Here is a 57,671-nt window from a genome sequence, read left to right on the forward strand (position 1 = left end):
AGATATTGAAAGCCTCCGGTCTCGATTTCGATCAGGCAATCCTCTACCGACGCAAAAAGTTCCTCCATCTGTCTTATCGCGAAGGGTTTAACCGCCGGCAGGTACTTTATAGATAAAAATGCATAAACAATTTTATTACCTTCATGAAATTCAGCCTATTCATTCTCATCATCTTATTTTTCGCAAATTGTTCGAGCCGCAAACACACCGCTTCCTTTTACCAGCAGACCGACAGCCTGCTGCAAACCAGCCGCCTGACAGTTCAAACGGCCCGAATCCCCGAAAGCCGTGCCGACCTTTCCATTCCGGTTGCAACCCTCAAAGAGTTGCCTGCCGGCGCCGCCTTTATCCAAAAAAGCGGACAGGCAACCGCTAAAATCCGTCTCCTGCATGATACGTTATTTGTCGCTGCTACCTGCGATAGTCTGCAGGAACTTGTCTATCAGTACGAAACAACAATTGAGCAGTTGAGCAAACAAACAACCCAAAAAGAAAAAAATAACCAACGGAATTGTAAATCCGGATATATAATTATTGGGTTTATTATTATTTGTGCTCTGTTATATATATTCAGAAAACGGTGGGGGTAAATTACAGGAGAATCATAAAGAATGACGTATCTTTGTCCCCTAATAACGAATGGCTAAAATGGCAAAGAACAGGAAAGAGGAATATAAAGAGCAAAATCTGCGGTATCTGGAAGAAATAGCTTCACAGGAAGGTGTAAGGAAACTGGCTGGCGGGATATTATATAAAGTAACGGAGCAGGGGAGCGGTACTGTTTCTCCCCGGTTGGATAACGTTGTTTCCGTTCATTATCGGGGGACTCTGATGAATGGGCGCGAATTTGATAATTCATACGAACGCAACTGCCCGGAGGCTTTCCGTCTGAACCAGGTTATCGAAGGATGGCAGATTGCACTTCAACAAATGCATGTGGGGGATAAATGGGTTATTTATATCCCTTATACAGTAGGATATGGAAACCGGGCTTCCGGTCCGATTCCTGCATTTTCAACGTTAATCTTTGAGGTGGAGTTGCTGGGGATTGCCTGAAGATTAGAGCAGTGCCATTTAGTGTATTTTGACACTGCTCTTATAAAGAATAAACTCCTTATTCTCCTTTTTCAATTTGCTCCTGTACGATTGCATCTACAACGGCGACGGTTGTCAGGTTGAGGATGTCGCGGGTAGAGCTTTCTACGTCGGTGAAGTGGATCGGTTTGTTCAATCCCATCTGGATCGGGCCGATGGTTTCTACGACACCCATTTCGAGCAACAGTTTGTAAGCACTGTTGGCCGAACTCAGGTTCGGGAATACCAATGTGTTTACATCTTTGCCTTTCAGCTTGTTGAACGGATACATATCGTCACGCAACTTCTTGTCTAATGCAAAGTTTACCTGCATTTCACCGTCTACGACGATTTCCGGGTGATTCTTGTGAAGGTATTCGATAGCGCCGTGCACTTTCAGCGGGCTTCCCTGCTTATCGGAACCGAAGTTTGAATAAGATACCATCGAGATAACCGGATCGTGCGCGAAGAACTTCACCGCATCATGCGTCAGGCGGGCAATGTCGATCAGGACTTCTGTGGATGGATGACGGTTAATCAGCGTATCTGCCATAAAGAAAGTACCCTTTTTGCAAGTTACAATGTTCATGGCACCGAAATGGTCGTATGTCGGACGGATACCGATGATCTCTTCCGCCAACTTTGTCACTTCCGAATAACGGCTGTAAACACCTGTGATAAATGCATCCGCATCGCCGGTTGCCACCATCATCATACCGAAAGCGTTCCGGCCGACCATCTTTTCGCGTGCTTCCGAGAAAGTAACGCCTTCGCGTGCTCTCTTTTCAGAAAGGATACGGGCGTAGCGGTCGCGGCGTTCTTCTTCGCGGTCGTGACGCAGGTTGACGATTTCGATACCTTCCAGGCTCAGGTTTTCTTCGGCAGCAATTTTTTCCAAACGTTCTTCGTTGCCTAACAGGATCGGATAACAGATTCCTTCAGCTTTGGCTTCTACGGCCGCTTTCAGCATGTTCACGTGGTTGGCTTCGGCAAATACCACACGTTTCGGATTTGCTTTTGCCATGTCGGTGAAGGAGCGGAGCAGTTTATTATCGTAGCCCATCATTTCACGCAAATGGTTGGCATAGCCTTCCCAGTCTGTGATTGTTTTGCGTGAGACACCCGACTCGATAGCTGCCTTGGCAACAGCAACCGATACTCGTGTCAACAACCGTGGGTCGAGCGCTTTCGGCAGGATATAATCGCGTCCGAAAGTCGTACGTTTCAGTTTATACGCTGCATTTACCACATCGGGAACCGGTTCTTTTGCCAGTTCGGCGATGGCATGTACGGCGGCCAGTTTCATCTCTTCGTTGATTGCTTTGGCATGTGTATCCAATGCTCCGCGGAAGATATACGGGAATCCTAAAACATTATTGATCTGATTCGGATAGTCCGAACGTCCTGTTGCGAAAATAATATCTTCGCGTGATGCCATTGCATCGGCGTATGAAATTTCCGGATTCGGATTAGCCAAAGCGAATACGATCGGGTTTTCGTTCATGGAACGCACCATCTCTTGTGTCAGCACATTGGCAACAGACAATCCCAGGAATACGTCTGTACCGACAACGGCTTCTTCCAGCGTCTTTATATCTCTTGTGGTAGCAAATTCTTTCTTCGATTCGTTCAAGTCGGTACGATGCGTAGAGATAACCCCTTTACTATCACACATGATGATGTTTTCCTTGCGGGCTCCCAGCATCACATACAGTTTCGTACAAGAGATGGAAGCGGCACCTGCACCGTTGACAACGATTTTTACATCTTCAATCTTCTTTCCGGCTATTTCAAGCGCATTGAGCAGACCGGCACCGGAGATGATTGCCGTACCATGCTGGTCGTCGTGCATCACCGGGATATCCAGTTCCGCTTTCAGTCGCTGTTCAATCTGGAAACATTCGGGCGCTTTGATATCTTCCAGGTTGATACCGCCGAAAGTAGGGGCGATTGCTTTTACGGTTTCGATGAACTTATCGGGATCTTTCTGGTCCACTTCGATATCGAATACATCGATTCCTGCGAAGATTTTAAACAGGAGGCCTTTGCCTTCCATAACCGGTTTGCCGGCAAGCGCTCCGATATTACCCAGTCCCAAAACAGCAGTACCGTTGGAGATAACGGCTACCAGATTACCTTTTGATGTATATTTATAGGCATCAAGCGGTTCTTTCTCTATTTCCAGGCAAGGCTCTGCCACACCGGGAGAATAGGCCAATGATAAATCTGTTTGTGTACTATAGGGTTTTGTTGGAATTACTTCGATCTTTCCGGGTTTGCCTTCGGAATGATACCGAAGTGCTTCCTCTTTTGTTATCTTTGCCATAGACTTATGATATTAGTAGATTTTGTGTACGTTTTAAAATCGCCCACAAAAGTAACAAATTATTAGATATATAGTATGATATGCTTACAATTAGTTGGAAATATTTTGAATAAAACCTTTGATGTCAAAATTAATTGTTAACTAAATTCTTTTCATAAAACTCCAGTGCGCATAGATTGGCGGCGACGGTTTCCAGGGTTGTTTGTCCGGCTTGCCAGGCATAGACTGAATCGATAAAACGGTCTGTTAAATGGATGGCTTCAGACATATTTAATTCATTCATCCAGTGTTTGAGGTCTTCCAGCTTTTGGAGGGTGACCGGTTGTATGTTGCGCAAGCCGGAGAAGGCAATGTCGGAAAGCTGGAGTTCCAGTTCGGCAAGGAGATTCTTTATGATCATTGTGTTCGCTTTTAAAAAGTTAGAAGTAGAAGTTATCAATCTCTGAAGCGGTGATAATACTGATTGGAATCAGTGTGTCCGGTCGTTTCTGGCAGACCATGTAACGCTGTTTCTTTTCTGTATAGGGTTGTCCCAGTTGTTCCAGTTTGCGGATGGCATTACGGTTCAGTTCGCTGTATGCCAGAGAACCTTCCGTCTCTGTCTGACCGTCAGTCATGGTGAAATAGAGTTTCTGTTCGGAGGAGCTGAACCGTATCTCTGAAAGATGAGTGAAAGGGACTAAAGCCAGTTGTTCGGGTTGTTTTTTCCGGAAATAATCGTAGTATTGGTCCGGACGTATGGATAAATCGGATAACTCCGGAACCGTAAGTAATGTATTCAGATGACCGATTGTTACTTTATCTGCTATCTCACATTGTGTTTGTGAGGACGATGAGAGGCGGTTTTGCCTGTTCAGCTTGAAGTTGCGCAATGTAAGGGTGGATATCGATAATCGGGCCAGTGATGCGCTGTTCCCCCAAAAGCTTTGCATCTCGAGTTGTTTCCTCAGGTTTTCCGGTGTAACGAGTGACTGGGTATGTTCATAATAATCAGCCATGCTCGATGTCAGCGTGCAGATACTCTCTTTCTCCTGATAGAAGAAATAAGCCGTAATTCCGAAATAACCCGAACGGGTTTGCCAGGGATAAGCGCCCAGTCCGGTGAAATGGCCGATAGGGGTGGTATAATAATCCGAGCGTGTCCCTTCAATCAGTTTGCCGAGCATCTCGTTGTTTTGTGTATTCCGTAAGAGTAAGGTAAGCGTGTTATACAACCGGGAGAGCGTGGCAAAAGTTGTCAGAGGCTGAAAACCCACATGTTTGGCAAGCATATTTTCGATATCGGAGGAGAGCGAACGGAATAAGCGGGCCAGATTTCCGATTCCGCAGGTTTCCAGGCGGATGGAATACTGGATGGCTGTTTCCGCCTCGTTTTCCCCGCAACTGATCAGGCCTTTTTCCAATATGCCGAGGATGAAGCGGGAAGCTCCCTGTAAGACTTTTACCGTATCCTCCGTCAGTAGGGAGAGTTCCGGCTGGTTGCCGGCGGAGTCGGACGATAGTATTCCCTGCCGGCTCAGGTATGACAGGATGGCTATCAGTTTATGTTTGCACAATCCGTTTTCTCCGCATTTGCAGACGGAACGGTTCAGGCTGTCTTCTTTGGGAAAATAGACCGTGATGTTTTCGGTGTTGATAGTGGCTTCCAGCATATCGCCTTCCGTGAAGTCGGCCGTCCAGCCATCCTGGATAAGACGGAGGGTGTCTTCGAACAATTTCTTGCCGGCCTGTTTGCGAAGTTGCGTAAGGTCTGCATTTATCAATTTCTCCCAGGGGGCGGAAGATGGCAGCTCCGGAGACGTTTCCGGCACGGCGTCTTTATCGTCTTCTGCGGTTGCAGCATAACCGGCTGCGGCAAGTATTCCCATCAGGATATGCTTGCAGACAGTTTTGGAAGGACAGCTGCATGTGCTTTGGGATACATTGGGGGCGAGGCAGACGGTGATGTCGTCCAGTTGGACCTGTAGATGGCTGCCTGTAACCGTCAGGGCGATTTGTCCGGTCGTTTCCAGGTCTTTCAGGGCACGTTTATATAGACCTTTGTTTGCCAGCGTAACCAGGAAGGCTTCGTTGGCAAAAGGGACGAACTGTCCGGCGGAAGCGTGGCATCCGTCTCCGTTTATGATATAATCTTTCCTATCCATTCTGCTAACTCTTCAGGGGTTATTGCGGCTACATCGGCACCCATGCCGGCAATGGTCCGTGCGGCACGGACATCATAACAGGGGGCACCGGAGTAGTCGAGTGCCGGCAATACGAACAACTTACTTCCTGCTTCGATGATGTCGCGGCAGGAGCGGAACATATAACTATAGTTGTTCCCGTCGTAAAGGTCGCTTACCAGTACTACTATTGTTTTTTGTGGCGCGGAGATTAGTTTCTTTCCATATTCCAGCGCTTTATGTATATCCGTTCCGCCACCCAGCTGTACTTTCATCAGGATACCGACCGGATCGTCGAGATGTTCGCTCAAATCGACGACCGATGTGTCGAATATCGCCAGCTTGACCGAAAGAAACGGCATTTTGGCAAAGATGGAGGCCATGACAGCCGTATAGATTACCGAATCGAGCATGCTGCCGCTCTCATCTACCAGGATGACGATATGCCAGGGATTGTAACGACGTATGTTCTGGTTGAAATACAGGCGGTCGGGGATAATTGTCCCGTGTTCGCGGCTGTAGTTTTTCAGATTCTTTTCGATGGTCTGCTTGAAATCGAAGTTCCGGAATATTTTGTAGCTGGAATTGGTATGCGGAAGTTTCTTTCCGTAGAAGGCTTTGCGTACATTTATTTCCAGCTTCTTTTGAATCTCTTTTATGACCTGTTCCACGATTGAATAAGCCAGCTTTCTGACATGTTCCGGCATCATGTTGCGGAACGTCAGGATATTTTTCAGCAGTCCGATATTCGGTTCGAGTTGGCTCAGGACAGATTCGTCGGTCAGCAGTTGGGTAAGGTTATATTTATCCAAAGCCTGTTTCTGCATGATTTCGACGGTCTTTCTGGGGAACAGCTTCTTTACTTTTTTCAGCCATCCGGGGACGGTCAGCATGGAGCCGCCACGGCCTCCCCGGTTGGGGAAGTCGTTCCGTATTCCCTGTTCATCGGTATATTCGCGGTTGTATAGGAAATAAAGCGTACCGTCCAGTTCTGCGTTCTCCGGGTCGAGGGGCAGGCTGTTTTCGGCAAAGTCTCCCAATATAAGCCGCCAGCGGTTGACTATTTCGTGCTTGTCCATTCGATGATTCTCCATGTTTTTAGTGCTTCTGCCGCCAGTTTATCCAGGCGCATAGCTTCGGTGATTTCCTGTTGTGAAACAGTGATACTTCCTGTTAAGCGGGTTTCCGCTATCTGATGATATTCTGCAACCTGTTGTCCCAGGCGGTTGACTTCTGCCGGGAGAAAGCCGGTGAAGGCATAACGCAGGTTGGGCAGAATAGTCAGGAAAGTCTCCTGGTCGGCATTGGCGATAACCCGGTCTATCGCTTCCAGAATATGCGGGTCGGTAAATAACACATCGCGGGCAATCAGAAACAGGCCGCAGATAAAGGAGGCCGCCTGCTCAGGATGCGTGATGCTGCTTTCGAGGTAGGCGGCTATCTGCCGGCAGAAAACAGCCTGTCCGGTTTGTCCTTCTTTATAATGTATAGCAAGGCAGAGGCCGAAGAGGCGGCTGTTGCTGAAACTATCGTTCAATATTTTCTCTACGGCAGACAGGAAAGCGGCGGTATCGAACCAGTCTTTCGTATCCATGGTGAAACTGTAGAGGTTGCGCATCTGTTCACATATTTCCTGTTCTTCTTCCGTTGTGCTTTTCAGTGACGGAATCAGTACGACTGCTCCATTGAACGCGGTTCGTGCCAATCCGGCAATGACCGGCTGGATAGTTCCGTCCATCAATTGCTGCATATTGGCGAGGTATAACAGGCTGTTGATAAGTTTGCAGAGGCTGATAAAATTCCCTTCGCTTTCCACTACCAGCCGGACAGTGTCTTCATACCGGGTATAAAAGCCTTCTATCCCCATCACCTGAACGGAAATGAGCAGTTTGCCCAGCTCTTCTGCCGTCATGCTGTCTTTAAAATTCTTTTCGATAAGCGAGTTGCAAACCTGAGATAGTGTCGCCCCGTAGACGGACAGGTCAATCAAACGGGTTTCAACGCCTGTGCCGTAACGGCATATCCATTGTTCCCGTACCAGGTTTTTGTTCTTCTGGTTCACATAATCGGGACCAGACTGAAGGGTGGCGAAACCTGTCTCTAAAAACTCCATCTGGTGAAGGAAACGGCTTTTCCTGTAATGGGCCGGATTCTTAATGATGTCGAGCGTTACTTCCTGCCGTTCGATAGTCGATGTCTTTAACCGGTGAAGCGAACATAAGGAACGAAACTCACGGACCACAGGCGGAATGCAATCGTTGGCCGCAATCTTTCCGGCACCCATCCCGGAGAGAAGACGATACAGGAAATCCACTTCGAAAGTCGAAGTCGCATTCAGGTCGCCTTTCACAAAACAACTTCGTACACCATCCAGCAATTCATATACGCCGGCACTCTGTTTGCCTCTCAATATAGCCAGCGAACGTGCCATATTCAAGGCATTAATCTCATCGGGCAGGGAGATTATCTGTGTTTTACGGGCATAACGGGCCGTCTTTATAATATATTCGAGAACGGTCGAAGCAAACGGGTCTTTCTTTTGTTTTTCCATCTTTTCCCAGACTTCCTGGTAGAAAGCGGGGAAGGGCATACCGGCGGCGTAACCGCTTTTACTGTCGGCTTCCTTAAATGTGTAAGGCATCAGATAAGAAGCGACGTGCTCCGGGTTGCCTGATTTCAGCGATTGTTTCCGGTCTGATTGCAACTCATCCATTAAGCCGGCGATATGGAAAGCGCCTGCCACTACCAGTATTTTCTGATGGTTGGGGATTGCTTCCCGTATTTCTGCTGCCATATAAGTTTCCCGTTGCCGGTCTTCTTTCAGGGACATTTCGTTGCCGGGTGTTGCCAGCCGCATGAAATAACCGAGATGAAAAACATTGCGCACGAAGTCGTGTGTTTTCATTTTTCCGGCATCCAGTTCGAAGCGGCTTTCCCAAAATTCCGAAAAGCTGCGGCATCCGGCTTTGCGGGCAATCATGGCTGTATAGGTATTTACTTCGTATTCCTTATTCTCATTATAATAGAACTGTGTCTGCGGCTCTTCCTCTATTTTATTTATCAGTCGAAGTGCATAGGGCAGGTCTATAAAACGGGTCGGTATGTTGCGACGTGCCCCTTCACGGATAGCGACCAGCTCCGGCGAATAAGAGAGGAATGGATAGTAAGCGCGATACTTCTCTTTTTCTTCACTTACTTTTCCCTCCTTGTCATCGTAACTGTAATAGATGCAAAAAGGCGGAACCGATTGTCCGTCGGCTATGTAAGGCAATAGTTGTGCCGAATCCGAAGGCCCTTCTATCAGGATCAGTTCCGGACGGAAACTGTTGATTGTACGTTGCAGATGCAGCGCACAGACAGGGGAGTGGTGACGTACCGGAAAGTACACCACCTGTCCGTCCATATTGAAACTGGTTGCGAAGAGGTGCTCTATTTCAGCCAGGTCCGGTTGTCGTAATATTCCTTCCATTTTCCTCCTTGTCTTTCGGCTTTCAGCCGGACTACGCCGTTAAAGTAATCTTTCAGTTTGGGCAAATCGTCTTTGTTTTCTTTCATGACGGCACCCAACAGGTTTTGTACCAGGGAACGCATGCTTACGCTTCCGTCTCCGTAATAATATCCGTCCAGGGCGGATTGGTAATAAACGGATACGGCCTCGGCTGTACTCATTACGCCCGACATCTTCTGTATCTTGGCTTTCTCGAAGGAGGTTCCGTTGCGTAGTTCGTTGAAGGTGGAGGCCAGAATGTCGACAACCTCTTCCTGCACCGGCATTTCCAAGCCGTTGGCAGCCAGCATTCCCTGGCATTGGTCGGTGATGATGCGGCTTTCCAATGCTACGCTGCGTATCGGTTCGACTGTCTCGAAGTTGAAACGGCGTTTCAGGGCACTACTCATTTCGTTAATCCCTTTGTCGCGGGTATTGGCGGTTGCTATCACATTGAATCCGGATGAGGCGAAGAGCAACCCTTCTTCTCCCAGTTCGGGTATATTCAGTACCCGGTCGCTCATAATACTGATCAGGCTGTCCTGTATTTCCAGCGGGCAGCGGGTAATCTCTTCGAAGCGTGTGATGATTCCCCGTTTCATGCCGATATAGACGGGAGAGGGGACAAGGGCTTCCTTGACCGGTCCTTTGGCAAGCAAAAGGGCATAGTTCCAGGAATATTTGATATTGTCTTCGCTGGTTCCTGCCGTACCTTGTACTGTATTGGTACTGATGCCGCAGATAGCGGCAGAAAGCAGTTCGCTTAACATGGTCTTTGCCGTGCCCGGTTCGCCAACCAGCATTAATCCCCGGTTACCGGCCAGGGTGATAATGGCACGTTCAACCAGGGCGTCGTCGCCGAAGAACTTCGGGGTGATGGTGACCAGCCGTCCGTCCAGTTCTATCGGTTCGCTTTGACCGAGGATAAAGGCACGGACTGCACGGGGAGAGAGTTGCCAGTTTGTCGGCTTGGCTCCTGTATCTTGTTTGCGGAGTGCGGCAAGCTCGTCGGCATAGCGCATCTCCATCAATGGTTTCTGAATTTTGTTATCCATATAATATATGTAAGTGCTGTATTTGTTTTATTCGATTATTCATTCAGCGGAAAGGCACGATTCAGTATATCCAGCAGAGTGCTGATAAAGCGTTCGGGGATAGACGATAACGGTAGCCTTTCCTCTTTGGGCAACTGTATGGTGTTTATATCTTCCCCTTCTTCCACGGATGAGAAGTATAACTCTTTCAGGAAACAATCACTTTCTTCGTAAACAAACGAAAGCTGTGCCACCACATTGAGAGACCGGTCTATGATATGAAGCGTGTTGTTTTCTATCCGGGTGGTTATATCTGCCGTTTCAAACTCGTAAATGTTGCTGAGATAGACTTTTTTCCCTGAATAACGAAGAAGGGTATCTCCCTGTTTTTCCGTTTCGGTCAGACGATGGACCGGTGCGCTCAGTTGGGGAATGAAAGGAATAAGCTCGTAATCGTCCAGTTGCTCTTTCCAGCCAGCCAGCGTTTCATCGGGCAAGTCAATCGGATGCACGAGGGAAATGACTACGTTGTCCGGGAGAAGGAATTCTTTTTCGTTGGCAGTTGTGAACGTGCCGTCTTCCAGGTAACGGAAAGAATCCTGGAGTTTCCCTTCCTTATAAACGCCCCAGATAAGTCCGGTTGCTATATACCGCATGACCGGATTCTCTATAAAGGTTGCCAGCCAGGCCTCTTTGGGCCAGGTCCGTCCGTTCTTGAGCGACTGTTCCAGCCGTTTTTTCTGAATATTGGTCTGTGTCTTAACCCGTTTCTTCAGGCTGGCCTGTTCGGCTCTGGCATTTTCAGCTTTCTCCCGATCATCGCTCTTCAAAGGGGCGGGAAGTGACTTGCTTACTTTCTGCTTATCAAGATCAAGTACGGATATGCTGAAGTCGGGCATCAAAGTTACCCGGAAAGTACGTGTGCCATAATCCACCCTCTTTTCTCCCTGGCGGTTAAAACCGAAGTCGGGGATGATTTGGTCGGCGAGTTCTTCTATCGACAGGCCTTTCCGGATGGCGGCTTGCCGGAATGCTTCCCAGGCAGCACGTTTGTACATGCCGTTGGGAGCAGTCTCCATCCAGTCGTTGAGTATGATAAGCGCGTTAGGACTAGCCTTTAATCCCAGCAACTTCATCGTGAGGCCGACAAGTTGTTTGCGGGAGGCTTTCGACCATGACTTTATCAGGGGGGCTAATTGGGCTATCTGCCATTCTGCCCCGTAGAAACAATAAGGAAGCAGAAGCATCCTCCTGTTGGCCTCCGCACTGTCTGCCAGCCAATACCGGAACAGTTCTTCTAGGGCCGCCTGCCATTCTTTTTCATCGACGAAAGGGATAATCGCATCACAGGCATGCAGCCGGGTGATTTGGGTGAGTGCCATATGTTCGCTTAATACATAGCGAAGCACATGGCGCGGCACAAACTCGTCTACATCGGTTTCGTTTGCCCAATGGATTCTCGTATAAGGCTTCTGTGGTAACCAGGCTATTTGTTGCGTGCAATAGAGCTCGATATGTTTGCTGCAATAGTCGATAACAGCCTGTTTGTTTCTGAATTTGATTTTACTGGCTGAGGCATGTGCGTTGTCCCAGTATTTGAATAACTGCCGGGTCCAGTTCTGCGAATCCTCGTCCAGTTCCAGATATAGCTGTTCCAGTAAATTACGGGTTTTCTTCTCCTTGTCGAGGATGATCTTTTCGATGTTTCTGCGGATTAGTTTGGAGTTTTCCTTCAGTAATCCCAGTAACTGCTCATAGTCTTTCAAGCTGCAATCGGAAAACAGCTTATTCAACCAGATCAGTCTCTTTTTCAATGCGACATCACTATATAAATAATCGTATGCTGCCTGTTTGTTCTTACGGATTATGTCGTCGAGCGGCATCTCCTGAAATGTTTTCAGAACCTGCCAGTCGGATGCTGTATATGCTTCGCAATAGCTGTCGAATAATGCTGCTAAATCCGGTTGTTGCTTTCTCTTCATATCCTTTTTATTCTTCTTTCAATACATCAAAAATACCCAATACACTGCTCTGGAAGCGGGTCGGAACACTTTCGGGCGAGAGGATTGCGTTGTTTTTCGGTTCGTCGTCGGTCGTCTGGTCTTCTCCCAGGCGGTAGAGGATGACATCTCCGAGTGTCACGTCGTCATTATATTCCTGCCCCATGTACATATATTCGAAGTTCAGCAGGGCGGCCATATTCAGGAACTTGTCTACCAGATGATAACAAGTGTAGCTGCCGGCATCCCATACCTCTCCGCGAACCATGTTGTGTTTCTTTGCCATGCCGCTTATCTTTCCTGACTTGACGGTCAGGCCGTTGTAACGGGTTATCTTATTTCCGTCCGTCTCCTTTTCTCCTAAAACAATTAGGGGAGCGGTTAGTTGCGGGATGGGCTGCACAATTTCATAATCATCCAGTTGCTCCTTCCAGCCTGCAAGGGATTCTTCCTCCAGCTCGATGGGATGGACGAGGGTGATGGTGGCCTTTTCGGGCAGCGTATATTCCTCTTCATCTACCGTATTGAATGTGCCGTCTTCCATATAACGGAACGTTCCGGTCAGTTTGTCTCCGTCATACACACCCCATATCAGGGCGGTTGCAAAACGATGCATAATCGGGTTCTCTACAAAGAGGGTGTTCCAGGAGCCGGCTGTCCAGCGGCGTCCGTTCATCAGTACCTTTTCCAAACGGTTGGTTTGTGACTGTACGGTGGCCTTGATTTGTTTTTTCAGTTCGGAGAATTCCTTTTTGGCGGCCGTCGCTTTCACTGCGTCGTCATTGGCTCCGGGAGCAGGCATCGACTTGATGGCTTTCTGTTTTTCGTTGTCGAAGATAGAAAGTGAGAAGTCGGGCATCAAGGTTATTGTGAAGTTTCGCGGACCGTAATCGAGAATCTTTTCTCCTTCCTTATTGAAGCCCAGGGTGGGGACAATCTTGTCGGAGAGTTCATCCTCCGGTATTTCCAATGCTTTGGCTGCAAAAGAGAAGGCTGCCTTGGCGGCATTTTTGACCTGATTATTGGGGAACTTGACAGAGATGCCGTCTATCATGACCAGTGCAACGCTTCCTCCGTTCATGGCGATGGCGTTGACCACAAAGGCGGCGATAGCACCACGTGAAGCTTCGGCCCAGTCTTTCAACTGCGTTTTGAGGCGGAGTATCTGTGTGTCGGAACCGTAGATGCAATACGGGACCATAATCATTTTCTTTTTGGCTTCGGCTCCGTTCTCTTTCCAGAACAGATAAATGTTCTCCATCATTTGCTGGAAGTCCGGAGTATGCAACTGCTCCGTTATTTTATCGCAAGCCTTTATTTTGTAGGCTTCTTCCAGACAGAGATATTCGGAGAGGATATAACGGGTGACGATGGCGGGCGCTTTTTCGGTCATGTCGGCAAAGCGTACGTCGGTGAACATGTCTTCGGGTATCCAGGCAATGAATTTCTGATTGTCCTTGTCGAAGTTGTCGGTGCAGTATTCGACGACGCTTTCTTTGGTAAAGGTAAAGTCTGCACCGAATTTCCGTTCGTTGTCCCAGCGTTTGATGATTCGTTTACCGGCTGCCAGGGCATCTCCTTTCAGTTTGGATAATCCCGATTCCAGCAACGGACGGGTTGCTTCTTCATGGAGGTTAATCAACTCTTCGGCAGTCTTGCGGAGTATCTTCGATTTGTTGGATAATAACCCGAGCAACGGTTGGACGTCCGTTATTTTACAGGTTCCGTAAATCATGTCGAGCCAGTTCTGTGTCTCTTCGATCGAGAGGTCGCCGCTGTTTAGCAAGTCCAGTGCCAGAGACTGGTGGCTGATAATATCTTCTTTATCCAGAACGTCCTGCATCCGGTTCGGGTTATAGGCATAGGCTTTGAAGGCTTCGGCATAGGTGAACCGGCTGGTGGTGTCGAGTAATAGCCGAAGGCTTTCCTTTGGAGAACTGTTCAGCCATTTCTTACGTGTTTCAAGGAATATGTATGTAAGATATACCGGATTATTTATTGCGGCACTGGTACGGACCTGAATCAGCAGCACGTTGATGAACCGCCGGGCCAGTTCCGACTCACAGTATAGAAGAGCCAGGGCACCGATCAATAAAGCCGGAGCGTTTTTCCCGTATCCCCAGCCGAAGTTGCCGCAATTCTTCAGACGATTCTCCCAGGCAACCTGCGGTGTCGAATCGTCCGTCAGGGCTGAAATAAAATTATCGGTGTTACCTAAGTTTTCTCCCAGCAGGTTAAGCATGCAACGGGCTTGTAATTCTGTACTTTCTGCCAGTTCTTCCGTGCCTTCTCCATGTTCGAGCAGGATTGACAAAAGGTAAAGGCTGTAGGCGGCCTGTTGGATGGGAGTTGTCTTTGCCAGCATCCGGTAGACTTCCATGAACAGTTCTTTATCTTCTTTATATAAGGTATGGAACATGGATGCCTTGTCGGCATCATTATCTTCTGTCAGAATCAAATAATAATAAATGCCTAAAGGAGCCCCGATCGATTGCAGGAATGCCAGCATCTTATGCGGATTGAGATGGAAGAACAAGGCCCGTGCCGATATAGTCTCTTTGAGCAGTTGGAGTAAACGCTCTTTTAGTTCGGGAGCGAACTTATAGCAGAAATACAGGATGAATGTGAAACTCGGACCGGAATATCCGTAAGCCAAAGCAGTCAGTACCGGCAGATAGCGGGCATATTTATCCGCATCCTGTTCCAGCAACAGGATGGCCAGGTATAAAGCCAGGTATAATTCATGGGTGTTGTTTCGCTGTTCTTCCAGTTCCTTTAATTTATCGGAAAGAAGCAGGTCGGCAAATGCTTCCGATTCGGACGGGCAATATTTCAGTAATATCTGTGCTGTTTCATATAACTCCGGACCTTGTGTTTTGTGACGGGTTACCGACTCTTTAATCAGGTTTCTGAAATCATGGCCGTAACCGATGAGCAGGCAAATCTCCAGATCATCTTTCATCCCCCATTTATGGATAGGTCCGTCGCGACGTATTTTCGAGAGGATAACCAGCATGCGGCGTGCCAGCTCCGCATTGTCCCCGTTTAATTCGTGTATAATCCAGGCGTCATAATCAACATATATCTTTGGGCCCGACATCACCGTTTCGGGAATCTGGTCGGTTTTCTCGTCCAGATATTCATATACTTTCGGGGTGAAAGTGCATTTGTAGTATCCTTGCTCATAGATTCTAGTCCATTGTTCGAGCATTTGTTCTTTTGTCATGGTGTCGTTTTAAAGTTTGCTTTGATTGAATATATAAGCAAATGTATAAAAAATATTTTGTAATTTTGCACCTTCCAAACAATAAGGGCGTGAGACAAACGATGAGAAAATATCTGAAATGGCTGCTGCCGGTGATTTTTATCGCCTACTATAGCTGTATCACGTTATTTATCCATGTCCATATCGAACATGGCACGACGATTGTCCATTCTCACCCTTTCGGAAAGATGAACGGCGGTCCCTGCCATCATCATGCTTCCCTTTCCGAAATACAGCTATTCCATATACTGACGACTCTTAGTGTGGAAGATGGGGCTGTTCATGCGTTACATCTGAATTTTAATGCACAGCAAGTCGCTGAAATAGTAGAATATCCGGTCTATCCGGATTATAAACTCCCAGACAAAGGGCTGCTTAGCCTTCGTGCCCCTCCTGTTTTCTGATAAAGAATAGTAAGACTTTTATTGATAAGGATAGGTGTTTCTACTATAAACATACCGTCCTTCTAATCTTTTGACCCTGGTCGAATACATTTTTGACCTAGGTGAAACATGTAGTTGACCCAGGTGAAATATGTATTCGACCCAGGTCAAAAGTATAAAACATCGGAGGCTTTGAATTAGAAAGTGCCGTGTTTTACATTATAACATTACCTATTTATCAGAACAAATCGCAATGAATAAGATAATTACGCTTATACTATGCCTATGCTGTGTCTTTACAACAGCATGGGCGGATGATGCTCCGGCCCTGAATCCGTCGGATGCCAATATCGTAGGACATATACTGGACAAGAAAACGGGTGAGCATCTTTCTTTTATTAATGTATTTCTGAAAGGAACGACAATCGGTACATCGACCGATGCCACCGGTCATTATTACCTGAAGAACCTGCCGGAAGGCAAATATACCCTGGTGATGAAAACGCTGGGCTTTAAGACAGTAGAGAAACCTATCACCTTGAAGAAAGGAAAAACGCTGGAAATCAATTTTGAGGCGGAGGAAGACCTGGTGTCGTTGGATGGGGTTGTCGTATCGGCAAACCGTAATGAGACAACCCGCCGCCTGGCTCCTTCGTTGGTGAATGTGCTCGATTCAAAAACATTTGAGACGACACATGCTACTTCTTTAGCGGACGGTTTGAACTTCCAGCCTGGTGTGCGTGTGGAAAACAATTGCCAGAATTGTGGGTTCCAGCAGGTGCGTATCAACGGACTTGAGGGTCCTTATACGCAGATATTGGTTGACAGCCGTCCGATATTCAGTGCTCTGACGGGTGTGTACGGTTTGGAACAGATTCCGGCCAATATGATCGAACGTGTGGAGATTATGCGTGGGGGAGGTTCCGCCTTGTTCGGTTCTTCCGCTATTGCCGGTACGATTAATATCATTACCAAAGAACCGTTGCGAAATTCGGCACAGATTTCTCACTCACTGACGATGATTGGCGGCGACCGTCCCGATAATAACACAACGATAAATGCTTCGCTGGTGACGGACGACCATAAAGCCGGTATCTATATGTTCGGACAGAACCGTTATCGCGGAGCTTACGACCATGACGGTGACGGATATACCGAACTGGGCAAACTGAATGCCCGCACGCTCGGTTTCCGTTCTTACCTGAAAACAAGCATGTATTCGAAGCTGACTTTCGAGTATCATAATATCAATGAATACCGTCGTGGCGGTAACTTGTTGGATTTGCCTCCCCACGAAGCCGATATTGCCGAGCAGACCGAACATAACATCAATGGCGGTGGCTTGAAATTCGATTTGTTTTCAAAGGATTATAAGCATCGTCTGAATGTGTATACTTCTGCCCAGCATACAAAAAGAAACAGTTATTATGGCGCAGACAAGAACCCGAATGCTTATGGCAGCACAACGGATATGACCTTTGTCGGAGGAGCGCAGTATTCCTATGAATGGGATAAATGTCTTTTCATGCCTGCCGAGTTTACGGGAGGTGCCGAATATAACTATGACGATTTGCAGGATAAGATGTTAGGCTATCACCGCACGATCGAGCAGACTGTACATATCGGTAGCGTTTTCCTGCAAAACGAATGGAAGAATGAGAAATGGAGTTTCCTGATCGGTGCACGGATGGACAAGCATAATTTGATAGACCATGCGATATTCAGTCCGCGTGCCAATGTGCGTTTTAATCCGACCAGCGATATAAATCTGCGTCTGTCTTATTCGAGTGGTTTCCGTGCTCCTCAGGCTTTTGACGAGGATTTGCATATTACGGCAGTCGGCGGCGATGTGGCGATCATCCAGATATCTCCGGACCTGAAAGAAGAGAACTCGCAAAGTATCAGTGCCTCTGCCGACTTTTACCGTCGTTTCGGTCCGGTACAGACTAATTTCCTGGTAGAAGGTTTTTACACAGACCTGCGTAATGTCTTCATCCTTGAAGAGATAGGGCGCGACAATGATAATAACTTGTTGATGGAACGTCGTAATGGGAAAGGTGCTCGTGTGATGGGAATAAACCTGGAGGCAAAAGCCGTCTATTCATGGATGCAGATTCAGGCAGGCGCAACTATCCAGCGCAGCCGTTACAAAGAACCGGAGAGCTGGAGTGAGAATGAGAATCTGGCACCTCAGAAAAAGATGTTCCGTTCGCCGGATGTATATGGTTATTTCACTTCTTCATTTACCCCGGTGAAGCGGTTGACGGCTTCGTTGACCGGTACTTATACCGGTAGCATGCTGGTTCAGCACCTGGCCGGTTATATCCCGGAAGACAGGGAGGAGAAAACGAAGGACTTCTTCGACCTGAATGTAAAGGTGGCGTATGATTTTCCTCTTTATAAATCTGTTACTTTGCAGGTAAATGCAGGTGTTCAGAATATCTTTAATTCTTATCAGGATGATTTTGATAAATATGAGAAACGGGATGCCGGCTATATTTATGGTCCGGGTATTCCCCGCAGTTATTTCATAGGTTGTAAGATCAGTTACTAAGATGCTGATTTAAAATATTCGGAAAGGCCCGGTAAAAGTTTCTTGTTTTTACCGGGCTTTATGTTTACTTTAGCGCCCATTATAAATAAATCTGATATAACATGAATTTAAGTGATCCCAAAGATTGTTTGTATTGCACGAACAATCAGACTTTAGATGATTTGATGATCGAAATAGCTCCTTTATCAGTCTCCCGGCTTTTTCTTTTCAAGGAACAGACTTATTATGGCCGTTGCCTGGTTGCCTATAAAGAGCATGTGCACGATTTGAATATGCTGAGCGATGACGAACGGAATGCATTTATGGCAGATGTCGTAAAAGTAACCCGTGCCATGCAGAAAGTATTCAATCCGCAAAAGATAAATTACGGTGCTTATTCCGATAAGCTGTCGCATCTGCATTTTCATCTGGCCCCTAAATATGAAGATGGTCCCGATTTCGGAGGAACATTCACAATGAATCCGCAGAAAGTTTATCTGTCGGAACAGGAGTACAAGGAGATGGTGGAGAAGATAAGAGAGGCCTTGTAAGGCTATATAAGATAAAAAAGGAAGCGAAACTGCTTCCTTTTATCTTAGTTGTTCATTAAAATCTTCCGGATTCTGACTGTTAGACCAAATGTTGGCAATACAGATTGTCTTTTTTTCTACATAGTAAATGATTTTATGGTTCTTATGTTCTACGAAGGAACGATAATTTCTTTTACATGTTTCGGTATTCAGTTCAATCGGTTGTCCCATATTAGGATTTAATGCCAGTAAGTTTACAGTATCTAAAATACTGTTTATGAATTTGTCGGCAGCTCTAATGCCCATTTCTTTTTTATACCAGGCATAAGTTACTCTAGCATTCTTCCTTGCTGGACGTTTCCATTTAATAGTTAAAGGTTTCTCCATGAAGCAACAGCTTTTCGCATCTCTTCCTGTGTATAATAAACAGGATCGGCCTCCGACAACCTAAGGCTTTCTATCTTCTCCTCATAAGATAATGGACGCATAGCATTTTCAATCTCTTCATCAGTGATGATGTCAATGTCATCCACTTGAGTAGTACGGGATATTTTGTATCGGTTAGATGCGATACGTTTAATATACTTCTTTACTTTCTCGATACTTTCCGTGTCAAGGTTAATGATTTCGTTGAACAGTTCCAGGCGTTCACCCTGTAATTCCATTGCTTTCATATCTTTACTCCTTTCGGTTTTGATGAATTACAAATGTATTTATTTTTTTGGAACCGGCATAAGATAAGTAAAGAAAAATTATTCAGGAGGCTGTGGTTGCACGGCAACTATACTTGGTGAAGCGCAACCTTGCAGAGCGGATGATTGTATCCGCTCCGGTATAATTGTGGCGATTCCGTGCAACCGACACCATGTCGCTCCCGGATAATGCTACCCTTTTAAACTTTTATTTATTGTATCGATATAATCAAGTATTTCTTCCCGCCCGTCTTTTTTCTCGGATGAAGAAAGTAGGATAGGGGGAAGCTCTTCCCACGTTTCAAGTAATTTTTCCTGATAGGCTTTCAGATTTTCTTGTAGACGGCCTTTACTAATCTTATCTATTTTAGTGAAGATGATGGAGAAAGGAACTCCGTTCTCACCCAACCACTCCATAAACTCCAGGTCGATTTTCTGTGCTTCATGGCGGCAGTCGATTAAGACGAATAGATTAGTTAGCTGCTCACGTTCCAGGATATAATCTTCGATAATCCGCTGGATATTCTGTCTTCCTTCTTTTCCCCGTTGGGCAAAGCCATATCCGGGAAGGTCGACCAAAAACCAGTTGTTGTTGATAATAAAATGATTGATAAGCAATGTCTTCCCTGGTTTCTGTGAAGTCATTGCCAGACCTTTCTTGCCTGTCAGCATATTGATAAGGGAGGATTTGCCAACATTGCTTCGCCCGATAAAGGCATACTCCGGAAAGTTTCCTGCGGGGCATTTCTTTACGTCTGTGTTACTGATAACAAATTCTGCACTTTTGATTTCCATATTCTTAAACTTTTATTGTTTTGTGTTTGACTGAGGCCGCCCATAACCCGAAGAATGTGATGGCTCCGTTGAGCATCAGCATTTCGTAACCGAAGGCATAGCCTGTATGTTGTTTCACCAGGTAATCCGTTGCGAAACAGATTAGCGGCGAGAGAATACATATATAAGGAACATATTTGTCACGCGGTTGTTTTTTGGTGAACAAGCCAAAGACAAATAATCCCAGCAAAGGACCGTAGGTATAAGAAGCAATCATATAGATGGCATCAATCACGCTGCGGCTGTTTACGGCCTTAAAGATAAGGATTATTATGGCAAACAGAGCAGAGATAAGCAAATGAACCATCAATCGGGTGCGTTTAGCCTTGTTCGCTTCCTCCTTTTCCACTCCCAGAATATCGACGCAAAAAGAGGTGGTCAAAGCCGTTAATGCTGAATCGGCACTACTAAAAGCGGCTGCAATGATACCGATTGTAAAGAAAATTAGAATAGAATGCCCCAAGATTCCGGAAGTGCAGAACATCGGCAGAATATCATCGTTTAAGGCCGGCAGTTCGATATTCTTTTGAGAAGCCAGGCTCAACAATAATACACCTAATGCCAGGAACAGAAAATTGACCGGCGTGAAAGCAAAACCATAGGTGTACATATTCTTCTGTGCATCTTTCAGGCTTTTGCAGGATAGGTTCTTCTGCATCATATCCTGGTCGAGTCCGGTCATGACGATAGTGATAAAGATGCCGCTGAAAAACTGTTTCACGAAATGTTGTGTGCTGTGCCAGTCGTTGAATTCAAAGATACGAAAATGGGGATTCTCGGTCAGGGTTTGCACCATGCCTTCCATATCCAGTTCCATGGCATCTTTTACCTTCCAGATGATGACGACCAGCATGGCAACCAGGCAAAGTGCCTGAAGCGTATCCGTCCAGATAATAGTCTTGATTCCACTCCGGTAGGTGTATAGCCAAACCAGAAAAATACTGATGATAACAGTTACCCAAAAAGGAATATTCCAGGTACTGAAGACGTAATGCTGTAAAATCAGGACAACCAGATAAAGCCGTGCCGCTGCCCCGACAATCTTTGAAAGCAGGAAAAAAGAAGCACCGGTTTTATAACTCCGCTTTCCAATCCGGTCACCCAGATAGGAGTAGATAGAAGTCAGTTTCAATTTATAGTAAAGCGGTAACAGCACTTTGGCAATCAGTATATATCCGAAAAAGAATCCGAAAACCGTTTGCATATAAGTCATATCTATGCTGCGAACCATCCCCGGAACCGAAACGAAGGTGACGCCGGAAAGCGATGTCCCAATCATCCCGATAGAAACGATATACCACGGAGATTTACGGTTTCCCAGAAAGAAAGCATCGTTACTTGTACTTTTCCTGCCTGTTATCCAGGCAATCAACAACAGTATGCCAAAGTAAATTGCAATTATAGAGAGGATGATATAGCTATTCATTCACCAGTATTTAATTAAGTAGAGCAGGGTATTGGTCCCTGTCGAACGTTCGGATACAAAGATAACAACAATTTGCTAAAATGTAATATCATGTAAACTTCTTCTTCTTTCAGGCAGGACGTTAGAGGACGGATAAGGGTGTTTGTGGACCGTATGTCAGGTTCGTTCTAATGAATTTATCGGTGTTTTTCCCTTTTTTGTGGGGAAAATATCCTTATTAATCTATTTTGTTTGTCTTCTTGATTTATTCTTTATTCCTTTGTAATCAGTTAGAGCTCGTGAGAGTAAAGACAACCGGATTCCACTAGGAACCGGAAAGATAGGTAAACACAAAAAAAGGCCGCTATCGTGAGATTAGCGACCTTTTTAGATTAATACCTTTTCTCTATGAATGCTCCTCGGAAATAATGTTCCAGTATTTTTGTATAAGCATATCCTTTTTCACCCATGACGGCTGCACCTATCTGGCAAAGTCCTACGCCATGCCCCCAGCCGGCACCCGTCAGTACGAAACGTTGGGGAATACGAACGCGTATATCTTCTTTGTCTACCACAAAGGCGGAACTGTACAGATGGGTTTCCGATAAAGTGCGCCGTATCTCCAATTCCTTGCCGATAGTATAAATACGGCGGGTTCCCACAATCTGTAACTCTTCGATACGTCCGGAAGTACCTCTTTTCAATGGTACCAGGTCTTGTATTTCGCCAAAGTCGATGCCGCTTTTACGATGAATCAGTTCGGACAACTCATCCTGGGTGTAAGACACTTTCCAGCGATAGAAATTTATCGTTTCCTGATCATAGTTGTTCAAGACCTGGCTGAGTATCTTTTTCTTTGTTGTGTTGCAAAATGCGTTAGGAGAATTACGTATCCACATTTCCGCTTCAATCGGGTCGGTCAGGTCGGGATAAGAAGTTTCTTTACTGTCCCGTACAACTGTCAGATAGGAGTGGGGCACCGGCTCCCAACAGTGTTCGAACTGCTCGGTCACGCCTCCGCAACATTTAGAGAAACGTGCGTCGCAGATGGATTCGCCATCGGTCAGTATCTCGCCGCGTGTTTCGTGGACCGCTTCCTGTACGATTGCGGTAGAGGCACGGGTTATGCCTTGGTAACGCTGGCAATGGTCGTCGGCACACACATCGAACATGGTATGATCTTCGCGGTCGTACCAACGGATTAATTGGTTATTGTCGCGATGGCAACTCTCATATTTTTCCGAAGCGTTACCCAGGCGGAAATTCTTTTCTATCTGCGCCAGTAGCCAGCTGCGGGAGATTACGGCGTGTGCCTTCAACAACTCTTTTGATGCTGTGGCACTCATTTCAGACGAAATCACGCTTGTCAGATATTCTTCAACGTCAATACTGTTGATTACAACAATCCCGTCATTCGTTGCCACCAGGTTCAGTGCTCCTTTGAAGCGTTGGTCTTCCTGGCGTTGCCAGTGGAAGTCCACTCCGATTGTCACAGCTTTCAGGTCGAACGATGATTGGGGCGAAGCCGGTTCAAAGAAAAGTTCCTTGTAGAGCTTGCCGTTATACACGATATTTCCGTTTACAAACAACGCGCGTTGTTCTCCCGTCAGGAAGGAACTGCTCTCCGTATGGATATATTCTCCATTGAATACGAAAGAGAGAGCCTTCCCCGTCATAATCCCAACATTAACTAGCGGTGCATCCATTCTTTATCTTATTCTTTTTTCGCGCTCAATGAACTTATCGCCAGATAAGCCATCAATGCAATATACATTACAACAGCCAGCGGTTCGGCAAAGTTTCCTTCCAACCATTTTTCGTTCAGCAGGTTGATGCCACCGAAACGTAAAGCTGCGCTGATAACTCCCATCAAGGCACCACCTGCGATGAAACCGGATGCAAGTAATGTTCCTTTTTCCAAACGGGCCGTATTCAATGCCTGGTCTTTGCTGCGGCTTCCTACATACCAGCTGATGGCTCCACCGATCAGCAGCGGAGTGTTCAGTTCCATCGGGATAAACATACCCAGTGCAAATGCCAGTGCCGGAATTTTACAGAAGTTCAGAACGATAGCCAGTACGGCACCGATGCCATACAGCACCCAGGGTGCTCCCGAACCGCTCATCAGCGGTTCGATAACGGCTGCCATTGCATTAGCCTGCGGTGCGGCCAGCTGCCCGGTCGTAAATCCGTACGTCTGGTTCAGGATAAGGATTACACCGCCAACTGTTGCAGCAGAGACTAAGGTGCCGAGAAACTTCCATGTCTGCTGTTTAGCAGGCGTACTTCCCAGCCAGTAACCTATCTTCAAGTCGGTAATGAAACCGCCTGCCATGGAAAGTGCCGTACAGACAACACCTCCGATAATCAGGGCCGAAACCATACCGGCCGTTCCTTTCAGTCCGGCAGCCACCAGAATGATGGACGATAAGATTAATGTCATCAGCGTCATACCCGACACCGGATTTGTTCCTACAATAGCAATGGCATTTGCGGCAACAGTCGTGAACAGGAAGGCAATAATCCCGACAATCAACAACCCTATTAAAGCATAATACCAGTTATCCAATACTCCGAAATGGAAGAACAGATAAGTAACAATCAGCGTAGCGAAGATACCAATCGAGATAATCTTCATCGATAAATCTTTCTGTGTGCGTATTGTGGCTGTGTCAGCTTCCGTATTTTTCCCTTTCAGTTCTTTGGCTGCCAGTCCGACGGCTCCGCGGATAATTCCCCATGAATTGATAATACCGATAACTCCGGCCGTCGCGATACCACCGATACCGATATGGCGGGCATAGGTCGTAAAGATTTGTTCGGCACTCATGCTGCCTACTGTGGCTGTAATGGCATCGTTGCCCAACGTTAGTACGTCTGCACCGAAGATGGCGGACATCAGCGGGATGATGACCAACCAGACAAGGAATGAACCGGCACAGATAATCATGGAATATTTCAACCCGATGATATAACCGAGTCCCAGTACGGCGGCTCCTGTATTGACTTTCAGTACGACTTTTGCTTTGTCGGCCAGCATTTCACCAACTCCGACAATGCGTGTGCTGACGGTTTCGCTCCACCAACCGAAAGTGGCAATAATAAAATCGTATAAACCTCCGATCAGACCTGCCAGAATAAGCGGTTTCGCCTGGCTTCCGCCTTTCTCGCCCGAAACAAGCACCTGGGTGGTTGCTGTTGCTTCCGGGAACGGATATTTGCCATGCATATCCGAAACGAAATATTTCCGGAATGGGATTAACAGAAGAATGCCGAGTATGCCGCCCAGCAACGAACTCATGAATACTTCAAAAAAGTTGATGGTAATTTCCGGATATTTGTCCTGAAGGATATACAGGGCAGGAAGAGTAAAAATAGCTCCGGCTACGATTACACCGCTACAGGCTCCGATAGATTGGATAATCACATTTTCTCCCAATGCGTTTTTCCGTTTGAAACCGCTCGACAGTCCGACAGCTATGATGGCAATCGGGATAGCTGCTTCAAACACCTGTCCGACCTTCAATCCCAGATAGGCGGCAGCCGCACTGAATATGACAGCCATGACAAGTCCCCAGAATACAGACCAGGGAGTTACTTCCCTGTATTGTTTTTGAGGTGACATAATCGGGTTAAATACTTCTCCTTCTTTGAGTTCTCTGTAGGCATTTTCGGGTAGCCCGCTTACCTTTTCTTCATCTTCCTTTTTCACTGTGAGTATTATTTTTAGTTAGATTTAATCCCAAATGTGTTTTTCTGTATCTATAGCGTTACAAAACTACGTTATTTTTTTAATTGAACAAATGATTAAGGCTGGAAGAATGACAGACAGGGATATTTAGTGAAACAAAATCCCCACCTTTTTGACATAGGTGGGGAAAATGCCCCATATATGTGGGGAATAATACCCATATAAGTGGGGAAAAAGCCCCATTCAAGTGGGGAAAAAACTTTACTGTAGCGGAGTTGTCGCTTTTTTGTGCAGGCTTCTTAGTTCGAAAGAAAGCATTACACGGAAGATGCCGATGATAAGAAGTGCATAAGCAATCATATAAACAAGGGTGAATACGCCCAGTCCCGGTTGCCAGATGATAGCGATGCTACAGATGATTGCCAGGATACCGAAAGCCATATACCAACCCCAGTTTCCAGTTCCGAACCGTTTCAGGTCCATAGCATAACCTGTGGAAGAAAAGCCTCTGAACATCAACCAGAACGCCAGAATAAACGGCAGTACGGTCATACTCAGTTCCGGACTGGCCATGAGGTAAATACCCAGTATCAGGTCGATAATACCGCCGGCCAGATACCAGCCCCAGCTCGAAATGTGCTTCCGGTTCGACACGGCAAAAAGGATTTCAAGCGTACCGCTTACGAACATGGCGACGCTGAATAAAAGGCTTAAAGCCACATAACTTGCCATCGGTGTGAACATCAGGCATATTGCGATCAGGATATATAATAATCCCAGTAAAAGTGAAACCCACCAGTTCTTTACAGCGGAACTGATTCTTTCGTCAAATGTATTCATATCAAGTTACCTTTAAAAATTATTTCTACTGTAACAAACCGTAAGAAAGAAAGGTTTCACGATTAAGTAAATTAAGGGTGCCGATTGTATTTCCTCCATGCCTTCAAAATGAAATATTTTATATACATTTGCCCCGTATTAAGTAAAATTAAAAGTCTGTTTTATGAAAGGAATTGTACTGGCCGGAGGTTCCGGAACCCGTTTGTATCCAATAACCAAAGGAGTATCCAAGCAATTGTTGCCGATTTATGATAAACCGATGATCTATTATCCCGTGTCTGTATTGATGCTTGCCGGGATAAGGGAAATCCTGATCATTTCTACCCCGCAGGACTTACCCGGGTTCCGGCGGTTGCTGGGAGACGGTTCGGATTATGGCGTGCATTTTGAATATGCCGAACAACCTTCGCCCGATGGTTTGGCACAGGCTTTTATCATAGGGGATAAATTCATTGGTAATGACTCGGTTTGCCTTGTGTTGGGCGACAATATCTTTTACGGACAGAGCTTTACGGCTATGTTAAAAGAGGCCGTTAACAATGTGGAGAACGAACAAAAAGCAACCGTCTTCGGTTACTACGTAAACGATCCGGAACGCTATGGCGTTGCTGAATTTGACACGGACGGAAACGTGCTGAGCATTGAAGAAAAGCCGAAGAATCCCAAGTCGAATTACGCGGTTGTCGGACTCTATTTTTATCCGAATAAAGTGGTCGAAGTGGCAAAACAAATCAAGCCGTCGGCACGCGGAGAACTGGAGATCACAACTGTAAACCAGGAGTTCCTGAAAGACGGAGAGTTGAAAGTTCAGTTATTAGGACGCGGTTTTGCCTGGCTCGATACCGGTACGCACGATTCGCTTTCGGAGGCTTCTACATTTGTGGAGGTGATTGAAAAACGACAGGGACTGAAAGTGGCTTGTCTGGAGGAAATCGCTTACCGGAAAGGTTGGATTGATGACGAGAAACTGAAAGAAGCAGCTACTCCGATGATAAAGAACCAGTACGGTCAATATTTATTGAAGTTGATAAAGGAATGAATAAAGACAGTAAAATATTTGTAGCCGGTCATCGTGGTCTGGTCGGTTCTGCTATCCTGAAGAATTTGCAGCAGAAAGGATACACAAACTTTGTTTTGCGTACCCATGCAGAGCTGGACCTGACCGATCAGTATGCAGTCAATGAATTCTTTGCGACGGAAAAACCGGAATATGTCTTTTTAGCAGCTGCCCATGTGGGTGGTATTATGGCAAACAGCCGGTATCGCGCAGATTTCATTTACATAAATCTGATGATCCAGAATAATGTGATCCATGCTTCCTATATTAATAATGTAAAGAAATTACTGTTTTTAGGCAGTACCTGTATTTATCCGGGCGAAGCGCCGCAGCCGATGCCGGAAGATTGCCTGCTCACTTCTCCGTTGGAATATACCAATGAACCCTATGCCATCGCAAAGATTGCCGGGATAAAGATGTGTGAAAGCTATAACCTGCAATACGGAACGAACTATATCGCAGTGATGCCCACTAATTTGTATGGTCCGAACGATAATTTCAATCTGGAGACTTCGCATGTGCTTCCGGCGATGATCCGTAAGATTCATTTGGGCAAATGTCTTCATACCGATAATTGGGAGGCTTTGCGCAAAGATTTGAATGCACGTCCTGTAGAAGGAGTGGCCGGAAATGCAACGGATAATAACATCCTGGCTATTTTAGCGAAATACGGTATCTATCCGGGAAAAGTGCAGCTGTGGGGAACCGGAAAACCGCTCCGCGAATTTCTTTGGAGCGAAGAAATGGCAGATGCTTCCGTTTATATTATGGAACATATCGATTTTCAGGATGTGCGTCCGGAGGGAAATGAAGTGCGCAACACACATATAAATATAGGTACGGGAAAAGAGTTATCTATAAAAGAAGTCGCTACACTGATTCAGGAAAAGATCGGTTTCGATGGCGAACTGGTTTTTGATGCTTCCAAACCCGATGGGACATTGCGCAAACTGACGGATGTCAGTAAACTGCATGCTTTGGGATGGCATCATAAAATAGAGATTGCCGAAGGTGTGGAACTTTTATACAACTGGTATTTAGACAAACAATAATAAATTCATATAAATGAGTAAAGTAGCTTTAATAACAGGTATTACAGGACAGGATGGCGCTTATCTGGCAGAATATCTTGTAAAAAAAGGATATACGGTGCATGGTATCAAACGTCGTTCATCCATGTTCAACACAGACCGTATCGATCATCTTTATCAGGACCCTCATGTGGAGAACCGGAACCTGATCCTTCATTATGGCGACCTGACCGACAGCCTGAACCTTACCCGTATCATCGGTGAGGTGCAGCCTGACGAAATATATAACCTGGCAGCTATGAGCCATGTGAAAGTAAGTTTCGATACTCCTGAATATACGGCGAATGCCGATGGTCTGGGTGTGTTGCGTATCCTTGAAGCGGTGCGTCTGCTGAACCTGATCCCTAAAACCCGTATCTATCAGGCTTCTACATCCGAATTATATGGATTGGTTCAGGAAGTGCCTCAAAAGGAAACGACTCCTTTCTATCCCCGAAGTCCGTATGCTGTTGCTAAACTATATGGTTACTGGATTACGGTAAACTATCGTGAAGCCTATAAAATGCATGCTTCCAACGGCATTCTGTTTAATCATGAGTCGCCGCTTCGCGGAGAAACGTTTGTTACCCGTAAAGTAACCCGTGCCGTTTCGCGCATTGCTTTGGGTATGCAGGAAAAAGTTTATATGGGAAATTTATCTTCCAAACGTGACTGGGGCCATGCCAAGGATTATGTCCGTGCCATGTATGCGATTCTCCAGCAGGATGAACCCTCTGATTATGTTATTGCTACCGGAATAACGACGACTATTCGCGATTTTATCAGTAAAGCATTTAAAGAAATAGGGGTAGAAGTCATTTTTAAAGGCGAAAATGTTAATGAGGTCGCAGTATTAAACTATATTGACGAAAAAATGTTTATAGAGAAAGTAGGTGAGGCTTATCTCGAAAATTTTAAAGAACGGATAGGTGAAGAAGTAGTTGGTATTGACCCTCAGTACTTCCGTCCGACCGAGGTTGACTTACTTATCGGGGATGCTACGAAGGCCCGTACCCGTTTGGGGTGGGAACCGAAATACACCCTTGATACTCTTATTCAGGATATGATGCAGAATGATATCAAGCTGATGAAAAAAGAATCCTATCTGAAAGAAGGTGGATATAAAATTCTGAATTATTTTGAATAAATTAAGAACAAAACATAGATTTATTTTGTTTTAGTTAAAAAAAGATTTAATTTTGCTCTAAATTTGAGCGTTATTTAAGGTAATTGATTGTTTAATTAAAAAGTTGATGAATATGAAGACTAAAGTATTACTTTTAGCTTTATTGTCAGGTTTTGTTTTCTCTGTGTCAGCACAGGAATTTAAACCACAAGTTGGTTTTAGTACTGAAAAAGGTTATAAGACAAATTTCAAGAAAAACAAAGCTGGCGATAATTGGTTTATTTCTGTTGCCGGTGGTGCAAGTATGTTATTGGGTGACCAGAATAATAAAGCAGATTTTGGCAACCGTCTGAATTTTGCGCCTCAGTTCTCGTTTGGTAAGTGGTTCAACCCGTATCTGGCTTTCCGTACTCAGTTGAACGGTGGTATTTTACACGGATTTGTAGGTGACAACGCAGAGATCATGCAGCACAACAAATATGCAGCTGCTCATGTAGACTTGTTATGGGATGTTACCAATTTCTGGGGTGTTTATAATGAAAAAAGAGTATTCCGTTTGATTCCTTGGGTCGGTTTCGGTTATGCACAGCGTTTCGAAAATCAGGGATATGCTAGAACAGAATCTCCTACATTAAATGCTGGTATCCTTACTGCTTTCCGTTTGAGCAAACGTGTTGATTTGAACGTGGAAGTTCAGGGTTCTTTGCTGAACGAACAGTTCAACCGTGTTAACATGTTCCACTTGACAGACGGTATCGCTCAGCTGAGCGCTGGTTTGACATTCAAACTGGGTAAAACTGATTTCGAAGTATTGGAACCGATGGATTACGCTTTGTTGAACGACCTGAACAATCAGATCAACTCATTGCGTGCTGCTAACGATGAATTGAGCAAACGTCCGGAATCTTGTCCTGAATGCGAAGAAGTTGTAACTAATGTTGTAAACAACTATGTTGACAATGTAGTATACTTCCGTCTGAATAGTTCTAAGATCGATAAGAACCAGCAGATCAGTATTTACAACACTGCTGAATTCATGAAGGCAAACAATGCTCCGATCAAGGTTATCGGTTATGCTGATAAGAACACAGGTACTTCTAAATACAACATGGGTCTTTCTGAAAAACGTGCTAAAGCCGTTGCTAAAGAATTGATCGATAAATACGGTATCAACTCTAACCAGATTACTATCGAATGGAGAGGTTCTGACGAACAGCCGTACAGCGAAAACAACTGGAACCGTGTTGTTATCATGTCTGCTAATAATTAATTTATTTTTAATTATATCTGAAAAAGGCTGCACATTCTATTGTGCGGCCTTTTTTTTGCACAGAATATTCATTACTTTTGTGGAATTTTAGAACACAGTTATGGAATTCGACAAAAAACATGGTTACCTTATCCAGTGGCTGATAGGAATGGGAGATTTAGTTGTATTAAATCTATTGTTCTTCGCTGTCTATTATGGGTTGGGGGAATTTTATACAAAAGCTATATCCTATAGTTTGAGAGAGGTTGTTCTCTTATTGAATTTCTGTTATTTCTTTGCCCTTTATTTTGTTCCCATGCAATTGCATGTGGCTGTTGTTTTTATTGACAAAATTGTACAGCGTGCCTTTGCGTTGGTCTCTATATTTGTTTTTCTGTTCGCTACTTGTCTTATCTTTCTGAATATAGGGGATGCCCTGGCTACATTTCTGCTGGTTTATTTTGCTGTAACAGTTATAATTTTTGCTCTTTGGAGAGTGTTTGTTCGTGTTACACTAAAGATGTACCGTAGAAAAGGACATAATTTTAAAAGAATTATTATTGTAGGAGCAGGTAAGAACGGTATGGAATTGTACCGGGTTATGAAGGATGATCTTTCCTATGGATTCAGTATCATGGGTTTTTTTGATGATAATCTGTCTTTGCAAAGTGTGTTGCCGAATTACCTGGGTATGACGCATGAAGTGGAGAAGTATGTATTAGCCAATGATATAGACGAAATCTATTGTACTTTGCCTGGAACGCAGGACGAGAAGATATTGCGGATAATGAATTTTGCTGAAAAGCATATGATTCGTTTCTATATTGTTCCGGAGTTTTACAGGAATATAAAGAAGAGTCTTGTTATGGAAATAATGGAGTCGATTCCATTATTGGCTGTTCGCCGTGAACCTTTGCAAGCAGCTTATAACCGGGCATTAAAGAGGACTTTTGATATTCTTTTTTCTTTGGGTATTTTACTGACCATTTATCCGATACTTTATGTCGTTATAGGAATATTGATAAAAGCAACATCTCCGGGACCTATATTTTTCAAGCAAAAGCGTACCGGTTTGTACGGGCAGGAATTTGAGTGTTATAAATTCCGGACAATGCGGGTCAATGCAGATGCCGATAAATTGCAGGCAGCGAAAGATGATCCGCGTAAAACCCGTATCGGAGATTTTCTTCGGCGCACGAATCTGGATGAGTTCCCTCAATTTATCAATGTATTAAGAGGGGAGATGTCGGTAGTGGGCCCTCGTCCTCATATGTTGAAACACACTGAGCAATATTCGGCTCTTATCGATAAATATATGGTACGCCATCTGGTAAAACCCGGAGTGACGGGATGGGCACAGGTAACCGGTTATCGGGGAGAAACCAAGACGCTCGAACAGATGGAAGGACGTGTGAAACGGGATGTGTGGTACATTGAGAACTGGTCGTTCTTCCTGGATCTGAAAATCATCGTGGTGACGATCCTGAACATGTCTAAAGGTGAAAAGAATGCCTATTAAACTTATAAATTGCACACTTTTTGTGTATTTGTGTAATACAAATGCATATTTGTGCTATCTTTGCAGCCGATGGGAAGGATACTAGCAATTGATTATGGCCGAAAACGGACCGGGTTAGCAGCTACAGACAATTTGCAGATGATTGCAAACGGTCTGACAACGGTGCCGAGTGGGGAATTGGTCTCCTGGTTATCTGCCTATGTGGCAAAAGAACCGGTGGATTTATTCGTGGTCGGTCTGCCGAAGCAGATGAATAACGAGCCTTCGGAAAATATGAAGTATGTAGAGGCTTTCGTGACACATCTGAAACGGACTATTCCGGATATTCCGGTTGAATATTATGATGAGCGTTTCACGTCTGTCCTGGCGCACAAGGCAATGCTCGACGGAGGTTTGAAGAAGAAAAAAAGACAGGATAAAGGCCTGGTGGATGAGATCAGTGCAGTTATTATCCTTCAATCATATTTAGAAAATAAAAAATATCAGTTATAGTTTATGATTTTACCAGTATACTTATACGGTCAGCCTGTGTTAAGAAAAGAGGCTGAAGATGTACCCAGGGATTATCCGGAATTAAAGCAGTTAGTAGCTAATATGTTCGATACGATGTACAATGCCGATGGAGTAGGCTTGGCCGCTCCCCAGGTTGGGTTGTCGATTCGTTTGCTTGTGATCGATGCTGATGTGATGGGAGATGATTTCCCTGAATGTAAAGGATTCAAGCGTGCGATGGTTAATCCGGATATCGTTGAAAGCAGTGAAGAAGAGATTTCTATGGAAGAAGGTTGTTTGAGCCTTCCTGGCGTACATGAGAAAGTGTCCCGTGCCAGCAAGATCCGGGTGAAATATTTTGATGAAAACTGGGAGGAACATGACGAGGTGGTAGATGGTTTTGCTGCCCGTGTGGTACAGCACGAATGCGAGCATCTGGAAGGTCACGTGTTCATCGACAATGTTTCGGCTATCCGTCGCCAGTTGAATAAAGGAAAACTAAATAGTATTATTAAAGGGACTGCTCGTTGTTCATACAGAGCAAAAGCTGTCGGTAAATAATAAAAATCTATTAAATAATATGACAGATTTAAGTAAAAACATTCAGGCCCTCAGGGAGAAGAAAGCCGTCGTTGAGATGGGTGGAGGCGAAGCTGCTATCGAAAAGCAGATCGCAATGGGTAAACTTACTGCCCGTGATCGTATTCTTTCCTTGCTGGACAAGAACTCTTTTCATGAGTACGATTTGTTTGTAAAGCACGATGGCCGTGACTTCGGAATGGATAAGAAAGATTTTCCGGGTGATGGTGTAGTTACAGGTACAGGTACTATTTTCGGTGCTCCGGTATGTATCTACGCACAGGACTTTACTGTAGCCGGTGGTTCATTGGGTTTGCAACATGCTCGTAAGATCACTAAGATCATGGATCATGCATTGAAGATGAAATGTCCGATTATCGGTATCAACGACTCGGGTGGTGCACGTATTCAGGAAGGTGTTGGTGCTTTGGCCGGATATGGTGAAATATTCTATAGAAATACAATCGCATCAGGCGTTATCCCTCAGATCTCATTGATTCTGGGTCCGTGTGCCGGTGGTGCTGTTTATTCACCTGCTTTGACAGACTTCGTGTTCGTGGTTGAAAATATCTCCAAGATGTTTATCACCGGTCCGAATGTGATCAAGACTGTTTTAGGTGAAGACATCTCTATGGAAGACCTGGGCGGTGCCCGTGTTCATGCGGAAACAACAGGTAATGCTCATTTCTATGCCTTGAGCGAACAGGACTGTTTCGAACAGGTTAAACGTCTGGTCAGCTTTATCCCCTGGAATAACCAGCAGCGTGCCAAGACTACTGAGCCAAAAGAACCGACAGCGATGCTGAACATTGAAGAAGTTGTTCCTGCTGATCCGAAACAGCCGTACGATGTTCGTGACGTTATCAAATGCATCGTCGATGATTCCGACTTCCTGGAAATTCAGGAACTGTGGGCTGCCAATATCGTGATCGGTTTCGGTCGTATGGCAGGCGAAACAGTCGGTTTCGTTGCTAACCAGCCGATGGTGCTGGCCGGCGTACTCGATTGCGACAGTGCCGACAAAGCAGCCCGTTTCATTCGTTTCTGCGACTCATTCAATATTCCTATTATTACCTTGGAAGATATGCCGGGTTACCTGCCGGGCGTAGACCAGGAGCATGCCGGTGTGATCCGTCACGGGGCAAAAGTATTGTATGCTTATTCGGAAGCAACTGTGCCTAAGATCACAGTAATCTTGCGTAAGGCTTACGGTGGTGGTTACATTGCGATGAACTCGCGTCACCTGGGTGCCGACTTTATGTTTGCATGGCCGAGCGCAGAGATTGCCGTTATGGGACCGGAAGGTGCAGCCAACATTATTTTCCGTAAGGAAATCATGGAAGCTGAAGACCAGAATGCAATGCGTCAGGAAAAAGTGAAAGAGTATATCGAGAAGTTCGCTAATCCTTATGTGGCAGCTTCGAAAGGATTTATCGATTCTGTTATCGAGCCGAAAGAAACACGTGCGTTGTTGCTTCACGCTCTGAAACTTTCTATTTTGAAAGAGGAATACAGACCGGCTAAAAAGCACGGAATCCCTCCGTTCTAATTAAATCCGTACATATACTTTTTGAAAATATGGAAAATAAAGAAAACGAATATGTAGATTTTGTAGTTACTGCCCGTAAATACAAAACACTGCTGACAGAGAAATATAAGAACCGTAAGATGTGGCATAAGCCCTTCGTCGGTGATGTGATTTCGACTCTTCCGGGAACTGTCGTGAAGATCTATGTGGAAAAAGGGCAGGAAGTTGAAGCCGGCCAGTTGCTCCTCATTCATCAGGCGATGAAGATGTACAATCGGATCGTCGCTCCGGTATCCGGAGTGATTACTGAGTTGGATGTAACCGAAGGAGATAAGATCGCAAAAGATCATTTGATGGTAAAAATACAGCCGAAGTAAAATTTGGTTATTTCATAATACGTGCGAAAAGGTTGTGCCAGTAGTGTTTATACACTGGTGCAACCTTTTTATTTGATACATTTTACATTCAATTTAAGTTTTTTGGCTTGATTACGGTTTGTTGAGAATTATTTTTGCTACGAACCGTTTTAACATTCACATGAATTGCTTATTTTTGTTCGCTGAATAAAGAGGGGTGTCAAAAGTCTGTTGAAACCTTTTGGCATGCCTCTTTTTAACACTTAAGGCAATCTGATGAAAAAAATATTCCTCTTTTTGATGTTTGTAGCATATTCGTTAGCGATGTCAGCGCAGATCAATACGGATCGTGTTCTGGCTATCGGACGTAATGCCTTGTATTTTGAAGATTACGTATTGTCGATACAATATTTCAATCAAGTCATTAAAGCAAAACCTTGGATCGCGGAACCCTATTTCTACCGCGCTGTTGCCAAGATCAATCTGGACGATTATAAGGGAGCGGAAGAAGACTGTACGCTATGTCTCCAGCGGAATCCATTTCTGGTTCAGGCTTATTATGCCCGCGGTATTGCCCGCCAGAGCCAGGAAAAATATGCCGAAGCGATTGCCGACTACGACAAAGGTCTTGAATTTAAACCCGAAGACCGCCAGATGCTTGTTAATAAAGCCGTAGCCAATATCCAACGGAAAGACTATGATGATGCCGAAAAGACTTTCGATGTGCTGATGAAAGCGCATCCTAAATATTCGATGAATTACCTGACCCGTGGTGCTATGTACACCGAGAAAGGCGATACGGTAAAAGCGCTTGCCGATTATAATAAGGCTATTGAAATGGACCCCTATTATGCTCCGTCCTATGGTAACCGTGCGATCCTGCTTTATCAGACAAATGATCTGAAAGGTGCTTTGGCGGATCTGAACGAGGCCATCCGCTTGAATACCCGTGAAAGTGGCTATTATATCAATCGTGGTTTGGTACGTTACCAGATGAATGACCTCCGTGGTGCGATGGATGATTACGATCAGGTAATCGGTATGGATAAAAATAATCTGATTGCCCGCTTTAACCGGGGACTCCTCCGTTATCAGGTAGGCGATAACAACCGTGCTATCGAAGACTTCGATGTGGTGATCCAGCAGGAACCGGATAACTATATGGCTTATTATAACCGTGCTCTCCTGCGTTTTGAAACAGGTGACTACCGTGGTTCTGTTCAGGACTTCGATGTTGTTTTAGGTCAATATCCAAATTTTACTCCGGGTTATTACAGCCGTTCCGAAGCTAAGCGTAAAATGAATGACCAGGTAGGTGCCGATCGCGACTACTGGACCGCTATCGAAATGGAAAACAATTCGAAGAAAGACCGCCAGTCTGCGCAGGGTGGAAATGCCATGGCCTCTACTAATACGACAGGACAGGATAGTAATGCTTCTTCTTCGGATGACAAAGGTGAAAATACACGTGAGAAATCAGATAAGAACATCAGTAAATTCAATCGCCTGGTGGTGTATGACAAAGAGGAGGAACGCAGGAATAAATACCAGAGTGATGTCCGCGGACGTGTGCAGGATCGTAATGTCCGTGTAGATATCGAACCTCAGTTTGTCCTGACTTATTACGAAAAGATTGATCCGATCAAGAAAATTGTCTATTACGACAAGACGATCGAAGAATATAATGCCCGTATGGTGTTATCACGCAAACTGCGTATAACCAATGAAGAGGCTGCCCTTACGGAAGATCAGATTTCGGTTCACTTTGCCTCGATCAATGATTATTCCGCGAAGATAGAAGTCCAGCCGGGAAATGCGGATGCGTGGTTTGGCCGTGCAGTAGATTATATGCTTGTACAAGACTTTACGGAAGCTATCAAAGATTTCAATAAGGTTATCGAACTTGATCCGACCTATACGATGGCTTATTTCAACCGTGCAGTGGTACGTTACAAACAATTGGTTTATGATATGTCCCAGACTACTACAACCGATGACTTGTCAGCCTCTATGGGTAGTATGAACTTTAAGATGGGGCAGAGTCCGACACAGCCGAAAGCTCCTTCTGATCCTAGATCGGCCGAAGTGAAGGATAAAAGGAAGGCTTACGAACATGAATTGATTACACGTGATTACGATATGGTTATCCGTTTGAATCCCGGATTTGTGTATGCTTACTTCAACCGTGGAAACTTACGTTGTGTGCAGCGTGACTTCCGGGCGGCCATACAGGATTATGATGAGGCGATCAAACGTGACCCTGATTTTGCAGAGGCTTATTTTAACCGCGGACTGGCTCATCTCTCCCTGGGTGATGCCAATCAAGGTATTGCAGACCTGAGTAAGGCAGGCGAATTAGGTATTATCAATGCCTATAGTATCATCAAACGTATGACAAGCAATTGATCTGAATAAGCTTTTTTAGATTCAAAACAGGCATGTTTCCCAACAAAACATGTCTGTTTTGGGTTTAAAGCATATATCTTTTGACCTAAAAAGATCATTTTACGAAAAAGAATGCTAAATTTGCATGCTAATTAAAGAATTATAGAGAACAGATTATGATAAAGATTACATTTCCGGATGATTCCGTAAGAGAATACGCCGAAGGAACAACTGCTATGCAGATCGCAGAAAGCATCAGTTCCCGTTTGGCTCAGGAAGTTTTGGCCGCAAGTGTGAACGGAGAAACATGGGACCTGTCTCGTCCGATTATGCAGGATTCAACTGTGAAGCTGCTGAAGTGGGATGATGAAGAAGGTAAACATGCTTTCTGGCACTCAAGTGCTCACCTGATGGCTGAAGCACTGCAGGAACTTTATCCTGGCATCAAGTTCGGTATCGGTCCGGCTATCGAGAATGGATTCTACTATGACGTAGATCCGGGTGAAGCTACAATCAAAGAAGGTGATTTCGCAGCAATCGAAGCAAAGATGCTGGAACTGGTAGCTAAAAAAGAAGAAATCAAACGTCAGGACATTACCAAGGCTGATGCCATGAAAATGTTCGGTGACAGAGGTGAAGAATATAAAACTGAGTTGATCAGTGAACTGGAAGACGGTACGATCACAACCTATACACAAGGCTCTTTCACAGATTTGTGTCGTGGTCCGCATTTACCTAACACATCTTACTTGAAAGCTGTAAAGATTCTGAGCGTGGCCGGTGCTTACTGGCGTGGTGATGAAAAACGCAAACAGCTGGTTCGTCTGTATGGTATCACTTTCCCGAAAAAGAAAATGTTGGATGAATATCTGGCATTACTGGAAGAAGCCAAAAAACGTGATCACCGTAAGATCGGTAAAGAACTAGAGTTATTCACATTCTCTACCGCAGTAGGAGCAGGTCTGCCATTGTGGTTGCCCCGTGGTACTCAGTTGCGTTTGAAACTGGAAGATTTCCTGAAACGTATCCAGAAGAAATACGGTTACCAGCAGGTAATGACTCCGCATATCGGAGGCAAACAACTGTATGTAACATCTGGCCACTATGCAAAATACGGTAAGGATTCATTCCAGCCGATCCATACTCCGCAGGAAGGCGAAGAATTCCTGTTGAAACCGATGAACTGTCCTCACCATTGTGAGATATTCAAGGCATTCCCGCGTTCATACAAAGACCTGCCTTTGCGTTTCGCAGAGTTCGGTACGGTTTACCGTTATGAACAGAGCGGTGAGTTACACGGTTTGACGAGAGTACGTGGCTTTACGCAGGATGACGCCCACCTGTTCTGCCGTCCGGATCAGTTGAAGGATGAATTCCTGAAAGTAATGGATATTATCTTTATCATTTTTAAAGCGCTTGATTTCGAAAACTTCGAAGCCCAGATCTCTTTACGTGATAAAGTGAACAGAGATAAATACATCGGTTCGGAAGAGAACTGGGAAAAAGCTGAAACCGCTATCATCGAAGCCTGTCAGGAAAAAGGCCTGAAAGCTAAGATCGAATATGGTGAAGCTGCTTTCTATGGTCCGAAACTCGACTTTATGGTGAAAGATGCTATCGGTCGCCGCTGGCAGTTGGGAACTATCCAGGTAGATTATAACCTGCCGGAACGTTTCGAGCTGGAATATACAGGTGAAGATAACAAAAAACACCGTCCGGTAATGATTCACCGTGCACCGTTCGGCTCAATGGAACGTTTCGTTGCCGTGCTGATCGAACATACAGGAGGTAAATTCCCGTTGTGGCTGACTCCGGATCAGGTATGTATCATGCCTATCAGTGAGAAGTTCAATGAATATGCATGGGACATCGCCCGTCAGCTGGAAGAACAGGATATCCGTGTTCTGGTAGATGACAGAAATGAAAAAATCGGTCGTAAGATTCGTGACAATGAATTGAAACGTATTCCTTATATGCTCATCGTCGGAGAAAAAGAAGCAGAAAATAATGAAGTTTCTGTAAGAAAACAGGGCGAAGGTGATAAAGGTTCGATGAAAATTGCTACCTTTGCAGCGCTTTTGAACGATGAAGTAGAGGACATGATGAATCGTTGGCAAAATAAAAACAAGTAAATAACTAATAACGAGGAGAATAAATCTTTTTGAATGAAGAATGACAATCTGAAAGAACAGTACAGAATCAACGAACGTATTCGTGTTCGTGAAGTTCGTTTAGTAGGTGACAATGTAGAACAAGGTGTATTTCCTACATCTCAGGCATTAAAAATGGCTGAAGATCAGGGATTGGACCTGGTAGAAATTTCACCCAATGCTGCGCCCCCCGTTTGTAAAATAACCGATTATCAGAAATTCCTCTATCAGCAGAAAAAGCGGCAGAAAGAGCAAAAAGCGAAATCTGTGAAGGTTGTTGTGAAGGAGATTCGTTTCGGACCTCAGACAGATGATCATGATTATAACTTCAAACTGAAGCATGCTAAAGGATTTCTGGAAGAAGGCTCTAAAGTGAAAGCATATGTGTTCTTTAAAGGACGTTCCATTCTTTTCAAAGAGCAGGGTGAAGTTTTATTGCTTCGTTTTGCCAATGATTTGGAAGACTACGGTAAAGTAGAACAGCTACCGGTTTTGGAAGGTAAACGTATGATCATCATGCTGACACCTAAAAAAGCAGGAGCACCGGCTACAGCAGCTGCTCCGAAACCAGCATCTGCAGGACCGGCAAAGCCTGTGGTTAAGAAAGTGATAACTTTGAAGCCGAGGACAGAATCTGAAGCTGAAGAAAATAAAGAATAAAAAACGCCCGTAGAGGGTGTCAAGTTTAATAATTAAAACAAAATTGGAAAATGCCTAAGATGAAGACTAATTCCGGTGCCAAAAAGAGGTTCGCCCTTACCGGAACAGGAAAAATCAAAAGAAAACACGCTTTTAAAAGTCACATTTTGACTAAGAAGACTAAAAAAGCTAAGAGAAACCTTACTCACACTGGCCTTGTTGCTACTGTTGATGTAAACAGTGTTAAGCTAATGCTTGGCATGAAGTAATCTTCTTAAATTAAGCGAGTTTTACAAAGATTTTTATTAACCGAATGTATTTAGCAAGTAAGATCATCATAAAGGATGACGCTAACATTCAAAACAGATTAGAATTATGCCTAGATCAGTAAATCATGTTGCTTCAAGAGCAAAAAGAAAACGGATTTTAAAACTTACCAGAGGTTATTATGGTGCACGTAAGAATGTGTGGACCGTAGCAAAGAATACCTGGGAAAAAGGTTTGACTTATGCATTCCGTGACCGTCGTAACAAGAAACGTAACTTCCGCGCATTGTGGATCCAGCGTATCAACGCTGCTGCTCGCCTGGAAGGTATGTCTTACTCTCGTTTGATGGGAGCTTTGCATGCTGCAGGAATTGAAATCAACCGTAAGGTGTTGGCCGACTTGGCTATGAACCATCCGGAAGCTTTCAAAGCTATCGTTGCAAAAGTAAAGTAAATTGATATATAAATGTCAATAAGAGAAGGGTTCCGGTTTCGGGACCCTTTTTTTGTTAGCTTTTTGCAATTCATACCTTCTGAAACACTGAGACTTTACTTTTTTATTCATTATTTAAGGGGAAATTGTTGACATTTTGTTTGGAAGATTCAAAGGCTTTACATATCTTTGTGATAAGAAAAATGAGTTAGCCGCACTTGTTCGATTGGGAAACTCATCAGTTTTTTTTAATTCCGAGACAAAGCTCTTGTCGCTAATGGCGGGCCGCACCCTTCGGGGCATGCATCGCACAGCGGATTACAAAGGTGGCAAAGCACTCAAATCCTGTCATACGGAGTTTGTTCATATCTACGGTGCGGCTTTCTTCTCATATAAAGGGAAAATCTCTTACGGGATTTTCCCTTTTTCTTTGTATATTTACCGCACCAAGAATAAATACACAAAAACTGATTATTATGTTACTGCCAAAACAATCGCGCATAGCGATGACGGGTGTTACTGTAGTATGCTCTTTGCTTCTTGTTGCCTGCTCTCCGAAAGAGACTGTGCAACTGAATGTAATCCCGCTGCCTGCACAGGTTAGTGCTTCAGGAGGCTTTTTGAAAGTCGACAGTGCTGCTGTTTTTTCTACGGCAAAGCCTGCAAATGTTCGCTTTATCGTGGATGAGTCAATAGGTGGAAATCCGGAAGGATACCAGCTTGTAGTGAATGAAAAGGGTATCGACCTGAAAGCAGCCACCAGGACAGGTCTGTTCTATGGCGAACAGACACTCCGTCAGCTGTTTTCTCCCCAGGGAGTCCCTTATGTCACCATACAGGATGAGCCTCGGTTCAAGTACCGAGGGATGCACCTGGATGTGTCGCGTCATTTCTTTCCCAAAGAAGAAGTATTCAAGTTGCTGGACGTGATGTCCTTTTATAAGCTGAATAATCTGCATCTTCACCTGACGGATGCAGGAGGATGGCGTATCCTGATGGATAAATATCCTAAACTGACTACGGATGCCGCTTTCCGTACCGAATCCGACTGGCGGAAGTGGTGGGATGGAAAAGACCGCAAATATCTTCCTGAAGGAACTCCGGAAGCCTATGGCGGTTATTACACCAAAGACGATATACGTGCGATCGTTGCCTATGCAGCATCTAAACATATTAATGTATTGCCGGAAATCGAATTTCCCGGTCATTCGGAAGAGGTCCTGTTTGCTTATCCGGAGTTAAGTTGTTCCGGTCAGCCTTATAAGAATGGAGATTTCTGTATCGGTAATCCGAAATCATTTACCTTTATGGAAGACGTACTGGATGAAGTGATCGAACTTTTTCCATCCGAGTATATTCATATAGGAGGGGACGAAGCCGGTAAAGGTGCCTGGAAAACCTGTCCTAAATGTCAGGCTTTGATGAAAAAGAATGGCATGAAAAGCGTGGATGAACTGCAAAGTTATATGATACATAAGGCAGAGGAACATCTGATCTCTAAAGGCCGTAAGCTGATCGGCTGGGATGAGATACTGGAAGGTGGCCTTGCTCCGGAGGCTACCGTTATGTCCTGGCGTGGCGAAAGTGGTGGCATTAAGTCTGCCCGTATGGGACATGACGTGGTGATGACACCGGGTAATTATATGTATTTTGACTTCTACCAGGCTGATCCGAAAACACAACCTTATGCTATCGGCGGATATACTCCGATTAAGAAAGTGTATAGTTATAATCCGATTCCGGTCGACTCCCTGACTGCCGAAGAAAGTAAACACATCATGGGAGTACAGGCCAATACCTGGACAGAATATATTCCGAACGAACAACATCTGGAATATATGATGTTTCCTCGTGCTTTGGCTTTGGCTGAAATAGCCTGGTCGCCTCAGGAAAAGCGTGAATGGAATGACTTCAAACCCCGTATGAATGCTCATATTTCAAAATTACAGCAGATGGGCATCAATACATTTACTCTTTCCGACGAACTGGAAGTAACGATGAAGGTCGATACGGTCAGCAAACAGATTGAAGTCTACCTGGATGCCGAAAAGTATCCGGCAGAAATCCGTTATACGACGGACGGTACTGTCCCGACAGCCTCCTCCACAGTTTACGACGGGATGATTCAGGTGAAGGATTCAGCTTATATCAAAGCAGCCATTTTCAGTAATGGCCAGTTGCAGGGAACCCCGACCGAGAAGAAAGTCGATTACCACCGCGCCATCAACAAACCTATACATTATAATAGTAAGTTGTATCCTGGTTATATGGCAGGCGGTATGAATGCACTGCTCGATGGCTATCGGGGAGGGCTGACCTATCTGGATGGTCGTTGGCAGGGCTACCTGAACGATCTTGATTGTGTGATCGATATGGAAGAAGTTACCGATATTCACAAAGTATCCGCCCGTTTCATGCAACTGATCGGGCCGGGAGTTTTCCAACCGGCTACAGTCGAGTTATTGACATCCGAAGATGGAACGAATTTCACTTCACAGGGAATTATCCCGACCACCATCTCCAATAAAGATCCCGAACTTTCTTTCCAGGAATATCTCTTCCAGGGAGACTGGAAAGCCCGCTATGTCCGTCTGAAAGCTGATGAAGCGAATAAGGGGTTCATCTTTGTGGATGAAATCGTCGTATGGTAAGAAGGATAATGAACCGATGTGGTAAATATGCCAATGTGCCGATTCTAAGAATGAATGCATATGTATCTCATTGGCATATTGGCACATTTTCAAATTAGCATATTATTAATTAACTAAATAAATCGAGAATGAAGAAGCAAGTAATGAGCCTCCTGCTGTGTGGTAGCCTGATGGCGGCAGCACAACAGCCGGTAGATTATGTAAACCCTTTTATCGGGACCAGCAACTACGGGACTACTAATCCCGGAGCCATCTGTCCCCAGGGTATGATGAGTGTCACTCCATTCAATGTGATGGGATCGGAGAGCAACCGCTTCGATAAAGACAGCCAATGGTGGTCCACTCCATACTCAGCCGACAATGACTACATGACAGGTTTTGCCCATGTAAACTTGAGCGGGGTAGGTTGTCCCGAATTAGGTAGTCTGTTATTGATGCCGACCGCCGGCGAACTGAAAGTCGATTACCGGGAATATGGTAGCAAATATAAGGATGAAGTAGCCCATCCCGGTTATTATAGCAATGTCCTGACAAAATATGGTATCAAGACCGAAGCGACAGCCAGTATGCGTACCGGCCTTAGCCGTTTCACTTTCCCGAAAGGGCAGGGGAATATTCTGCTGAACCTGGGAGAAGGATTGACCAACGAAACCGGAGCAACCGTTCGTATCGTCAACGAAACTGAGATTGAAGGAAGCAAGTTGCTGGGAACTTTCTGTTATAACCCGCAGGCCGTTTTCCCGATCTATTTCGTAATGAAGGTCAGCAAGGCTCCCAAGTCGATGGGATACTGGAAGAAACAGCGTGAAATGAAAGGTGTGGAAGCCGAATGGGATGTCTATTCAGGCAAATACAAACTATATACCAAGTATAACCGTGAAATGAGCGGTGACGATGTCGGTGTATGGTTCACCTATGATACGGAAGAAAACGAAGCCATCGAAGTCAAAATGGGTGTCTCTTTTGTCAGCATCGAAAACGCCCGTCTCAACATGAATACGGAACAACCCGGTTTCGATTTCGATAAAGTCAGGACAACCGCCAGCAATATGTGGAACAGCGATCTGTCTCGTGTAAAGGTAGAAGGCGGTAGCAAAGACGACAAGACAATTTTCTATACCGCTTTATATCACCTGCTGATTCATCCGAACATTATTCAGGATGTAAACGGTGAATACCCGATGATGGAAAGCCTGAAAGTAGGTCATACTACCGGAAACCGTTACACCGTATTCTCTTTGTGGGATACCTATCGTAACGTAAGTACTTTGATGACCTTGCTTTTCCCCGAACGTCAGCTCGATATCATCCGTACCATGGTCGATATGTATAAGGAAAGCGGCTGGTTGCCTAAGTGGGAACTATACGGACGTGAAACCCTCACGATGGAAGGTGATCCTTCCATACCTTATATAGTAGATGCCTGGATGCGCGGCCTTCGTGATTTCGATGTAGAAACAGCTTACGAAGCGATGCGTAAAGGAGCTACTACACCGGGTGAGTTCAACCTGCTTCGTCCGGACAATAACGATTATATGAGCAAAGGATATGTTCCGCTTCGTGAACAATACGACAATTCTGTATCCCATGCTTTGGAATATTATATAGCTGACTGGAACCTGTCCCAGTTTGCCAAAGCATTGGGAAAGAAGGAAGATGCAAAACTCTTCTATGACCGCTCAATGGGCTATAAGCATTATTACAGCAAAGAATTCGGTACGCTTCGTCCGATTCTGCCCGATGGAACATTCTATTCTCCCTTCAACCCTAAACAAGGTGAAAACTTCGAACCCAATCCCGGTTTCCATGAAGGAAGTGCCTGGAACTATACTTTCTATGTTCCCCACGATATCCCCGGTCTGGTTAAGCTGATGGGAGGCCAGAAGAAATTTGTAGACAAATTGCAGATGGTATTCGACGAAGGCCATTACGATATGGCAAACGAACCGGATATCGCCTATCCATATCTGTTCAGTTATTTCAAAGGTGAAGCCTGGCGTACACAGAAGCTCGTTCGTGAATTGTTAAGTAAATACTATCATAATGCACCGAACGGTCTTCCCGGCAATGATGATACCGGAACCATGTCAACCTGGGCCGTTTTCTCTATGATGGGATTCTACCCGGCTTGTCCCGGCGATATGGATTATGTACTGACTTCGCCGACCTTCAATAAGGTTACTATCGATTTGAATAAGAAATTCTATCCAAAAGGTGAGTTAGTAATCGAATCCATGCATAATAATCCGGAAGACATCTATATTAAAGAAGTAACAGCTGACGGAAAGAAGCTAAAAGGCTATACTATTTCTCAGGAAGAATTGGTAAATGCCGGAACGCTCAAATTCATTTTGGAAGATACGCATAAGTAAGAAAAATAAATTATTGTAAGGGAGCCCTGGGGAGTAATGAACTTCTCAGGGCTTTTTGCATTTAGGAAACTGTATTATGAGCGTAAAGATTGATAGGGTTATTTGTTATTGGATGTAAAATCTTTAAAAAATAATGAAGGGGTAATTCAAAATGACTAGAAAAAACGATCGTTTTTTCTAGTCATTTTTTTGTGCTGCAAAGGTAAGTGATATTTATTGAAATACAAAGAGTTTCTGAGAAATTATCTATTTGTTCTTCAATGTTTTAATTCGTTTTTTTCAAAAAGCCGCTTCAATCATAGGTTAACAAAAATTAGGTAAATATAGTGACTAGAAAAAACGATCGTTTTTTTTAGTCACTCCAATGACCTTTAAGTATAAGAGTTACAATGATTTATGTAGGTTGGCCGCTTGGGACTGACGAACTTTTTTACATAATATCCTTAATTTACAACTTATGAATATCAATGGTTTTGCACTAGTATTATCACGCGTTAAATTTTTTAACCGTTGGATCGTCCTATTTATTGACTTATTTCTATCAATTCTGGCTACTGCTACTTCTCTGTCATTCCTATGGTATATCCTTGGAACAGAGCTTGTGGACGATTCTCTTTTTCATATATTATCCATTTCTTTCTGCAGCAGTCTGGTGAGTTTCTTTTTGTGCCAGACCTATAAAGGTGTGATCCGGCATTCTGCATTTACAGAAGCTGGACGTCTTGCTTTATCCTCATTAATAAAGGTACTTTTCATCGTCGTTTTGGTCTACCTGACTACGACGATTCAATCTCCTCGTGAATTAGCCTTAGGAGCTGTAGTAGACTTGTTCCTTACCTTCTTCCTTTTGACAATACTCCGTGTTTTCATGATCGTTTTCTATTCAATTATAGTCAATAGTGTATCCTTGAATCAAGGAAAATTATTGATCTATCAGGGTGATAAATCCGGAACTTTCTTGTTTGATGCTTCCCTGAGTGACAAACTATTGTATAAAGTTTGTGGTTTCCTGCGCTTTGGAGATCATACCTGTTTACGTGTAGGAAAATACAGAATTTATTCAATTAAAAAGCAAGTAGACTTTAACCATTTGGTTAATAGGAAAAATATTAAAGCAGTATTGTTTACGGACTATCATTTAGTAAAAGAAGAGAGTGAGCGTTTAGTCCGTTATTGTGAAAAGAAGAAAGTTCGTATGTTGATGCTTCCTTCTGTAGATGAATTGAAGAAGGGTAAGGTTAATTTCCGTAATCTCCCTGAGGTACATATAGAAGATTTATTAGGTCGTGAGGAAATATGTATCAATATGACTGAAATCGCCACTTCCTTGAAAGGCAAAGTTGTTTTGGTAACCGGAGCCGCCGGTTCTATCGGTAGCGAATTATGCCGTCAACTATGTACATTCAATCTGAAACAATTGATCTTGTTCGACAGTGCAGAAACACCTATGCACAACATACGTTTGGAACTGGAAGAAAAATTTCCTCAGGTAGAATTTGCTGCCGTAATGGGAGATATCCGGATGATCGACCGTGTAGAGTCCCTTTTCTTGCGTTTCCAACCTCAATATGTATTTCATGCGGCTGCTTATAAGCACGTACCTTTGATGGAGGAAAATCCTTGTGAAGCAGTCCATACGAATGTATATGGAACCCGTAATGTGGCGGATATGGCAGTCAAATACAATGTAGATAAATTCATAATGATTTCTACTGATAAGGCGGTTAATCCGACTAACGTAATGGGAGCTTCCAAACGCCTGGCAGAAATCTATGTACAAAGTTTTAGTATTGCTATCAGCAAAGGTTTGCATCCAGGCAAAACCCGTTTTATCACGACTCGTTTTGGGAATGTTTTAGGAAGTAACGGTTCTGTTATTCCCCGTTTTCGTGAGCAATTAGCAAAAGGAGGCCCTTTAACAGTGACTCATCCCGACATCATCCGCTACTTTATGACAATCCCGGAAGCGTGTCGTTTGGTGCTCGAAGCCGCATTTATGGGCAAGGGCAATGAAATCTTTGTATTCGATATGGGAACTCCTGTAAAGATCGTTGATCTGGCTCGTCGTATGATCGAATTGGCAGGTCTTGTCCCCGGCGAGGATATCGAAATTCAATATACGGGGCTCCGCCCGGGAGAAAAACTGTATGAGGAACTTCTGGCAACTAAAGAGAACGTCCTCCCTACAAATAATGCTAAAATATATCGCGCTCAGGTGAGAGAATATGATTACAATGATATTTGCTCGGTTATGAGTCCGTTGATTGCTTTGGCGATTAAAGTAGATAAAATGGGGACAGTCCAAATGATGAAAGGGATTGTACCGGAGTTTAAGAGTAAGAATTCGGAGTATGAGGTGTTGGATAAGGTTGAATAATATTCTCTTTATCTGTCCTTTGTTTGATCAGTGGATATTATGCCGATGGAATTTGTATCTGGCTATCCTTTCTGACATTGCTGGCTTGGCCGGTAATCTGTTCTTGATACTCAACTATATGCCTGCTTCTTATAATACCATCGAGTGAGAAAAGGCTTGACAGATGACTTTCGAAATCTGGGGAACGGTTATCAATATACATTCTGGCAGTTATATAAGTTATGGTGGATTGATTATGTTTTTTATTCTGAATCTTTAAAAGGAAAGGATTGTTTTTCTCCTAACGCGCCTTATAGTGATCATAATATGGTTGTTTGGAGAGGATGTTTGAAAAATCTGATAAATAGATTGTTATAACAAGTGTTTTTTGATACGTTTTTCTTTGTTAAGAAATATGAAATTTAAAAATAGAGATATGAATGTAATAGGTATTATTCCTGCTCGTTATAAGAGTACACGATTTGAGGGTAAACCTCTTGCGAAGATTTGTGGGCATCCTATGATTTGGTGGGTATACCAACGTGTTTGTCAAGCACAAAAAATTAAAGAAGTGTTTGTTGCTATAGATGATGAACGTGTTCGTAAGGTTTGTGAAGAACTTGATATTAAGTATGTAATGACCCGAAGTGATCATCCTGAGCATATTTCTCGTATTCATGAAGTTGCTGAAAAAGTAAAGGCTGATTTATATGTTTGTGTGAATGGTGATGAGCCTCTTATTTCACCTAAATGTATTGATCAAGTTATACCCTGTGAGATAGATGATAATTTCTTTTTTAGTGGTGCTATGCGTACATTAACAGACCCTGCAGAAACTATTGATTCTGCTAATATAAAAATTGTTATGTCTGACATTGGACGTTGTGTGTATATCAGCCGTACTCCTGTTCCCTATCCTAAAGGGACCTTAATGTTTAGCTATAAGAAGTATGTTGGTATTGAGTGTTTCTCAAAAAAAGCACTTGATTTCTTTGTGTCAACACCTCAAGGTAACATTGAGCGCATTGAAGATATTGATCATCTTCGTTTTTTGGAGCATGGAAAAGAACTTCAATTTACCCTTGTTGATTCAGAGTCGATCTCTGTAGATACTCGTAAGGATTTGGAAAAAGTCATTTATATAATTGAGCATCAAGGAGCTAATTTGTAAATCAAAAATACTGAAAATGAGAAAGATTCAAATATTAGATTGTACTCTTAGAGATGGTGGTTATATTAATGACTTTCATTTTGGAGAGAGGGGTATAAAGAAAATTATTGCGCAGCTCTCATCTGCAAATATTGATATTATTGAATGTGGATTCTTGGAAGATGGTAATAATGATCCTGAATATTCTTTATACACAACAGTTGATCAAATAGCTAATATTTTGCCTTCTCAGCGTAATGAAAATACGATGTATGTGGCAATGGCTTGTTACGGTGAATATGATCTTGCGCAATTGGCCCCTTATGATGGAAAATCAATAGAAGGAATTCGTGTGACTTTCCACTACAATGAGGTGGAAGATGCCTTAGAATATTGTCGCCAGATTCAAGCAAAAGGTTATAAAGTTTTTGTTCAGCCTGTCGGTACAACCAGTTACACCGATGAACAATTGTTATGGTTGATACGTAAAGTAAATGAATTAAAGCCATATGCTTTCTATATTGTTGATACGTTAGGACTAATGCATCAACATGATGTGTTGCGTTTTTTCTATTTAATTAATCACAATCTTGCAACAGGTATCCACATAGGATTCCATAGTCATAACAACTTACAGTTATCATATTCCAATTGTCAATGTTTGGCTTCTGTGGAAACGGAGCGTGTAATATCACTTGATTCATCTGTTTTTGGTATGGGGCGTGGTGCTGGTAATCTTAATACGGAGCTTATTGCCAACTATCTTAACACAAAGTCTCGTTGTTATGAAATAGAACCAATTTTAGAAGTGGTGGATGAATATATTATGCGTATTAAGCAAGAACATGATTGGGGATACAGTGTACCATATTATCTTGCTGCTATTAACGGATGTCATCCTAATTACGCATCATATCTGTCAAGTAAACAGACACTTAATGTTAAGAGTATTGGTACGATTCTGCGTATGATTGAGCAGGATAAGCGTTCGTTGTTTGACAGGGAACTCGCTGAAGAGAAATATCGTGATTTTCAAGCTCATGAGGTTGATGATAGTGGATCAATAGCAACATTAAAAGCAGCAATAAAAGGTCGTAGTGTTTTACTTATTGCTCCTGGACCATCACTTAATGAACACCAAGAAGAATTGTTGCAGGTTGCAAAAGAGCATAAGTGTATAGTGATGTCTGCAACTTTCATCCCCAATTTTATTGATTGTAACTATGTGTTTCTTAGTAATTTGAAACGTTATAATACAACGTTTAATCCTCAGAAGAAAGTTGTCTGTCTTATACATACTTCAAATATTGAAGTAGTTGAAGCTAATGCAGTGAGGGTTAATTATACTTCGTTACTTGATGAAGAAAATGTAATAATGGATAACTCTAGTATAATGCTTATTAATCTGTTGACGAAATTGGAACCTTTACAAGTATATCTTGCAGGTATGGATGGGTATAAGGCAGATACAAGTAATTATGCAGAAGAGCGTCTTGTGTTAAATCAATCAAAGGATAATGCAGAAGCAATAAATAAAGCAATGCGTAATCGTATTGCAGAACTTCGTAAATCGCTTAATATCTCATTTATAACTCCATCGCTTTATGAATAAAAATATTTGCCGTGGAATATATGCGTTGATATGTGAGCATTTAGATGATATTCTAACTTTGCGTAATACTAGAATTCTTAAAGATGACCTGTCTTTTGTTTCAAAAGGTGATTTGCTTTGTGATAAATTGGTGAAAAACTTTATCAAAGAAAATTTACCTAACAGTCACATTGTTTCGGAGGAGATAAAAGAAAGTTGGAATATACCTACAAATGCAGAATATATAGTGACGGTTGATCCAATAGATGGTACAGAAAACTTTGTTTCAGGTTTGAAAGAGTGGGGAATTGGTATTAGTATCTATCATAATGATAGGCATTTTCAGTCAATGATAGCATTACCGGAGTTTAATATTTGTCTTGTAACAGGAGATAAGTTGGAACGTATTTCAGGTTCGCGCCTTTGTGGTCTGCCTTCCTATATGAAACCTGAACATTTTGAACAGCTTGATAGAGATTATGAATATCGTCAACTTGGATGTTGTATGTTGAATATGTATAATGTCATTAAGGGGTGCTTTACTAAATTTCATCATCTAACAGGTTGTTATTCTTGGGATATTTTACCAGGAATGAATCTCGCAATAGAACATGGACTTAATGTCGAGATTGAAGGGAAGAAGTATTCAGGATGCTTTTTACAGCCGGGAATTAAATATAAGTTTGTAGTTAAAGATTCTATTATATGAAAGTTGTACTACTTGCAGGTGGATTTGGCTCTCGGATAAGTGAAGAGAGTGTGTTTAAACCTAAACCAATGATAGAGATAGGTGGTATGCCGATTCTTTGGCATATAATGAAAGAATATGCTTATTATGGGCATAATGAGTTCATAATTTGTGCTGGTTATAAACAAGAATATATAAAAGAATGGTTTGCAAATTATTTTCTGTATAATTCTGATGTAAGTTTTGATTTTCGGAATGGGAAAAACATCATGACGGTACATTATAGTAATTTGGAACCATGGAAGGTTACAGTTGTTGATACAGGTTACAATACTATGACAGGTGGACGTATCAAACGTATTCAAGAATATGTGGGTGATGAATCATTTTTCATGACTTATGGTGATGGAGTTTGTGATGTGGACATGAATAAACTTCTTGAATTTCATAAGTCTCATGGTAGGATTGCAACCTTAACAGCAGTAAAACAGGTTCAAGAAAAAGGAGTATTAGAAATAGGTGGTGATCAAGCTGTAAAGGCTTTTCGCGAGAAAAACATTAATGATGGTGCTCCTATTAACGCTGGATATATGGTACTTGAATCTGCTGTATTTAATTATCTCACAGATGATTCTTGCGTTTTTGAACGTGAACCGCTCCATAGGTTAGTTAATGAAGGGCAGTTGATGTCCTATATTCATACTGGTTTTTGGCAATGTATGGATAATGTTCGAGAAAAAACTATGCTTGAAAATTTGCTTGTTGCGGATAAAGCTCCTTGGAAGAAATGGGAGCGTGTAATTCCTAATAATCCTTATAGCGAATAATATGGAAAATATTTTAGAATTTTATAATGGGAGACGTGTTTTTGTGACTGGTCATACAGGTTTCAAGGGATCATGGCTCTGTAAAATGTTGGTTAATGCTGGAGCAAAGGTAACAGGATATTCATTGGAACCTCCCACATCACCTTCTCTTTTTAATATTGCAAATATAGCGAGTGATGTTCATTCCGTGATTGGCGATATTCGCGATTTGGCTTTATTGAAAACCATTTTTAATGAGGTTCAGCCTGAAATTGTGTTGCATTTGGCTGCACAACCAATTGTGCGTGATAGCTATAGAGATCCTGTTTATACTTATGAAACGAATGTGATGGGTACGGTCAACATTTTGGAGTGTGTTCGTCACTTTTCATGTGTCCGTTCTTTTTTGAACGTAACAACCGATAAGGTATATTTAAACAAAGAGTGGGTGTGGGGGTATCGAGAGAATGAAGAATTGGATGGCTTTGATCCATATTCAAATTCCAAGTCTTGCTCCGAGTTGGTTACACATTCTTATAAGAACAGTTTCTTCTCAGATAGTAAGGTTGCCATTTCAACGGCTCGTGCTGGTAATGTGATAGGTGGAGGAGATTTTGCTAAGGATCGTATTATCCCCGACTGTGTTCGTGCAGCTCAAGCTAAGGAAGATATAATTGTACGTAATCCCTTTTCTACACGTCCTTACCAACATGTATTGGAACCTTTGTATGCTTACCTTATGATTGCAGCTCGTCAGTATGTGGATGGAAGATATGCTGGTTATTATAATGTGGGGCCTGATGATGTGGATTGTTTTCTGACAGGAGCACTTGTCGACCTTTTTGTACAGAAATGGGGTGATGAGATGAAGTGGATTAATCGTTATGAAGGTGGTTTTCACGAGGCAAACTTCCTGAAACTTGATTGTTCTAAATTGAAAAATACTTTTGATTGGGTACCCCGTTGGAATCTTGAAACCGCTATTATCAAAGTTGTAGAATGGAGCAAATGTTGGATCAATGGAGAGGATGTGAGAATATGCATGGATAAACAGATTAATGAGTTTTTGGAAAAATGAAAAAGGTTATTATAACAGGAGCAGATGGTTTTATCGGAAGTCATACTGTTAATTATTTTTTAGCACAAGAAATAGAAGTTTTGGCTATTGATATATGTGATATACCCCATCGTTTGGTTCCCGATGGAAAGAAGTTGAAGTATATGCAGTGTGATATTGCGAATATTCAAGAAATGAAAGAAAAAATCCCAACAAACTATTATGACACTTTTATACATTTTGCTTGGGTGGGTTCTGCTGGGCCAGCACGTATGGATTATAATCTTCAAATACAAAATGCTCTTAATACAGTGGAATGTGTGAAGGTCGCTAAAGAGTTGGAGTGCAGTCGTTTTGTATGTGCCGGTAGTATTATGGAGTATGAAGTTGAAGCAGCAGTTCATGCACAAGGTAGTCAACCAGGTATGGGATATATCTATGGAATGGGTAAGCATATAGCACACTGTATGTGTAAGGTTGTGGCTGTGAATATAGGAATTGAGTTAATATGGCCAATGATAACCAATGCTTATGGGGCCGGTGAACTTTCACCTCGATTTGTGAATACTACTTTACGTAAGTGTATTAATGGAGAACCTCTTCAGTTCACTGCTGCTACACAAAATTATGATTTTGTGTATGTGACAGATGTTGCTAAAGCTTTCTATTATATATCAAAGAATGGTAAACCATTTTGTGAATATATGATTGGTAGTGGTAAGGCTCGACCCCTCAGAGAGTTTATTCTTGAAATGCAGCAAGAGTGTGCCCCTGAATCAACACCATTGTTTGGTGATATTCCTTTTACAGGAACAAATATGCCGCTTTCAACGTTTGATACCACGATTACAGAGAAGGACACAGGCTTTAAACCAGCAATTAGCTTTGCAAAAGGTACACGTATGACAAAAGAATGGCTTGCTGCTAATAAGTGATTGAATATTAGTGGTTTATTTTTTTGTGGAGCAGTCGTTGTTCTTGTTTATAATGTCAGTAAGTATATATAAACTGGTTGACTCATTGCAAAAGTAAACCTTTAAAATAGGGAACTAATATTAGTTAATGATGGTTCTACAAAGTTTGTAAGAGGTGTGTAAAATCTGATAGTCGTATAAAAAATATATAGGGTAATTAATCGGTAATATATGAGGAGAATAAAGATTGCGTATATTGTACATGGCTTGGGCTTTGAAGGAATTTCTGCATTCACTTGCAATTTGATGGCACATCTTGATATGTCTCAGTTTGATGTTACAATAATAATGGCTGTTGATAAAAACGGTGTACTTCAGAAGCGTGAGAAAGAAGTTGCGGATTGTGGGGTTAAGATATTGCGTACATGTGATCTTGGTTCTATTTCTCGTTTGCAGACTCATTTGCATATGTTAAAGGAAATTCTTGTAAAGGAAGGTCCTTTTAATGTGATTCATAGTAATATGGATAAATTAAATGGTTTGAATCTAAAGGTTGCAAAGGAATTGAGAATCCCCAAGCGTATCAGCCATTCTCATTGTGCAAATAGAGTTAAGTATATAAATCCTTTAAAAGATATGATTGCTACTATTTATCAGAAATTTATGTTTAGTATGATTAAGTGGTACGCAACAGATTTTGTTGGATGTTCAGATTTGGCGAACAATTATATGCATAATGGAAAAGGAGATGTAGTTGTTAATGGCATAGCTTTAAATAAGTTTTATCGAAATATCAAACAATCGAGTCCTCTTTTTGAAGCGAAAGCAAAGGTTTTAGGAGTAGTTGCTCGTGTATCACCTCCGAAAAATCCCTTTTATTTTATTGGTATTGTTCGGGAATTATCTAGAATACGTCAGGATTTTACACTTGTATGGATTGGTGACAGTAATGCAAATCTTTTATTAGATCAGATTAAATTAAATGGTTTAGAAAAATATTTTAACTTTTTGGGGCAAAGAAATGATGTCGCTGATTTATTACAGTATATAGACGTGTTTTTAATGCCTTCGTTATTTGAAGGACTTCCTATTTCTGCTGTAGAGGCGCAAGCTTCAGGATGTGAATGTTTGTTATCTGATAATATTACTCGTATGGTAGATGTGGGGTTGTGTTCTTTTTTACCTATAGGCGAAGGAAATGAAGGACTTTGGGCTGAAAAAATTAATGAATTATTGAATAAAAAGCGGACAAAATTACCAATTGAAAAATTAAAAGTTTTTGATGTACAAACGATGGCGGATTCAATGTCTGATATTTATATGCGAAAATATGATACGAAAATTTGATTTTGAAGAATTTGATTTTGAAGAATTTGATTTTGAAGGTGCATACCTTATACAACCATTTTATGTGACTGATGAACGAGGTGGTTTTGTTAAAGACTATAATGTGGAAATATTCAAGGTCAATGGGATTGAACACGAATTGAAAGAGGTATTTTACACAATTTCTAAACGGGGAGTTATTCGTGCAATCCATTTTCAGCTGGTAAAGCAACAAGCAAAACTTGTACGTTGTATATCCGGACACGTATATGATGTAATTGTAGATCTTCGTCCTAATTCATCCACATTCGGTCAATGGAGAGGGGTTGACTTAACGGGGGAAAATCAAAAAACGCTTTATGTGCCTCAGTTTTTTGGACATGGTTATCTTGTGCTGGAAGATTCTGTTGTGTCATATAAATGCAGTGAGGTCTTTTATGGTGAAGGTGATTCTGGTATTATGTATAATGATAGTGAAATTGCGATAGAGTGGCCATTTGAGAAAATTGGAGGTATAGAGAACATGATTATATCAGAAAAAGATAAGGCATTGATGAGTTTTGCTGATTACAAAAAACTATTTTAAGAATGAAATCTATACTCTTTTTTATACCAACATTAGGAGGTGGTGGAGCAGAACGTGTGCTTGTGAACCTTGTTAATAATTTAAATAGAACAAGATATAAGATTACTGTTCAAACGTTATTTGATTCAGGTGTAAACAAAGAGATGCTTGCTGAGCATGTTGAATATCGTTCAAATTTTAAATATATTATTCCTGCAAATACGAAATTTTTTAAATTGTTTTCTCCTAAGTTTCTTTATAACCGTTTGATTGGTAAAAAATATGATATAGCAGTTTCCTTTCTTGAAGGTCCTACGGAACGTATCATTGCCGGTTGCCCATACAAAGAAACAAAATTGGTAAATTGGGTACATGTAGAGCAGCATACGGTAAAATGTGCCTCGTACAGTTATAAAAGTTTTAAAGAAGCACAAAATTGTATTGATAAATTCGAACGTACAGTCTGTGTAGCTGAAACTGTCAAAAATGATATAACTAAAATTTTTCATTTTTCACACCCTTGTGAAGTGTTGTATAATACTAATGAGAATGATAAAATTGTAGATATGGCGAAAGAACCTATTGTTGAAGGTCTATATTTAAAGGATAGTGCTAGTGTTATATCTATTGGTCGTCTCATTGAGCTGAAGGGTTATGATAGATTGATAAATGTGCATAAGCGATTATTGGAGGAAGGCATAAAACATAATGTCTATGTAGTGGGCGCTGGAGGATTGGAAAAGAAATTGAAAAAACAAGTCGAATTATTGGATGTGGCGGACACCTTTCATTTCTTAGGTTTTCATAAGAATCCTTACAAGTATATAGCTAAAGCTGATATGTTTGTTTGTTCATCTCGACGAGAGGGTTTTAGTACTGCAGTAACAGAAGCTTTACTTTTGGGTATTCCTGTTGTTAGTACAAATTGTAGTGGTGCTTATGAATTGCTTGGTAGAAATAATGAGTATGGTATTGTAACAGAAAATAGTGAAGAGGGAATTTATGAAGGTATGAAGCGGTTACTTTCTGATAAACTTTTGCTTGCTTATTACTATGAGCAAGCGAAAATTCGTGCTTTAAAATTTTCCAA

General features: G+C 43.1%; 46 protein-coding genes (1 of these 46 running past the window's edge). 31 read left to right on the forward strand and 15 right to left on the reverse strand.

All coding sequences use genetic code 11. The features are described 5' to 3' along the window. The first annotated feature begins 143 nt into the window (after window positions 1-143). The gene (locus DWW91_RS07565; protein ID WP_122327376.1) at window positions 144-590 is read left to right on the forward strand and encodes a hypothetical protein; all 447 of its coding nucleotides are present in this window, start codon (window positions 144-146) and stop codon (window positions 588-590) included. Between the two features lie 58 nt (window positions 591-648). After that, window positions 649-1,056 (forward strand): FKBP-type peptidyl-prolyl cis-trans isomerase, encoded by a 408-nt coding sequence (locus DWW91_RS07570; protein ID WP_122327518.1) that lies wholly within the window; start codon window positions 649-651, stop codon window positions 1,054-1,056. Between the two features lie 58 nt (window positions 1,057-1,114). On the opposite strand, the gene DWW91_RS07575 is transcribed toward DWW91_RS07570, so the two are convergent. From DWW91_RS07575 to DWW91_RS07610, 8 genes are all read right to left on the reverse strand, one after another. Continuing rightward, the gene (locus DWW91_RS07575) at window positions 1,115-3,400 is read right to left on the reverse strand and encodes an NADP-dependent malic enzyme (RefSeq protein WP_010802942.1); all 2,286 of its coding nucleotides are present in this window, start codon (window positions 3,398-3,400) and stop codon (window positions 1,115-1,117) included. A 130-nt stretch (window positions 3,401-3,530) separates the two neighbouring features. After that, window positions 3,531-3,800, reverse strand: a complete 270-nt coding sequence (locus DWW91_RS07580; protein WP_122327377.1) for a hypothetical protein — start codon at window positions 3,798-3,800, stop codon at window positions 3,531-3,533. 19 nt (window positions 3,801-3,819) lie between these two features. Then, the gene (locus DWW91_RS07585) at window positions 3,820-5,544 is read right to left on the reverse strand and encodes an SWIM zinc finger family protein (RefSeq protein ID WP_122327378.1); all 1,725 of its coding nucleotides are present in this window, start codon (window positions 5,542-5,544) and stop codon (window positions 3,820-3,822) included. Beyond that, complete coding sequence (locus DWW91_RS07590) at window positions 5,520-6,656, reverse strand: VWA domain-containing protein (RefSeq protein ID WP_010802945.1); 1,137 nt, start codon at window positions 6,654-6,656, stop codon at window positions 5,520-5,522. The genes DWW91_RS07585 and DWW91_RS07590 overlap by 25 nt, the downstream gene beginning before the upstream one ends. Beyond that, a complete protein-coding gene (locus DWW91_RS07595) occupies window positions 6,623-9,031 on the reverse strand; it encodes a DUF5682 family protein (protein ID WP_122327379.1) in 2,409 nt (802 codons plus the stop codon). The genes DWW91_RS07590 and DWW91_RS07595 overlap by 34 nt, the downstream gene beginning before the upstream one ends. After that, a complete protein-coding gene (locus DWW91_RS07600; protein ID WP_122327380.1) occupies window positions 8,992-10,104 on the reverse strand; it encodes an AAA family ATPase in 1,113 nt (370 codons plus the stop codon). Before DWW91_RS07600 ends, DWW91_RS07595 begins: the two co-directional genes overlap by 40 nt. 35 nt (window positions 10,105-10,139) lie before the next feature. Further along, a complete protein-coding gene (locus DWW91_RS07605) occupies window positions 10,140-12,065 on the reverse strand; it encodes a DUF4132 domain-containing protein (RefSeq protein WP_122327381.1) in 1,926 nt (641 codons plus the stop codon). Window positions 12,066-12,072: 7 nt separating this feature from the next. Further along, entirely contained in the window at window positions 12,073-15,309 is a 3,237-nt protein-coding gene (locus tag DWW91_RS07610) for a DUF4132 domain-containing protein (protein ID WP_122327382.1), read from the reverse strand. A gap of 101 nt (window positions 15,310-15,410) precedes the next feature. On the opposite strand from DWW91_RS07610, the gene DWW91_RS07615 reads away from it, so the two are divergent. The 3 genes from DWW91_RS07615 to DWW91_RS07625 all read left to right on the forward strand — a co-directional run bounded on the left by DWW91_RS07615 (window position 15,411) and on the right by DWW91_RS07625 (window position 18,815). Next, complete coding sequence (locus tag DWW91_RS07615) at window positions 15,411-15,752, forward strand: hypothetical protein (RefSeq protein WP_229061238.1); 342 nt, start codon at window positions 15,411-15,413, stop codon at window positions 15,750-15,752. A 232-nt stretch (window positions 15,753-15,984) separates the two neighbouring features. Beyond that, window positions 15,985-18,285, forward strand: a complete 2,301-nt coding sequence (locus DWW91_RS07620; protein ID WP_046147212.1) for a TonB-dependent receptor — start codon at window positions 15,985-15,987, stop codon at window positions 18,283-18,285. A 101-nt stretch (window positions 18,286-18,386) separates the two neighbouring features. After that, complete coding sequence (locus tag DWW91_RS07625; protein ID WP_007657113.1) at window positions 18,387-18,815, forward strand: HIT family protein; 429 nt, start codon at window positions 18,387-18,389, stop codon at window positions 18,813-18,815. 39 nt (window positions 18,816-18,854) lie between these two features. On the opposite strand, the gene DWW91_RS07630 is transcribed toward DWW91_RS07625, so the two are convergent. From DWW91_RS07630 to DWW91_RS07660, 7 genes are all read right to left on the reverse strand, one after another. Next, window positions 18,855-19,181, reverse strand: a complete 327-nt coding sequence (locus tag DWW91_RS07630; RefSeq protein WP_007657112.1) for a type II toxin-antitoxin system RelE/ParE family toxin — start codon at window positions 19,179-19,181, stop codon at window positions 18,855-18,857. Continuing rightward, entirely contained in the window at window positions 19,166-19,468 is a 303-nt protein-coding gene (locus tag DWW91_RS07635; protein WP_224265325.1) for a hypothetical protein, read from the reverse strand. Before DWW91_RS07635 ends, DWW91_RS07630 begins: the two co-directional genes overlap by 16 nt. A 210-nt stretch (window positions 19,469-19,678) precedes the next feature. After that, window positions 19,679-20,281 (reverse strand): ribosome biogenesis GTP-binding protein YihA/YsxC, encoded by a 603-nt coding sequence (gene yihA, locus DWW91_RS07640; RefSeq protein WP_007657110.1) that lies wholly within the window; start codon window positions 20,279-20,281, stop codon window positions 19,679-19,681. Window positions 20,282-20,285: 4 nt separating this feature from the next. Next, window positions 20,286-21,746, reverse strand: a complete 1,461-nt coding sequence (locus DWW91_RS07645) for a sodium:solute symporter (RefSeq protein ID WP_010802951.1) — start codon at window positions 21,744-21,746, stop codon at window positions 20,286-20,288. Window positions 21,747-22,117: 371 nt separating this feature from the next. Continuing rightward, window positions 22,118-23,431: a SpoIID/LytB domain-containing protein gene (locus DWW91_RS07650; protein WP_046147210.1), complete on the reverse strand. Its 1,314-nt coding sequence runs from the start codon at window positions 23,429-23,431 to the stop codon at window positions 22,118-22,120. An 8-nt stretch (window positions 23,432-23,439) separates the two neighbouring features. After that, window positions 23,440-25,437 carry an OPT family oligopeptide transporter gene (locus DWW91_RS07655; RefSeq protein WP_007657105.1) on the reverse strand — a complete coding sequence of 666 codons (1,998 nt, stop codon included), beginning with the start codon at window positions 25,435-25,437 and terminating at the stop codon, window positions 23,440-23,442. 240 nt (window positions 25,438-25,677) lie between these two features. Further along, window positions 25,678-26,256: an HdeD family acid-resistance protein gene (locus DWW91_RS07660; RefSeq protein WP_122327383.1), complete on the reverse strand. Its 579-nt coding sequence runs from the start codon at window positions 26,254-26,256 to the stop codon at window positions 25,678-25,680. A 163-nt stretch (window positions 26,257-26,419) separates the two neighbouring features. Between DWW91_RS07660 and rfbA the strand changes: the two genes are divergently transcribed. The 26 genes from rfbA to DWW91_RS07800 all read left to right on the forward strand — a co-directional run. Then, complete coding sequence (gene rfbA, locus DWW91_RS07665; RefSeq protein ID WP_007657099.1) at window positions 26,420-27,295, forward strand: glucose-1-phosphate thymidylyltransferase RfbA; 876 nt, start codon at window positions 26,420-26,422, stop codon at window positions 27,293-27,295. Further along, window positions 27,292-28,365 carry a GDP-L-fucose synthase gene (locus DWW91_RS07670; protein ID WP_010802954.1) on the forward strand — a complete coding sequence of 358 codons (1,074 nt, stop codon included), beginning with the start codon at window positions 27,292-27,294 and terminating at the stop codon, window positions 28,363-28,365. Before rfbA ends, DWW91_RS07670 begins: the two co-directional genes overlap by 4 nt. A gap of 13 nt (window positions 28,366-28,378) precedes the next feature. Further along, window positions 28,379-29,530, forward strand: a complete 1,152-nt coding sequence (gmd, locus tag DWW91_RS07675) for a GDP-mannose 4,6-dehydratase (protein ID WP_007657094.1) — start codon at window positions 28,379-28,381, stop codon at window positions 29,528-29,530. Between the two features lie 112 nt (window positions 29,531-29,642). Beyond that, window positions 29,643-30,779 (forward strand): OmpA family protein, encoded by a 1,137-nt coding sequence (locus tag DWW91_RS07680; RefSeq protein ID WP_007657093.1) that lies wholly within the window; start codon window positions 29,643-29,645, stop codon window positions 30,777-30,779. 100 nt (window positions 30,780-30,879) lie between these two features. Further along, window positions 30,880-32,277 (forward strand): undecaprenyl-phosphate glucose phosphotransferase, encoded by a 1,398-nt coding sequence (locus tag DWW91_RS07685; RefSeq protein WP_010802955.1) that lies wholly within the window; start codon window positions 30,880-30,882, stop codon window positions 32,275-32,277. Window positions 32,278-32,346: 69 nt separating this feature from the next. Continuing rightward, the gene (ruvX, locus tag DWW91_RS07690) at window positions 32,347-32,769 is read left to right on the forward strand and encodes a Holliday junction resolvase RuvX (protein WP_044214382.1); all 423 of its coding nucleotides are present in this window, start codon (window positions 32,347-32,349) and stop codon (window positions 32,767-32,769) included. A 3-nt stretch (window positions 32,770-32,772) separates the two neighbouring features. Then, window positions 32,773-33,330, forward strand: a complete 558-nt coding sequence (def, locus tag DWW91_RS07695; RefSeq protein WP_007657090.1) for a peptide deformylase — start codon at window positions 32,773-32,775, stop codon at window positions 33,328-33,330. Between the two features lie 19 nt (window positions 33,331-33,349). After that, window positions 33,350-34,897, forward strand: a complete 1,548-nt coding sequence (locus tag DWW91_RS07700; protein ID WP_007657088.1) for an acyl-CoA carboxylase subunit beta — start codon at window positions 33,350-33,352, stop codon at window positions 34,895-34,897. Between the two features lie 29 nt (window positions 34,898-34,926). Continuing rightward, entirely contained in the window at window positions 34,927-35,253 is a 327-nt protein-coding gene (locus DWW91_RS07705) for an acetyl-CoA carboxylase biotin carboxyl carrier protein subunit (protein ID WP_007657087.1), read from the forward strand. Between the two features lie 255 nt (window positions 35,254-35,508). After that, window positions 35,509-37,638: a tetratricopeptide repeat protein gene (locus DWW91_RS07710; protein WP_199722562.1), complete on the forward strand. Its 2,130-nt coding sequence runs from the start codon at window positions 35,509-35,511 to the stop codon at window positions 37,636-37,638. Window positions 37,639-37,793: 155 nt separating this feature from the next. Continuing rightward, entirely contained in the window at window positions 37,794-39,749 is a 1,956-nt protein-coding gene (thrS, locus tag DWW91_RS07715) for a threonine--tRNA ligase (protein WP_007657085.1), read from the forward strand. 33 nt (window positions 39,750-39,782) lie between these two features. Then, a complete protein-coding gene (gene infC, locus DWW91_RS07720; protein WP_122327385.1) occupies window positions 39,783-40,427 on the forward strand; it encodes a translation initiation factor IF-3 in 645 nt (214 codons plus the stop codon). Between the two features lie 50 nt (window positions 40,428-40,477). Then, window positions 40,478-40,675 carry a 50S ribosomal protein L35 gene (rpmI, locus tag DWW91_RS07725; protein WP_007657083.1) on the forward strand — a complete coding sequence of 66 codons (198 nt, stop codon included), beginning with the start codon at window positions 40,478-40,480 and terminating at the stop codon, window positions 40,673-40,675. 106 nt (window positions 40,676-40,781) lie between these two features. Beyond that, window positions 40,782-41,126, forward strand: a complete 345-nt coding sequence (gene rplT, locus DWW91_RS07730; RefSeq protein WP_005635321.1) for a 50S ribosomal protein L20 — start codon at window positions 40,782-40,784, stop codon at window positions 41,124-41,126. A 455-nt stretch (window positions 41,127-41,581) separates the two neighbouring features. Further along, complete coding sequence (locus DWW91_RS07740; RefSeq protein ID WP_122327386.1) at window positions 41,582-43,756, forward strand: beta-N-acetylhexosaminidase; 2,175 nt, start codon at window positions 41,582-41,584, stop codon at window positions 43,754-43,756. A gap of 128 nt (window positions 43,757-43,884) precedes the next feature. Then, window positions 43,885-46,128 (forward strand): GH92 family glycosyl hydrolase, encoded by a 2,244-nt coding sequence (locus DWW91_RS07745; protein WP_046147204.1) that lies wholly within the window; start codon window positions 43,885-43,887, stop codon window positions 46,126-46,128. Window positions 46,129-46,585: 457 nt separating this feature from the next. Beyond that, the gene (locus tag DWW91_RS07750; protein WP_122327387.1) at window positions 46,586-48,505 is read left to right on the forward strand and encodes a UDP-N-acetylglucosamine 4,6-dehydratase family protein; all 1,920 of its coding nucleotides are present in this window, start codon (window positions 46,586-46,588) and stop codon (window positions 48,503-48,505) included. Window positions 48,506-48,899: 394 nt separating this feature from the next. Continuing rightward, entirely contained in the window at window positions 48,900-49,655 is a 756-nt protein-coding gene (locus DWW91_RS07760) for a 3-deoxy-manno-octulosonate cytidylyltransferase (protein WP_228100092.1), read from the forward strand. Between the two features lie 16 nt (window positions 49,656-49,671). Continuing rightward, window positions 49,672-51,246, forward strand: coding sequence for an aldolase catalytic domain-containing protein (locus DWW91_RS07765; protein ID WP_010802963.1), 1,575 nt, complete (start codon window positions 49,672-49,674; stop codon window positions 51,244-51,246). Then, complete coding sequence (locus DWW91_RS07770) at window positions 51,239-51,934, forward strand: inositol monophosphatase family protein (RefSeq protein ID WP_010802964.1); 696 nt, start codon at window positions 51,239-51,241, stop codon at window positions 51,932-51,934. The genes DWW91_RS07765 and DWW91_RS07770 overlap by 8 nt, the downstream gene beginning before the upstream one ends. After that, entirely contained in the window at window positions 51,931-52,740 is an 810-nt protein-coding gene (rfbF, locus tag DWW91_RS07775) for a glucose-1-phosphate cytidylyltransferase (RefSeq protein WP_010802965.1), read from the forward strand. Before DWW91_RS07770 ends, rfbF begins: the two co-directional genes overlap by 4 nt. Window position 52,741: 1 nt before the next feature. Then, window positions 52,742-53,797 (forward strand): CDP-glucose 4,6-dehydratase, encoded by a 1,056-nt coding sequence (gene rfbG / locus DWW91_RS07780; RefSeq protein WP_010802966.1) that lies wholly within the window; start codon window positions 52,742-52,744, stop codon window positions 53,795-53,797. After that, window positions 53,794-54,711, forward strand: coding sequence for an NAD(P)-dependent oxidoreductase (locus DWW91_RS07785; RefSeq protein ID WP_010802967.1), 918 nt, complete (start codon window positions 53,794-53,796; stop codon window positions 54,709-54,711). The genes rfbG and DWW91_RS07785 overlap by 4 nt, the downstream gene beginning before the upstream one ends. A gap of 210 nt (window positions 54,712-54,921) precedes the next feature. After that, window positions 54,922-56,037, forward strand: a complete 1,116-nt coding sequence (locus tag DWW91_RS07790; RefSeq protein WP_122327388.1) for a glycosyltransferase — start codon at window positions 54,922-54,924, stop codon at window positions 56,035-56,037. Further along, window positions 56,021-56,602, forward strand: a complete 582-nt coding sequence (gene rfbC, locus DWW91_RS07795) for a dTDP-4-dehydrorhamnose 3,5-epimerase (protein ID WP_122327389.1) — start codon at window positions 56,021-56,023, stop codon at window positions 56,600-56,602. The genes DWW91_RS07790 and rfbC overlap by 17 nt, the downstream gene beginning before the upstream one ends. A gap of 2 nt (window positions 56,603-56,604) precedes the next feature. After that, on the forward strand, window positions 56,605-57,671 hold the 5' portion of the coding sequence (locus DWW91_RS07800; RefSeq protein WP_010802970.1) for a glycosyltransferase. 46 nt of this gene lie beyond the right edge of the window; only the first 1,067 of its 1,113 coding nucleotides appear in the window; its start codon is at window positions 56,605-56,607; the stop codon falls past the right edge of the window.

Origin of the sequence: Parabacteroides sp. AF17-3, assembly GCF_003635445.1 — a bacterium.
GTDB lineage: Bacteria > Bacteroidota > Bacteroidia > Bacteroidales > Tannerellaceae > Parabacteroides > Parabacteroides goldsteinii.

Coding starts and splice junctions, on each gene's coding strand:
- DWW91_RS07585 (WP_122327378.1), bottom strand. CDS start 5,544: ATGGATAGGAAAGATTATATCATAAACGGAGACGGATGCCACGCTTCC.
- DWW91_RS07605 (WP_122327381.1), bottom strand. CDS start 12,065: ATGAAGAGAAAGCAACAACCGGATTTAGCAGCATTATTCGACAGCTAT.
- def (WP_007657090.1), top strand. CDS start 32,773: ATGATTTTACCAGTATACTTATACGGTCAGCCTGTGTTAAGAAAAGAG.
- infC (WP_122327385.1), top strand. CDS start 39,783: ATGAAGAATGACAATCTGAAAGAACAGTACAGAATCAACGAACGTATT.
- DWW91_RS07680 (WP_007657093.1), top strand. CDS start 29,643: ATGAAGACTAAAGTATTACTTTTAGCTTTATTGTCAGGTTTTGTTTTC.
- DWW91_RS07710 (WP_199722562.1), top strand. CDS start 35,509: ATGAAAAAAATATTCCTCTTTTTGATGTTTGTAGCATATTCGTTAGCG.
- DWW91_RS07660 (WP_122327383.1), bottom strand. CDS start 26,256: ATGAATACATTTGACGAAAGAATCAGTTCCGCTGTAAAGAACTGGTGG.
- DWW91_RS07595 (WP_122327379.1), bottom strand. CDS start 9,031: ATGGAAGGAATATTACGACAACCGGACCTGGCTGAAATAGAGCACCTC.
- DWW91_RS07570 (WP_122327518.1), top strand. CDS start 649: ATGGCAAAGAACAGGAAAGAGGAATATAAAGAGCAAAATCTGCGGTAT.
- rfbA (WP_007657099.1), top strand. CDS start 26,420: ATGAAAGGAATTGTACTGGCCGGAGGTTCCGGAACCCGTTTGTATCCA.
- DWW91_RS07700 (WP_007657088.1), top strand. CDS start 33,350: ATGACAGATTTAAGTAAAAACATTCAGGCCCTCAGGGAGAAGAAAGCC.
- rfbF (WP_010802965.1), top strand. CDS start 51,931: ATGAAAGTTGTACTACTTGCAGGTGGATTTGGCTCTCGGATAAGTGAA.
- rfbC (WP_122327389.1), top strand. CDS start 56,021: ATGATACGAAAATTTGATTTTGAAGAATTTGATTTTGAAGAATTTGAT.
- DWW91_RS07705 (WP_007657087.1), top strand. CDS start 34,927: ATGGAAAATAAAGAAAACGAATATGTAGATTTTGTAGTTACTGCCCGT.
- DWW91_RS07630 (WP_007657112.1), bottom strand. CDS start 19,181: ATGGAGAAACCTTTAACTATTAAATGGAAACGTCCAGCAAGGAAGAAT.
- rplT (WP_005635321.1), top strand. CDS start 40,782: ATGCCTAGATCAGTAAATCATGTTGCTTCAAGAGCAAAAAGAAAACGG.
- DWW91_RS07565 (WP_122327376.1), top strand. CDS start 144: ATGAAATTCAGCCTATTCATTCTCATCATCTTATTTTTCGCAAATTGT.
- DWW91_RS07685 (WP_010802955.1), top strand. CDS start 30,880: ATGGAATTCGACAAAAAACATGGTTACCTTATCCAGTGGCTGATAGGA.
- DWW91_RS07610 (WP_122327382.1), bottom strand. CDS start 15,309: ATGACAAAAGAACAAATGCTCGAACAATGGACTAGAATCTATGAGCAA.
- DWW91_RS07575 (WP_010802942.1), bottom strand. CDS start 3,400: ATGGCAAAGATAACAAAAGAGGAAGCACTTCGGTATCATTCCGAAGGC.
- DWW91_RS07670 (WP_010802954.1), top strand. CDS start 27,292: ATGAATAAAGACAGTAAAATATTTGTAGCCGGTCATCGTGGTCTGGTC.
- gmd (WP_007657094.1), top strand. CDS start 28,379: ATGAGTAAAGTAGCTTTAATAACAGGTATTACAGGACAGGATGGCGCT.
- DWW91_RS07760 (WP_228100092.1), top strand. CDS start 48,900: ATGAAATTTAAAAATAGAGATATGAATGTAATAGGTATTATTCCTGCT.
- DWW91_RS07740 (WP_122327386.1), top strand. CDS start 41,582: ATGTTACTGCCAAAACAATCGCGCATAGCGATGACGGGTGTTACTGTA.
- DWW91_RS07745 (WP_046147204.1), top strand. CDS start 43,885: ATGAAGAAGCAAGTAATGAGCCTCCTGCTGTGTGGTAGCCTGATGGCG.
- yihA (WP_007657110.1), bottom strand. CDS start 20,281: ATGGAAATCAAAAGTGCAGAATTTGTTATCAGTAACACAGACGTAAAG.
- DWW91_RS07620 (WP_046147212.1), top strand. CDS start 15,985: ATGAATAAGATAATTACGCTTATACTATGCCTATGCTGTGTCTTTACA.
- DWW91_RS07645 (WP_010802951.1), bottom strand. CDS start 21,746: ATGAATAGCTATATCATCCTCTCTATAATTGCAATTTACTTTGGCATA.
- DWW91_RS07750 (WP_122327387.1), top strand. CDS start 46,586: ATGAATATCAATGGTTTTGCACTAGTATTATCACGCGTTAAATTTTTT.
- DWW91_RS07650 (WP_046147210.1), bottom strand. CDS start 23,431: ATGGATGCACCGCTAGTTAATGTTGGGATTATGACGGGGAAGGCTCTC.
- DWW91_RS07615 (WP_229061238.1), top strand. CDS start 15,411: ATGAGAAAATATCTGAAATGGCTGCTGCCGGTGATTTTTATCGCCTAC.
- thrS (WP_007657085.1), top strand. CDS start 37,794: ATGATAAAGATTACATTTCCGGATGATTCCGTAAGAGAATACGCCGAA.
- DWW91_RS07580 (WP_122327377.1), bottom strand. CDS start 3,800: ATGATCATAAAGAATCTCCTTGCCGAACTGGAACTCCAGCTTTCCGAC.
- DWW91_RS07590 (WP_010802945.1), bottom strand. CDS start 6,656: ATGGAGAATCATCGAATGGACAAGCACGAAATAGTCAACCGCTGGCGG.
- DWW91_RS07770 (WP_010802964.1), top strand. CDS start 51,239: ATGAATAAAAATATTTGCCGTGGAATATATGCGTTGATATGTGAGCAT.
- DWW91_RS07625 (WP_007657113.1), top strand. CDS start 18,387: ATGAATTTAAGTGATCCCAAAGATTGTTTGTATTGCACGAACAATCAG.
- ruvX (WP_044214382.1), top strand. CDS start 32,347: ATGGGAAGGATACTAGCAATTGATTATGGCCGAAAACGGACCGGGTTA.
- DWW91_RS07785 (WP_010802967.1), top strand. CDS start 53,794: ATGAAAAAGGTTATTATAACAGGAGCAGATGGTTTTATCGGAAGTCAT.
- DWW91_RS07600 (WP_122327380.1), bottom strand. CDS start 10,104: ATGGATAACAAAATTCAGAAACCATTGATGGAGATGCGCTATGCCGAC.
- DWW91_RS07790 (WP_122327388.1), top strand. CDS start 54,922: ATGAGGAGAATAAAGATTGCGTATATTGTACATGGCTTGGGCTTTGAA.
- rpmI (WP_007657083.1), top strand. CDS start 40,478: ATGCCTAAGATGAAGACTAATTCCGGTGCCAAAAAGAGGTTCGCCCTT.
- rfbG (WP_010802966.1), top strand. CDS start 52,742: ATGGAAAATATTTTAGAATTTTATAATGGGAGACGTGTTTTTGTGACT.
- DWW91_RS07765 (WP_010802963.1), top strand. CDS start 49,672: ATGAGAAAGATTCAAATATTAGATTGTACTCTTAGAGATGGTGGTTAT.
- DWW91_RS07635 (WP_224265325.1), bottom strand. CDS start 19,468: ATGAAAGCAATGGAATTACAGGGTGAACGCCTGGAACTGTTCAACGAA.